This is a genomic window from Vibrio sp. 10N.286.55.E10 (assembly GCF_002872555.1).
In the GTDB taxonomy this organism is placed as follows: Bacteria; Pseudomonadota; Gammaproteobacteria; order Enterobacterales; family Vibrionaceae; genus Vibrio; species Vibrio crassostreae.
Genome location: NZ_MCSD01000020.1, coordinates 1 through 57,671 on the forward strand (window position 1 = coordinate 1; position 57,671 = coordinate 57,671).

At 44.2% G+C, this 57,671-nt stretch carries 46 protein-coding genes and 2 pseudogenes (1 of these 48 running past the window's edge); 15 read left to right on the top strand and 33 right to left on the bottom strand.

Annotated elements, in window-relative coordinates:
* Positions 1-93: 93 nt before the first annotated feature.
* Together BCV39_RS12605 and BCV39_RS23495 are read right to left on the bottom strand one after the other, a co-directional pair.
* Positions 94-1,020, bottom strand: a complete 927-nt coding sequence (locus tag BCV39_RS12605) for a hypothetical protein (protein WP_102432444.1) — start codon at positions 1,018-1,020, stop codon at positions 94-96.
* A 299-nt stretch (positions 1,021-1,319) separates the two neighbouring features.
* A pseudogene (locus BCV39_RS23495) lies at positions 1,320-1,456 on the bottom strand (alpha/beta hydrolase); the annotation flags it as partial.
* Positions 1,457-1,527: 71 nt separating this feature from the next.
* On the opposite strand from BCV39_RS23495, the gene BCV39_RS12610 reads away from it, so the two are divergent.
* Positions 1,528-1,785, top strand: a complete 258-nt coding sequence (locus tag BCV39_RS12610) for a hypothetical protein (protein WP_017107803.1) — start codon at positions 1,528-1,530, stop codon at positions 1,783-1,785.
* A gap of 65 nt (positions 1,786-1,850) precedes the next feature.
* Entirely contained in the window at positions 1,851-1,973 is a 123-nt protein-coding gene (locus BCV39_RS23435) for a hypothetical protein (protein ID WP_017109721.1), read from the top strand.
* 101 nt (positions 1,974-2,074) lie between these two features.
* Here BCV39_RS23435 and BCV39_RS12615 read toward each other — a convergent pair whose 3' ends face one another.
* The 3 genes from BCV39_RS12615 to BCV39_RS12625 all read right to left on the bottom strand — a co-directional run bounded on the left by BCV39_RS12615 (position 2,075) and on the right by BCV39_RS12625 (position 5,826).
* Positions 2,075-2,947: an alpha/beta hydrolase gene (locus BCV39_RS12615; RefSeq protein ID WP_102432445.1), complete on the bottom strand. Its 873-nt coding sequence runs from the start codon at positions 2,945-2,947 to the stop codon at positions 2,075-2,077.
* A gap of 431 nt (positions 2,948-3,378) precedes the next feature.
* The gene (locus BCV39_RS12620; RefSeq protein ID WP_102432446.1) at positions 3,379-3,873 is read right to left on the bottom strand and encodes a hypothetical protein; all 495 of its coding nucleotides are present in this window, start codon (positions 3,871-3,873) and stop codon (positions 3,379-3,381) included.
* Positions 3,874-3,948: 75 nt separating this feature from the next.
* Complete coding sequence (locus tag BCV39_RS12625) at positions 3,949-5,826, bottom strand: alkyl sulfatase dimerization domain-containing protein (protein WP_102432447.1); 1,878 nt, start codon at positions 5,824-5,826, stop codon at positions 3,949-3,951.
* A gap of 141 nt (positions 5,827-5,967) precedes the next feature.
* Here BCV39_RS12625 and BCV39_RS12630 point away from each other — a divergent pair, with 141 nt between their 5' ends.
* Entirely contained in the window at positions 5,968-6,867 is a 900-nt protein-coding gene (locus tag BCV39_RS12630) for a LysR family transcriptional regulator (RefSeq protein WP_102432448.1), read from the top strand.
* A 322-nt stretch (positions 6,868-7,189) separates the two neighbouring features.
* Here BCV39_RS12630 and BCV39_RS23360 read toward each other — a convergent pair whose 3' ends face one another.
* Together BCV39_RS23360 and BCV39_RS12640 are read right to left on the bottom strand one after the other, a co-directional pair.
* Positions 7,190-8,734 carry a ParB-like protein gene (locus tag BCV39_RS23360; protein ID WP_241902308.1) on the bottom strand — a complete coding sequence of 515 codons (1,545 nt, stop codon included), beginning with the start codon at positions 8,732-8,734 and terminating at the stop codon, positions 7,190-7,192.
* Between the two features lie 105 nt (positions 8,735-8,839).
* Positions 8,840-9,118, bottom strand: a pseudogene (locus BCV39_RS12640) (alpha/beta hydrolase); the annotation flags it as partial.
* A gap of 433 nt (positions 9,119-9,551) precedes the next feature.
* Between BCV39_RS12640 and BCV39_RS12645 the strand changes: the two are divergent.
* Together BCV39_RS12645 and BCV39_RS12650 are read left to right on the top strand one after the other, a co-directional pair.
* Positions 9,552-10,658, top strand: a complete 1,107-nt coding sequence (locus BCV39_RS12645) for a hypothetical protein (protein WP_102432449.1) — start codon at positions 9,552-9,554, stop codon at positions 10,656-10,658.
* Positions 10,643-11,989 carry a hypothetical protein gene (locus BCV39_RS12650; protein WP_102432450.1) on the top strand — a complete coding sequence of 449 codons (1,347 nt, stop codon included), beginning with the start codon at positions 10,643-10,645 and terminating at the stop codon, positions 11,987-11,989. Before BCV39_RS12645 ends, BCV39_RS12650 begins: the two co-directional genes overlap by 16 nt.
* Before the next feature lie 185 nt (positions 11,990-12,174).
* On the opposite strand, the gene pheT is transcribed toward BCV39_RS12650, so the two are convergent.
* The 7 genes from pheT to BCV39_RS12685 all read right to left on the bottom strand — a co-directional run bounded on the left by pheT (position 12,175) and on the right by BCV39_RS12685 (position 22,628).
* Positions 12,175-14,580, bottom strand: coding sequence for a phenylalanine--tRNA ligase subunit beta (pheT, locus tag BCV39_RS12655; RefSeq protein ID WP_102432451.1), 2,406 nt, complete (start codon positions 14,578-14,580; stop codon positions 12,175-12,177).
* Positions 14,581-14,598: 18 nt separating this feature from the next.
* Entirely contained in the window at positions 14,599-15,582 is a 984-nt protein-coding gene (pheS, locus tag BCV39_RS12660) for a phenylalanine--tRNA ligase subunit alpha (RefSeq protein WP_004734764.1), read from the bottom strand.
* A gap of 218 nt (positions 15,583-15,800) precedes the next feature.
* Entirely contained in the window at positions 15,801-16,910 is a 1,110-nt protein-coding gene (locus BCV39_RS12665) for a GGDEF domain-containing protein (RefSeq protein WP_102432458.1), read from the bottom strand.
* A 203-nt stretch (positions 16,911-17,113) separates the two neighbouring features.
* Positions 17,114-18,346 carry a hypothetical protein gene (locus BCV39_RS12670; protein WP_102432452.1) on the bottom strand — a complete coding sequence of 411 codons (1,233 nt, stop codon included), beginning with the start codon at positions 18,344-18,346 and terminating at the stop codon, positions 17,114-17,116.
* 9 nt (positions 18,347-18,355) lie between these two features.
* Positions 18,356-19,147: an outer membrane lipoprotein-sorting protein gene (locus BCV39_RS12675; protein ID WP_102432453.1), complete on the bottom strand. Its 792-nt coding sequence runs from the start codon at positions 19,145-19,147 to the stop codon at positions 18,356-18,358.
* 44 nt (positions 19,148-19,191) lie between these two features.
* On the bottom strand, positions 19,192-21,672 hold the full coding sequence (locus BCV39_RS12680; RefSeq protein ID WP_241902310.1) for an MMPL family transporter: 2,481 nt from the start codon (positions 21,670-21,672) through the stop codon (positions 19,192-19,194).
* Positions 21,673-21,842: 170 nt separating this feature from the next.
* Complete coding sequence (locus BCV39_RS12685; protein WP_102432455.1) at positions 21,843-22,628, bottom strand: TetR/AcrR family transcriptional regulator; 786 nt, start codon at positions 22,626-22,628, stop codon at positions 21,843-21,845.
* A gap of 529 nt (positions 22,629-23,157) precedes the next feature.
* Between BCV39_RS12685 and BCV39_RS12690 the strand changes: the two genes are divergently transcribed.
* Positions 23,158-23,943 (top strand): hypothetical protein, encoded by a 786-nt coding sequence (locus tag BCV39_RS12690; protein WP_048666379.1) that lies wholly within the window; start codon positions 23,158-23,160, stop codon positions 23,941-23,943.
* Complete coding sequence (locus tag BCV39_RS12695) at positions 23,864-24,646, top strand: hypothetical protein (protein ID WP_048668634.1); 783 nt, start codon at positions 23,864-23,866, stop codon at positions 24,644-24,646. The genes BCV39_RS12690 and BCV39_RS12695 overlap by 80 nt, the downstream gene beginning before the upstream one ends.
* Before the next feature lie 135 nt (positions 24,647-24,781).
* On the opposite strand, the gene BCV39_RS12700 is transcribed toward BCV39_RS12695, so the two are convergent.
* From BCV39_RS12700 to BCV39_RS12720, 5 genes are all read right to left on the bottom strand, one after another.
* The gene (locus BCV39_RS12700; RefSeq protein ID WP_017107497.1) at positions 24,782-25,276 is read right to left on the bottom strand and encodes an outer membrane beta-barrel protein; all 495 of its coding nucleotides are present in this window, start codon (positions 25,274-25,276) and stop codon (positions 24,782-24,784) included.
* A gap of 143 nt (positions 25,277-25,419) precedes the next feature.
* Positions 25,420-29,463, bottom strand: a complete 4,044-nt coding sequence (gene hrpA, locus BCV39_RS12705; RefSeq protein ID WP_102432456.1) for an ATP-dependent RNA helicase HrpA — start codon at positions 29,461-29,463, stop codon at positions 25,420-25,422.
* 285 nt (positions 29,464-29,748) lie between these two features.
* A complete protein-coding gene (locus BCV39_RS12710; RefSeq protein ID WP_102432457.1) occupies positions 29,749-30,960 on the bottom strand; it encodes an OFA family MFS transporter in 1,212 nt (403 codons plus the stop codon).
* Between the two features lie 22 nt (positions 30,961-30,982).
* A complete protein-coding gene (locus BCV39_RS12715; RefSeq protein WP_008222112.1) occupies positions 30,983-32,029 on the bottom strand; it encodes an alcohol dehydrogenase catalytic domain-containing protein in 1,047 nt (348 codons plus the stop codon).
* Positions 32,030-32,427: 398 nt separating this feature from the next.
* Entirely contained in the window at positions 32,428-33,741 is a 1,314-nt protein-coding gene (locus BCV39_RS12720) for a MipA/OmpV family protein (RefSeq protein ID WP_102432726.1), read from the bottom strand.
* A gap of 81 nt (positions 33,742-33,822) precedes the next feature.
* Here BCV39_RS12720 and BCV39_RS12725 point away from each other — a divergent pair, with 81 nt between their 5' ends.
* The 3 genes from BCV39_RS12725 (at position 33,823) to BCV39_RS12735 (ending at position 36,931) form a co-directional block, all read left to right on the top strand.
* Positions 33,823-34,278 carry a hypothetical protein gene (locus BCV39_RS12725; RefSeq protein WP_102432727.1) on the top strand — a complete coding sequence of 152 codons (456 nt, stop codon included), beginning with the start codon at positions 33,823-33,825 and terminating at the stop codon, positions 34,276-34,278.
* A 24-nt stretch (positions 34,279-34,302) separates the two neighbouring features.
* The gene (locus BCV39_RS12730) at positions 34,303-36,330 is read left to right on the top strand and encodes an alkaline phosphatase D family protein (protein ID WP_102432728.1); all 2,028 of its coding nucleotides are present in this window, start codon (positions 34,303-34,305) and stop codon (positions 36,328-36,330) included.
* A gap of 151 nt (positions 36,331-36,481) precedes the next feature.
* Positions 36,482-36,931 (top strand): TerB family tellurite resistance protein, encoded by a 450-nt coding sequence (locus BCV39_RS12735; RefSeq protein WP_048609171.1) that lies wholly within the window; start codon positions 36,482-36,484, stop codon positions 36,929-36,931.
* Positions 36,932-36,964: 33 nt separating this feature from the next.
* Here the strand turns inward: BCV39_RS12735 and BCV39_RS12740 are convergent, their stop codons facing one another.
* From BCV39_RS12740 to BCV39_RS12755, 4 genes are all read right to left on the bottom strand, one after another.
* The gene (locus tag BCV39_RS12740) at positions 36,965-37,402 is read right to left on the bottom strand and encodes a hypothetical protein (RefSeq protein WP_102432729.1); all 438 of its coding nucleotides are present in this window, start codon (positions 37,400-37,402) and stop codon (positions 36,965-36,967) included.
* 5 nt (positions 37,403-37,407) lie between these two features.
* The gene (locus tag BCV39_RS12745) at positions 37,408-38,289 is read right to left on the bottom strand and encodes a helix-turn-helix domain-containing protein (RefSeq protein WP_181359924.1); all 882 of its coding nucleotides are present in this window, start codon (positions 38,287-38,289) and stop codon (positions 37,408-37,410) included.
* A 221-nt stretch (positions 38,290-38,510) separates the two neighbouring features.
* Positions 38,511-39,206, bottom strand: a complete 696-nt coding sequence (locus tag BCV39_RS12750; protein ID WP_102432730.1) for a hypothetical protein — start codon at positions 39,204-39,206, stop codon at positions 38,511-38,513.
* A gap of 15 nt (positions 39,207-39,221) precedes the next feature.
* On the bottom strand, positions 39,222-39,578 hold the full coding sequence (locus BCV39_RS12755; RefSeq protein ID WP_102432731.1) for an antibiotic biosynthesis monooxygenase family protein: 357 nt from the start codon (positions 39,576-39,578) through the stop codon (positions 39,222-39,224).
* 469 nt (positions 39,579-40,047) lie between these two features.
* Between BCV39_RS12755 and BCV39_RS12760 the strand changes: the two genes are divergently transcribed.
* Both BCV39_RS12760 and BCV39_RS12765 read left to right on the top strand, forming a co-directional pair.
* Positions 40,048-40,575, top strand: a complete 528-nt coding sequence (locus BCV39_RS12760; protein ID WP_102432732.1) for a hypothetical protein — start codon at positions 40,048-40,050, stop codon at positions 40,573-40,575.
* 10 nt (positions 40,576-40,585) lie between these two features.
* Entirely contained in the window at positions 40,586-42,277 is a 1,692-nt protein-coding gene (locus BCV39_RS12765) for an LruC domain-containing protein (RefSeq protein WP_102432733.1), read from the top strand.
* A gap of 144 nt (positions 42,278-42,421) precedes the next feature.
* Here the strand turns inward: BCV39_RS12765 and BCV39_RS12770 are convergent, their stop codons facing one another.
* Together BCV39_RS12770 and BCV39_RS12775 are read right to left on the bottom strand one after the other, a co-directional pair.
* Complete coding sequence (locus BCV39_RS12770; RefSeq protein WP_102432734.1) at positions 42,422-42,952, bottom strand: 3'-5' exonuclease; 531 nt, start codon at positions 42,950-42,952, stop codon at positions 42,422-42,424.
* A gap of 87 nt (positions 42,953-43,039) precedes the next feature.
* On the bottom strand, positions 43,040-44,578 hold the full coding sequence (locus BCV39_RS12775) for a sensor domain-containing diguanylate cyclase (RefSeq protein WP_102432735.1): 1,539 nt from the start codon (positions 44,576-44,578) through the stop codon (positions 43,040-43,042).
* Positions 44,579-44,926: 348 nt separating this feature from the next.
* On the opposite strand from BCV39_RS12775, the gene BCV39_RS12780 reads away from it, so the two are divergent.
* From BCV39_RS12780 to BCV39_RS12790, 3 genes are all read left to right on the top strand, one after another.
* Positions 44,927-45,559: a DUF2760 domain-containing protein gene (locus tag BCV39_RS12780; protein ID WP_048658430.1), complete on the top strand. Its 633-nt coding sequence runs from the start codon at positions 44,927-44,929 to the stop codon at positions 45,557-45,559.
* Entirely contained in the window at positions 45,559-47,520 is a 1,962-nt protein-coding gene (locus BCV39_RS12785; protein WP_102432736.1) for an Hsp70 family protein, read from the top strand. Before BCV39_RS12780 ends, BCV39_RS12785 begins: the two co-directional genes overlap by 1 nt.
* 153 nt (positions 47,521-47,673) lie before the next feature.
* Positions 47,674-50,526 carry an Hsp70 family protein gene (locus tag BCV39_RS12790; RefSeq protein ID WP_102432737.1) on the top strand — a complete coding sequence of 951 codons (2,853 nt, stop codon included), beginning with the start codon at positions 47,674-47,676 and terminating at the stop codon, positions 50,524-50,526.
* Positions 50,527-50,682: 156 nt separating this feature from the next.
* Here BCV39_RS12790 and BCV39_RS12795 read toward each other — a convergent pair whose 3' ends face one another.
* The 8 genes from BCV39_RS12795 to BCV39_RS12830 all read right to left on the bottom strand — a co-directional run.
* On the bottom strand, positions 50,683-50,898 hold the full coding sequence (locus BCV39_RS12795) for a hypothetical protein (protein WP_017108192.1): 216 nt from the start codon (positions 50,896-50,898) through the stop codon (positions 50,683-50,685).
* Between the two features lie 237 nt (positions 50,899-51,135).
* Positions 51,136-51,609: a DUF2947 domain-containing protein gene (locus BCV39_RS12800; RefSeq protein WP_102432738.1), complete on the bottom strand. Its 474-nt coding sequence runs from the start codon at positions 51,607-51,609 to the stop codon at positions 51,136-51,138.
* 138 nt (positions 51,610-51,747) lie between these two features.
* Positions 51,748-52,335, bottom strand: coding sequence for a ribosomal protein S5-alanine N-acetyltransferase (gene rimJ, locus BCV39_RS12805; RefSeq protein ID WP_048658426.1), 588 nt, complete (start codon positions 52,333-52,335; stop codon positions 51,748-51,750).
* Between the two features lie 18 nt (positions 52,336-52,353).
* Entirely contained in the window at positions 52,354-53,898 is a 1,545-nt protein-coding gene (tyrR, locus tag BCV39_RS12810) for a transcriptional regulator TyrR (RefSeq protein ID WP_102432739.1), read from the bottom strand.
* Positions 53,899-54,021: 123 nt separating this feature from the next.
* Positions 54,022-55,074, bottom strand: coding sequence for a TIGR01620 family protein (locus tag BCV39_RS12815; protein ID WP_102432740.1), 1,053 nt, complete (start codon positions 55,072-55,074; stop codon positions 54,022-54,024).
* Between the two features lie 14 nt (positions 55,075-55,088).
* The gene (locus BCV39_RS12820; protein WP_102432741.1) at positions 55,089-56,462 is read right to left on the bottom strand and encodes a YcjX family protein; all 1,374 of its coding nucleotides are present in this window, start codon (positions 56,460-56,462) and stop codon (positions 55,089-55,091) included.
* Between the two features lie 211 nt (positions 56,463-56,673).
* The gene (locus tag BCV39_RS12825; RefSeq protein WP_004734731.1) at positions 56,674-56,859 is read right to left on the bottom strand and encodes a hypothetical protein; all 186 of its coding nucleotides are present in this window, start codon (positions 56,857-56,859) and stop codon (positions 56,674-56,676) included.
* A 164-nt stretch (positions 56,860-57,023) separates the two neighbouring features.
* Positions 57,024-57,671, bottom strand: partial view of a fumarate hydratase gene (locus BCV39_RS12830; protein ID WP_009847029.1) — the final stretch only. It continues 870 nt past the right edge of the window; the window shows 648 of its 1,518 coding nt (coding positions 871-1,518); its start codon lies beyond the right edge, outside the window; it ends in the stop codon at positions 57,024-57,026.

Consider the following 57,671-nt stretch of genomic DNA (forward strand, 5'->3'; position numbering starts at 1 on the left):
TTAACTGATCGGCATTACTCGCACACGCGAGGCCTTGTTTTATCTAAGTTTCAACGAACGAACAGCGAAGCAATTTACGATGGTAAAACCAAATTAACTAGAAAGCCATTCATCCAATACTGCAATGAATTTAGGGTTAATTAAATAACCGATGGAAGCATGCGGATTACTTTTTCCGTTGCGAATATTGAGGTTGTAGATTGGGTGGATGTCTTTCATTCCGCCGGGTATCAGATCCAGTTTGAGCATATCCTTAAAGTCATTTCTAATTTTGCTGTCATGAGAGATAAAATCATCTTCTGCCGAAATGTTTATCCACTGCTGAATGTTTAAAGGGTACTTCTTCTCATCTTTCAAGCGACTCCCCTTTAGCCTATCTTTGACGTTTTCATCTCCTAACGGTGACCCAAGCGTTAGCAATAAGTTGACCTTCTTATCCGCACCATAGTCATGCCTATACTCTCCGTAATGAGACAATTTCCATAACACGTCATAACTGATCATCGACCCAAGACTGTGCGACACAATCATCACATCATCCTGATTATCGAGCGCTTCCTTGAGTTCAACCATTAACCTATGCCTGACATCACTGCCAAAATAGGTATCTTCATTCCAATAGTGTGCCATGTCCGGTGCGACCTTCGTAATGAGTGTCTCAGCCACACCCAGCTTTCCAAAGAGCGATGAAAAAGTATCTGCCAACGCCTCTTTTAGAAAACCAATTTTAGACACCTTGTTATACGTTGTTTTATTGAACTGGCTTGTCTTGTACTTTTTGAGTTCAGACAACGCTTGCTGACGACTTGCAGGGTCTTCCGTTGGTTTGTCTAACAATGTGTTTGATAGCTCACCGTAATAGACAAACCGTTTATCGACATCTTTAAAAGCTTGTAATGAAATTGAGTGTCCACAATCTCGCTGCAAGCCATGCTCTATAGCCTCATACCAGAGTGCTTGAAGGTGAGCTTTATCGGGCTTTTGAGCGCGACCATGAATGAATATTATTTTCTTAGCCATAGCAGGACGTCCTAAACACATAGTTAAAGTGATTATCAGTAGAAAGTACCTACCAGATTCGGTCAACCCTTGCTAAGAACAGCAGCGTTAATGACGTATCTAGAGGTGGTTGATAGATCATTTATATAACTATGAGGCACAAGTTTAAGGACCATAAACGAGTGAAAAATACGATCATTACTCGCAAATTAGGAATGAATGTAGCTAGCAAAACCTCCAATTAACAAAAGGTCCTGTACACGCAAGGCCTTTGTTATATCTTCTAAGGGTTACCACTATCCTTTGACAGCTATAGCGCCCTACCTTACTGACTTAACCGCTTTCATCAACGTTGTATTGAGCGGTTCTGGTTGATCTAGTATTGGGAAGTGGCTGAATCTTCGATGTAGTAAAGGCGGTAGTCCTTGATATGCTTCTTGTTTGCTTCTGTTACAGTTAATGTTAAATTTTTCTTGCTAAAAAGGTAGAAAAGTTTATAGTATTTTTTAGATGAAGTTGAGAATCGATATGTCATTACAGAAGAAGCAACCTAAAGTATCACTGAACATTAAAATCTCTTCAGACTTGGATGCTCGCCTTAAACTAGCGAGAAAAGCAGCGCGTGAACAAGGGCTAATGTTCAATGTATCTCAAGAAGTTGAAAAGTTTCTTGAGAAGGAAATAAAGAAAGTGGAACGCCAGCTATCAATCGATGAAGCGATTAAGAATAATCTCGAGGAACTTGGTGGGCTTAATATAGATAAAATAATGAAATCAATGGATTAATCATAATACCGACATGTATTGATTCACTTTTGAATGACGAACGATAACTAATTTTGGAGATAATTATGGGCACAATAATTGGACTGTTAATTTTGGCTGGTATCAGTGTATTCCTAAAGCGCCAAACGGGACTTCATTTGCATGAGTGGATTGCAAAGAAATATAAAGACTCTCAAGACAAAAAGTAATGGACTCTATCAGATTGACAGGCTCCATCGATTTAACTTAAAAAACTAAGGCCCCGCAATCTCGAGGCCTTAGTTTTATCTATAGAATGACTACAACCACCCTACTTCACTGACTTAACCGCTTTCATTAAGGTTGTGTTGAACTGCTGTGGTTGCTCAAGCATTGGGAAGTGACCAGAGTCTTCAATGTAGTAAATACTGTAATCCTTGATGTGTTTCTTGTTCGCTTCTGAATCGGTTGGCCATAGGCGAGCGTTAACCAATATTACTGGCACGTTCACGTTCTCATACACACGGTGTGCTTCGCCTGTTACATATTGGCCTAGATAATGGCGGAACTGGTTTATCGCGATAGCTGGCGGCGCTGAGGCCATATCTTGCGTTACCCAGTAAAGTAAATCCGCGTCTACGTCTTTTGGTAGCGAGTCCTTCACGAACATAGTAATGCCCGCTTGGAAGTCTTCTTCAAACGGTTTAGTCATTGCATCTAGGTCGCTTTGTGAAACCGCTAACGCCACGTTTTGCGATGTGTCAACACCAATAATGCCCTTCACTCTTTTCGGCATTAGTTTAGCGGCTTCTGCAATTACGCCACCAGCCATGGAATGCCCAACTAAGATGACGGATTCGAGTTGTTCTTTCTCGATTACGGCTTTGATGTCTTCAGCAAATGCAACCATGCTGTACTCTTCGCGGTTGAACGAAGAGTTACCGTGCCCCGCTAAGTCCATGGTGATCACTTGGTACTGCTTTGAAAACTCACTCACTTGGTTTTGCCATAGCCTGCTGTCTAAGCTCCAACCGTGAATGAAGATCAGTGCCGTATTCCCGCTCCCACTTTTGCCATACGCAATTTGCTCACCATCGTAGGATACCGCAATACCGTACTTAACCGTTGAATCATGAGCCATGGCACTCATGCTACTAAGCATCATGAATACCAAAAGTGTGATGTTTAGAATTAAACGTTTCATAGTGTCTCTCTACTTACTTTAGAGGGAACACAGAAAGCGCCCCTCTCAATTAATATAGCCACTATAAAGTGTGAAGTTGTAGACAGGTCAATAGTGATTTAGATAAAAGCCTCTCCCGTGATGGTGACTTAACCAACTCATTTCTGTCCAAAAGTTTGGTGCGCACAATGAAGTGATTCTTGTGATTCTTACTAGTGTTCCGTTTATTCCTAAATAATAGTATTTAGAGGATTATTTAGGTGGCTACCAGTATCTAATCTAGTGCTCTACTTGATCCACCCACTACAATTTGTTGAGTGTCGATTGGTAATTAAGGAAGTAGATTTAAATGCATCTGGTGTCATCCTGTAGGGTACTAATAGCTAAATCAAATCTATTAAGGGTAAAATCATCAGTCGCAGGAGCTAGTTTTTGTATGTTGCTTTACTTTTTTATCCGCTAAACGAAGCCTGTAACCATAGTTTGACCTCTTCTACTTCACTGGCTGGGCCATTGATGATGAAAAGACCATCATCTATAGCCTGTTGCAAAGTGAGTTTAGAGCTAAATAGAGCGGCAAATACATCAAACTCAGAAATAACCATTAACTCACTATTATTTGGCTTTGCATTGTCTGGGTATGACTCGAAAATACTGTAAGGGCGACTAGAAAATCTTGAATAGTGCCCCTCGATAGCTTGATAAAAGGTAATGTCAACGTTGGGCTTCCCAGCTCTTAATTGTTGGGCTAGTTGCCACACTAACATCTGTTCAGGAATGGTGTTTTCTGGCAGTAAATTAGACTGACGAGCTAAAGAAATATTCATTAGTGCAGTTAGAGAGCCTGGGTGCTGAGGTAAACCAGCAGATAATCCAGCACCATCGAATGCACATGAAGTCGCTTTGAAAGACAATGATAAAATAATAAAGAATAGCCATTTTTTCATTTCAATTTACTCAATAACGTTTAAAAGAAAAGGGAGTGACAAAGCCACTCCCTATAGATGATTCGCTAGCGAGAGTTAGCGTACAATTAGCGGAATTTCAGCACCTGTCTTAGGTTGCTCGAAATACCCTAAAAATTGCTGGAAAGAGACCATATCACCTTTTACAAACGTAAATTCACCGTCTTGAATACCTTCCGCTAGTGCGGTTTGACCTTGACCTAAGATACGGTTAAGTAATGCACGAGTCAGTACAATCTGAGTACTTGCATCTTCAAGTGCAACCGTGCGTAGCTCTGCAATCCCGTTACGAACTTTATAAGTAAATGCTTCGCCAGTATCGCTAAAGGTTACACTCACAGTATCAGTCACATCTGCTATTTCAGCACCTTTCATACGAACGGTCATCATGTCCAGAATCATCTCAGTTGGTAGATTCTGAAGGACGTCGGGAGAGGTATAATTAAGGCTACTGTTGTAGTCTAGATCACCGCGGAGTTCACCCGCCGCAGTCATCGCCCAGTTACGCCAGTTAACATTGACCTGCTCATAACCCCATAATGTATAGGCTTTCGCTTTTAGGTTACGGGCCTCCATATCGTCATTATTAATACGAATTGGGTAAGTTAGTATTTCAGCAGCGTAAGTGAAGTCGCCTTTTTTGATGTACTCTTTTGCTGAATTTATAACAGCATCACGTCCACCCATTAACTTTACATACTCTTCTGCACGGTCATTGTGAGCCATAGGAGCAAGCTGCCAAGGGTCTGCTTGGTAGAAACCAATGTAGTTACTGTATTGTTGTTGTACTGCATGAGCAACGGTACCGTAGCGTTGGTGGAGCCAAGGGTGGTTATGAAGGTTTTCTGGAAGCTTAACATTCTCAATCATTTCAAATGGTGTCATACCATGATTAATGTAGCGAACAGATTGGTCATGGACGAACTGCAGTGCATCACGGTAGGAGGTCAAAACATCCATGACTTCCCAGTTCCCTTCAACAGGACGACCGTGTGCCAGCACCATGATTTCAACATCATGGAAGGTGTGACGCATATAGTCGATACCTTTAAACCATACTTCGGCATCACGGGCTTTTGTACCACGAATCGAGTGTAAGTTAGGGAAGTTTTCACCCTGTAGAACCTCTGCTGCATGTAAGATTTTTTGCTTTGGTAGCCACATTACAATTTCGTCATTCGTTTCAGACGGAACGTAGTGAAGCTCAAAGTCTAAACCGCCATTGCTCACTTTTAATACATCATCAAATTCTTGAGTTGGCAGAATAAAACCAACCTCTCCAAGTTGTACTTGAGGACCAAGTGCATCGTTAACAGAACCATGAACGCCCGCATCACGGCCAGCGTAAATTGCAGCAGTATAGGTTGTTCGATGTCCTAGAATAGCGCCTACGTTTGACGCCCAGTTAGCAACGGCACTTGTTAATGTTGTATGTGCATAAATCTCAACTTTACCAGCGTCAACGTCTTCTGCATCTACCCAACCTTTTACGCCACCAAGGTGATCAAAGTGGTTGTGTGAATAGACGATACCAGTAACAGGAAGATCAATCCCTGTTATTTCTCGAAAGACTTTTTCAGTCGCAATGCCGTGCTCAGTAGACTCGCCTGGGTCCATAACAACCAGACCCGTTTCACCAACAAAGACAACGGGAGAGGTTAAGCCATATCCATATATTTTGTATACATTGTCATCCACCTTAAGAACAGCCTGAGCTTGTGCCTTACCTAGATCTTGTAAAAGGGGATGAATACGATCATCGCCATAGCCTTCACCTCCAGCGTATGACAAGTTCTCACCAGAAATATGTACAGGTGAGACACGCTCACCTGCGCCATAAGAGAATCCGTGTTCAGCCACTTCAAGCGTTTTCGCTGACACACCAAAGGCCAATGCACTGATGGTAATAGCAAGGGTCGAGAATTTAATGCTCATCTTTTATTCCTATCGAGGGTTTTGATAAACGCAGTGTACAGATTAGGTAACAAACGATACCATTGGTTAAAATACAAATATGGATTAAGCCATGATTAATCCATTAACATATTGGTAACCTTGTGTGATTGTGGTGTGCTTATGAATTTGTTTGAAGACATTGATTTAAATCTGCTAAAAACGTTTAACGCAGTAATGAGAGTGCAAAGCATTACTAATGCGAGCCAGTTACTAGGTTGCTCTCCTGCCGCAGTGAGTTTATCGATTGGACGTTTGAAAAAGAAACTGGGACATGAGCTGTTTCTAAGAGAGGGCAATAGTATCCGTCCCACCCAGTTTGCGAACTCGCTGCATCAGAATTTAAATAATTCGCTCTCTGCCATTGAGAACACCTTAAATGCGGTAGCGGAGTTTTCTCCTACGACAGATAGCTACCGATTTAACATTACTTCCCCTGAGCAATTAAATTCGTTGTTTTTGGAAGTGTTGCCTTATTCAAGTAATCCTAATATTCAATTTGCGTTGCGAGAATACAGTTCAAGTGAAGAAGAGGCTCTAGAAAGCATTCGGATGAGGAACGTTGATGTAGTGATCGATAACAGTTTATTCGATTCTAAGATGTTGGATGCAGAACAAATTTTTGAAGAGCCAATCGTGCTCGTATGTCGAGCAGATCACCCTGAAATACAACAAGTGATTAATTTAGAACAATATGAAGCTTTGCCACAGGTCGCGTTAAGTAAACGAAGAAGGAATCAGCACCCTCTGAGCGCTTATGTATCGACACTGACTATTAATCGAAACATTGTTTACGAAACAGACTCTTTTTTTGGCAGCTTAGTACTATGTGCAACAACGGACTATTTTGCTCATGTACCTCTTAGTATTGCAAAGCGGTTTCAAAAAACACTCTTGCTTCAAATCATGACGCCACCAATAGCTATGTCTAATCTGAAATATTACATGATGTGGCATAAAGCAAACACACATAGTAGTGCCCACCAATGGTTACGGGAACGAATTAAATTGGCAGTTCGATAACAGAAAAAAATAACAAATGGGTACGTAATACAAAGTAGTCTAATAAAACGTTTAGGACAGATTTGTAACGCTTGCCATGCCTAATTAACGGTTTATAGTGTCTGTAGTGATTAAAACTAGATAGTGGCTTGTAGGTGTTTTGAATACTTTCCCTTATCAGTAATTATCCGAGATCTCGTAATCACCACGGATTCGTATCAAACATTTGCCCAAAAGCTTCATAGACCCAGTATATGTCGCTACATTTCCACAGCGCCAAAGAAAAAGCCCTCATTGCAACGCAACGAGGGCTTAAATCAAATTCCAATAATCAAACCGCAGTTTAATTCACAGCGTAGTGTTTTCTTGCTGCCTCAAGGATCTTGTTGGCTTCCACATCATCGCCCCAGCCTTGCAGTTCCATGCCACCGTCTGGGCCTTTGTAGTTTTCAAACCAAAGGCCAACGATGTCTTGAACACCTGGGTAGGTATTGTTTAGCTCGTTTAGAGAAGAAACATCTTTAAATGGTGAATCGTTAGTGAGAACGGCCACGAGTTTGTCGTCTTGCTCGCCATCATCTAGCATTTTCATCACACCGATCAGACGTACAGGAACAACTTCACCACGTGGTACAGACTGACCAAGAACAATCACATCTAATGGGTCGCCATCACCACCAAACTCTTTTGGTAGTGCAGTACGTGGGATAGAGCCGTAGTTACCTGGGTAACCAAGGTAGTTAACCACGCGTGGAGCACCTTTTTTGTGTTCCCAGATAACTTGCTTGTCATTGTCTTTGCTTAGTTCCCACTTAGCAGAAGTACCTGTTGGGATCTCTACAATTGCATTGACGATGCCATCAGCAGAAGCTGCTGGGTAATCATTAAAGCTTGAGTTTGCTTCAAGGGTAAATGAGTCTAATTGTTTTAGTGCAGGCGCTGACGCCGCTGCTAAGTCATAGCTTAAACCGTTGGCGGTCGATGTTGTTTTGTATCGCAGCATGTAGTCAACCTTGCCACGCTCTTTGAACAGTTTATCGAAGCCTTTTTGGTTGTATGCGCTAAACTGCCCCATCTGTTTAACCGAAAGATTTGAGCCACCAACGTTGTTCGTATCCATAGATAGGATATGGTTGCTGACCGCATTGACTGCCTTTGCGTAACCTTCGGTAGAATTCAGATCAAAGTCTGCTGCATCAATCGCTTTACGTACTTCTTTAGACCAGTAAAACTCTAAGAACGGGACTGGCTGACTTGGCTTGTTCCAGCCCACACCACGAGAAAAGTACATCAGTGAGCGGTATTGATCGTTAGCGAAGTTGGTTAGCCCAAGAGAGGTTGGAAGTTGTTGATAGCTAATCGCTTCACCGTTGTTATCAAACAGCCATGTATTGCCGTCTTTTGCCATTTGGTTCCAGAACGCGTCCATGTTTTTGAGATTGCGGTAATCTTTATCAACCACCACATTTACATTGAACGATGCACCACCTTGCGGCATGCGGTAGAACACATTGAACGTATGGTGACCGTCTGTCAGGTAGTATTCACCGTTGGGTGCGATAACCACAGTCTTCATGTCTTTTTTACGTGCACCTGTTTCCATTTCACAGGTGAAAGTCGAAGGAATATTCGGGTGGGCTTGGTCTTTGATGCTCACTACGCCTTTTTGACCGTTGGCTTCACAGATTTCATCAAACATCTTTTCTTGGTCAAATTGATAACGACCCAGCTTGTACATAATTTGATCATAACCCACAGATGGTTGAGTTGGTTTTAACTCATGGAGACCAAGATTAATAACATCGCCTTCAGAGACATTGCTTGCGTGAGTTGGTAAAGCGAAGATAGCCAGAGCGCCAATCGTGGCAAAAATCCCAATTTTTTTCATAAGTCCTTCTATATACGGAATAAAAATTCATACGCTAAATTAATATGCTACCGTGACATAAATATTTCACTTTAATAAAGAAGATGTTGCACTCGTTCTGTGATGGTTAAACGATGAGTTACCGTGCCCTGCAAAGTCCATGGTGATCACTTGGTGCTGCTTTGAAAACTCACCCACTTGGTTTTGCCAAAGCCTGCTGTCTAAGCTCCAACCGTGAATGAAGATCAGCGCTGTATCCCCACTCCCACTTTTGCCATACGCAATTTGCTCACCATCGTGAGATATCGCGATACCGTACTTAACCGTTGAATCTTGAGCCATGGCACTAATGCTACTAAGCGTCATGAATACCAAGAATGTGATGTTTAAGATTAAACGTTTCATAGTGTCTCTCTACTTACTCTGGAGGGAACACAGAAAGCGCTCCTCTCAATCAATATAGGCACTATAAAGTGTGAAGTTATAGACGGGTCAAGGGTAATTTGGTCGAAATATGTGGACATCATAGGGTGATGGGCTTGCTTACCCTTCATTTTTTGTCAGTCCTTTTTCTCATTAGCGTGCGGTTAATATGCTTTTGCTCTACTAGTTATTACCCATATTTGTAGTGCTATCGTGGGGCTATACCGTACATCACCTTCGATCAGACAAGCCTCACGCCTTTTGCTACGAAAAATCATCGGTATAGCCTCAAACAATCAACAGTTATTGATAAGACGATCAAAATTTCTTAAAGATGAACAACATAATTTATGTAGGCCTATTATTTTTATGGGATAATGCATGCATATAACAAATACAAAACAAAAGGCTTTTTATGAATTCCACGAATGTGGTGCCTGCTCCAATAGCGGCAATTTCGTCACCAGTAGTCAAAGTTCACGTCTACGACATCGATATCGGACAATCAACTGTCGTACAAACCAATCAATCATTAGCTCAGGTCGATGGACTAAATTCATTTTTGATTGAACTAACTCAAAACACCGTCACGGACCAGAATCACAAACTTTTCAACTTCAATGTAGGCGCAACATCTAAAAGCCTATTACAACGCTACCTTACATCAAAAGATTTAAAGTGTGACGACACTATTAGCATGGAACTTGCCAACAAATTACTGCATGTTGAAAAAGAAACTTCAGGGAAAGTCCAACATTTACACAAAGGTAACAAAAGCCTTAAAAAAGGGCTCAAGAAAGGCTCGTTGGTAGTTTGCTACTATAAATCTATCAATCGAGAATGCATCATCGTCACCAAGCTCGACTTTGAGGATTTCTTAGAGCGTGGAACTTATAAGTCACTCCAAGGTCTTCCTCAAAAGAATGGCGTACTTAAATCATGTGTGATTAACATTGAAAACGGTAAACTTAGCAATCAATTGTTTTTGTTAGATTCAAATAAATCAATTGCCTCTTTCTGGTCTGTTGCCTTCTTAGAGTCAAAGCCTATGGTTGACGACTCAATTAATACTAAAAATGCATTTAGAGAAATTTCTGGAACATTCAGCGGACTTGCTAGGTCTGCTAAAGTAGATTATCAACAACTGAAGAATAATCTAATCAGTTACTTTTCAACTAACACCGACTTTACTGTAACAAGCTTGTTAGATGCTCTAATCGGCAGCTATATCCCTGTCTCCGATAAGGTCGATTTACACGAAATCAAGACCAAGATTGAAGATTTAGTCTCCAATGGTAAGTTTGATGGGAACTTCAAAATTGACGAAAAAGAAATTAAGGCTAAGTTCAAACAAACCTTAAAACTCGAAGGTGGTATTACAGTCACCACAAGTCAAAACTTTAATGACCGAATATTTAAGAAAGTAATTGATGGGGACAATTACATGCTGATCAAAACAACCAAGGGACTTGAAGAAGTTAAAGATTATCCGACTAGTCAAAGCACATGCAAAAAACCGTAAGCGATACTTTTACACACTATACGATTGAGCTGATAGATGAATCGATAGCAAGTTCAGAAACTATTCCTTTAGATATAATTTCTGAATTTTTTCATTCAGTTGAAAGTCGGCAGTTAGACCCATCACTCTTGTTTGAGATAAATGACGAAATTGAATATTGTGGGAATGAGCTCAGCGGTTTTGAACAATCACTTAGCGAGATAAGTTCATTTCCAGAGGGTTCATATGTTCTAATTAAAATGACTGCAGAAAAGGCTGATGCTGCTCTTCAAATCTTTGATCCTCAGGCTTTCGTTGATTCACTTAAAAAATACTCACTGAGTGAACAGCTGGCTCTCATTGAGAATAATATTTTTGGCAAAGACATTCAAACACGCGAACAAGTTATAACTCATCATGAGTTATCGTCTTACTACACTGGTCTAAAACTAGTTAGTAATATTGAAGCTATATACAAAGAAGTAACTAATTCTGAAATATCTCCTTTATACATCCATTCTTTAGCACAGAAGCTTCAAGAAGGAAGCCAGATCCGACACTACTTGGTTCAGATAAGAGACCTATTTAGCTTAGCTTTACTAACGGAGCGCGTAGAGTTTTTAAACTCAAGCACGATATTTCACTTCTCTAATGACAAAAAATCTCTATATGATCACAATGAACAAAAACATATAGTTAACGAGCACATTTTTGAAGTAATGACTTGGGTTTTTGAAGACGACAGTTACAACATAAAGAAAGCTATCTTCAATAATGTAATGTCAATGCAAGCGAGCACGTTAAGTGCAATTAACAATGAGCTATTATCAGTACTAAAGTCTAACTTACGTATACTGTACAAAGATAAATTTTCTGACTATCTAGAAGCTAAAAATGGTATAACCGATTTCTTATTTGAACTATCTAACAAATTGAAAGATCAAATCAACTCGAACACAAATGCATCTACTCGCTCCATATTAGCAGTAATGAGTTTTTACTTTACGTCTACGATCTTCACCGCAATTGACAAAGGTAAATTTGTAAACGTTTTTACTTATGAAGTGTCGGTAATGTCAACTGTATTTGTTCTTGGGGCTATGATCTACTTAGCCTTTCAACAAAGGCAGTTCGAAAATTATCTGACGTTTCATTTATCCCAAAAAAAAGAGTTCCAAGATAGATACAAAGACATTTTTTCTAGTGAAGAGCTTAAACGATTGTTCTCGCCCCCTTCCCTTACAGAATTAATAAAATGTGCAAAAAGTCGTGCGGACTTCTACGCCTATCAAGTATTTCTTGCAATTTTAGGTGGCATCGCGTGGGTGTTGCACTTAAGCTTGACCATGTAAGTAGTAAATCAAAGCTTATTCTCCCCCTCATGGGTTTGCATATTTTACTAACATTCATGCAAGCTTCAGTATTTTAAGTTCTGATTCAGATTCTATTTCTACAATTAATTCTACGTTAGTCCGACCTTCCAACAAAAAAGGCCTCGCAATGCGAGGCCTTTGATTTTTCTATCTTTCAGAAGAGATTAGTCGCGAAGTGCTGCGCCAAATTTCTCTGAGATTGAAGCTACGATAGCATCTACTGAACCAGCGATGTCTGCATCTTCAAGTGTGCGCTCTACAGACTGTAGGCTAAGTGCGATTGCTAAGCTCTTCTTACCTTCTTCAACGCCTTGACCAACGTATACGTCGAACAGTTTAGCGCCTGTTAGGAATTCGCCACCAGCAGCGATACACGCTTCTACGATGTCGCCAGAAGCTACTGCTTCGTCAACAACTACTGCGATATCACGACGGTTTGCAGGGAACTTAGATACTGCTACTGCTTCTGGAAGCACGCGAGTGTTGATAGCTGCCCATTCGATTTCGAATACGATAGTGCGGCCGTTAAGACCAAACTTACGCTCTAGTTCTGGGTGAACAGTACCAATGATACCCACTTCTTTGCCGTCTACTACGATAGCCGCAGTTTGACCTGGGTGAAGTGCTGGGTGCTTAGCTGCTTTGAAGCTGTATGCGATTTCGTTTGCAGAAAGCTCAAGAACGGCTTCTAGGTCACCTTTAAGATCGAAGAAATCTACAGTGTTAGTTGCAATGTCCCAGTGCTCTTCGCCACGAGTACCAGAGATAACGCCCGCAAGCATCATTTCTTGGCGCATGCCGTTTTCAGCAGTTGCTTCAGGGATGAAACGTAGGCCTGATTCGAATAGACGAACGCGAGACTGTTGACGCTTCTGGTTGTGAACAACTGTGTTTAGAAGACCTTGGATTAGGCCAAGACGCATTGCTGACATGTCCGCAGAGATTGGGAATGGCAGGATTAGCGGCTCAACACCAGGTACAACAAGTTTTTGCTGTTCTGGTTCTACGAAGCTGTATGTGATTGCTTCGTGGTAGCCACGGTCTACAAGAAGGTCACGAACGCGCTTAAGCGGTTGGTTAGCTTCTTTGTGGTCATTCATTTTAAGTGCCGCTTTAGGCGCTTGGTTTGGAATGTTATCGTAACCGTAGATACGACCTACTTCTTCAATTAGGTCTTGCTCGATTGCGATATCAAAACGCCAAGATGGAGACGTTGCCGTCCAACCAGCATCAGTCGTCTCTACTTCACAACCTAGGCGAGTAAGAATTTCCACTACGTCTGTAGATGGGATTTCGTGACCTAGTAGGCTGTCTAGCTTAGCACGACGTAGAGCAACTACGTTCGCTTTAGGAAGATCAGCTTCAGATTCGCTGCCGTTTACTGGCGCAACTTCACCACCGCAGATTTCAACTAGAAGCTGTGTTGCACGCTCCATTGCTGCTGCTTGTAGCGTTGAATCAACACCACGTTCGAAACGTAGAGAAGAATCAGTGTGAAGACCGTAAGCACGTGCACGACCACGGATGTGATCCGGTGCGAAGAATGCCGCTTCAAGAAGTACGTCTGTTGTTTCAGTAGTAACACCTGAGTCTTGACCGCCAAAGATACCAGCGATTGCTAGTGCTTTGTTGTGGTCTGCGATAACAAGCGTGTTGCTGTTTAGTTCAGCTTCGTTGCCATCTAGAAGTGTTAGCTTTTCGCCCTGCTCTGCTAGACGAACCACGATACCGCCTTCGATCTTAGCGAGATCAAATGCGTGCATTGGTTGGCCTTGCTCTAGCATCACGTAGTTTGTGATGTCTACAACTGGGTCGATTGAACGGATACCACAACGACGCAGTTTTTCTTGCATCCAGATTGGAGATTCCGCTTTCACGTTTACGTTCTTAACCACACGGCCAAGGTAACGTGGACAAGCATCCGTTGCTTTGATTTCAACAGATACTGTGTCTTCAATGCTTGTTGCAACAGCTTCAACTGTTGGCTCTGTAACGTCTGCGCGGTTTAGTACGCCAACTTCACGAGCAAGGCCACGGATGCTGAAGCAGTCTGCGCGGTTTGCTGTTAGGTCTACGTCGATAGTTACGTCGTTAAGCTCAAGAAGCTCACGTACGTCCATACCTAGCGTTGTGCCTTCTGGCAGCTCAAGGATGCCGTCTGACTCTACGTCGATACCTAGCTCAGAGAAAGAACAAAGCATGCCGTGCGATGGAACGCCACGTAGTTTTGCTTTCTTGATTTTGAAGTCACCAGGAAGTACTGCGCCAACTGTTGCTACTGCTACAGTTAGGCCAAGACGACAGTTAGATGCACCACAAACGATGTCTAAAAGCTGTTTATTTCCATCAAGATCGGCTTCACCGATATCAATTTTTGTTACTTGTAGTTTGTCTGCGTCTGGGTGCTGACCGCACTCAACCACTTTACCTACTTTAACGCCGGTGAATTCACCAGCAACAGGTTCTACATCGTCAACTTCCAAACCAGCCATAGTGATTTGGTGAGCTAGCTCTTCGCTGTTAATTGCAGGTTTAACCCACTCGCGTAGCCAAGATTCACTGAATTTCATAGTTTTGACTGCCCCGGATTACTTGAATTGTTTAAGGAAACGAAGGTCGTTCTCGAAGAACGCACGAAGGTCATTTACGCCGTAACGAAGCATCGTTAGACGCTCTACACCCATACCGAATGCAAAACCAGAGTATTTCTCAGGGTCGATGCCAACAGAGCGAAGTACGTTAGGGTGAACCATGCCACAGCCTAGAACTTCTAGCCATTTGCCATCTTTACGTTTCACGTCAACTTCAGCTGAAGGCTCTGTGAACGGGAAGAATGAAGGACGGAAACGCACTTCAACTTCTTCTTCAAAGAAGTTACAAAGGAAATCGTTAAGAATGCCTTTAAGTTGTGCGAAGTTTACGTTCTCATCAACTAACATACCTTCCACTTGGTGGAACATTGGCGTGTGAGTTTGATCGTAGTCGTTACGGTAAACACGACCCGGAGCAATGAAGCGGAATGGCGGTTTGCCGTTTTCCATCGTACGGATTTGAACACCAGAAGTGTGCGTACGTAGCATTAGATCAGGGTTGAAGAAGAAAGTATCGTGATCAGTACGAGCTGGGTGGTCGTCTGCGATGTTTAGTGCATCAAAGTTGTGGAATGCATCTTCGATCTCAGGGCCAGACTCAGTGCTAAAGCCAAGCTCACCAAAGAACTGTTCGATACGCTCAACTGTGCGAGTTACTGGGTGAAGACCACCGTTCTCAATGCGACGACCTGGTAGGCTCACATCGATAGTTTCTTCAGCTAGTTTCGCTTCAAGCTCTGCACGTTGTAGTGCGTCTTTGCGAGCTGCGATCGCTTGTTGAACAGCACCTTTCGCTTTGTTGATCTCTTGACCAGCAGTGCGACGCTCTTCAGGTGGAAGTTTACCTAGGCTTTGTAGTTGAAGAGTTAGTTCACCCTTCTTACCTAAATACTGAACTCGCACTTCATCAAGTGCGACTAACGAATCTGCTGTATCAATAGCAGTCGTTGCATTAGCAATGATCTCTTCTAGATGTTGCATCATTTCCTCATCTACCAGTTGGTAGTGTCCGTATCGGATGATTAGTTTTTTTAGATAGCTACACATAGTAATCAAACACGCATCCAATGCCAAATTGAATCGCTAAAAGAACAAGTTATTGCCTAAAAACACGGCAAATTTAACAGGATATTAATGAGGAGTAGGAAGAAGTGGAACAATTACAGGTTCCACTCCTTAATTTGGAAATGACCTGAACGCTAAATCTGAATCGAACAAACGCTGTTCTTCCCCGCGTTTTTCGCTAAATAGACGGACTCATCGGCGGCTTTAATCAAATCGTTCATTGAGCCGAATTCTTCGGTTATTTCAGCGACACCAACACTAATGCTGCCAATCCAAACTTGATTACTGGTTTCAACCTCTAATTCAGACACTTTCTGTCGAGCGGTTTCCGCTATGTACATCCCACCTTTAAGGTCGGTGTCTGGGCAGATAACCAAGAACTCATCGCCACCTAACCGACAAACAATATCATCATTACGGAACGTGTTTTTCAGCTCGTTCGCAAGGGTTTTTAACACCAAATCACCAGCATCATGTCCACACGTGTCATTGATGCGCTTGAAGTGGTCGGCATCGATCATAATGCACACTAAAGGCATGCCAAATTCTTTCGATTCTTGCCAATGCAAAGCTAACTGTTTAAAGGCACAACGACGGTTAGGTAATTTAGTGAGTGAATCGGTTAACGAGAGTTCTTCTAGCTTCTTGTTCGCTCGTTTCAATTCTGCGGTGCGTTCTTCGACTTTGTCTTCGAGTACCTGATTGAAGCGTAACAACTGTTTGTTTCGTTCAGAGACTTGTTCGAATAAGCCTTTAAGCGCGGCTAGTAAAGGGATAGTTGAGGAGTCTTGCTGCTTTTCTTCTGCTTCAAAGGCTTGTTGAGGTGTTGCACCCTCTTCTATCGCGGCCACTTGTCGCGCCATGTTTTGGTCGATGCCAAGGATGTGATAAGCAAGCCAATGGATGAGGAAGTCCAGTAACTGCCGTGCGGACACCTGATCTTCTTCCAAGATGAAAGCTTGCATGCTGTAGATATCTTGCATGAATACACGATGCACTTTGATGTGCTCTTCAATGTGTAACTCATACACACCGCAATCCCTCATCAAAGATTCTTCCTCTTTAAAGTGAAATTCGGCATAGCGAGTCAGATCCCGCAAAGCGATACTAATGTCTTCGATAGAGATAGTATTCTCTGACAACAGGTTTCCGTAGTGGTTGATAAAACCAACAAGATATTGATGCTGTTCATCTACAACACCAATGCCTGTTTCAAAGTTTTTATCCCAATTAAATGAATTCATAAATCCCTTAAGGCCGATACCACCAGCACGATTTACATGCATATTCGGAGGTTATAGATATTCGAAAAAATATAACCATCTTACCTGTGGGTCTATTAGATTGTTTGATCCATTTTATAAAAAGAAGATATTGAACACTCTAAATATAACTCATCTTAAATTTGAGACGCCCCTTTTAACAAGAGCGCCTCACGAAGCTAACACTAGAAATAATATTCCAACGCCATCTCAACAAAGTCATCCTTGCGCGCGAAGAACAGCAAGTCTTCTGGGGTTTCGTTCTCAAACAACCAAGCATTCAACCGCCACTTAAGGTTGTTGTTGATGCGGCTCGAGGCTTCTAACTTCGCACTGTAGACATCACTGTTATCTAAGTCTTGAGTGATGCCTGTAAGCACCTCAGTCCCATCTTCATCGTTCAAAGCGAAACGAGCTCCAAGGAACACATCGTTTTGACCGATGGTTTGGGCGTTATTGCCTCGGCTGTCATACAGGTATTCAGCAATGAAGCCGATATCCCAATACGATTCAAGCGCGCCAACCCAGGTGTATTCAAAGCCTGTTGCTACGCCTGTGTGGTTATCGTAACTGTCGCGATAAATGCTTTCCAGCTTCCATAACCAGTCTCCGATAATGCCTTGCACATCCAATCCGAAGTGCTGCATTTGTGCGTAGTATGGCTTGAGTTGGTTGCCTTCCACACGGTAATAAGGGTCGCGGTTTGTGCCGCCTAAGTAGCTTAAGCCGACATCCCAATCGCCGTACATTTGGCTATAGCGCAGCGCCACATCCACGTGCTTTTCTTCTCGTGAGGATTCGTAAAGCGCATCATCCGATACTGGCACCGTTGGTCTTAAGCGTCCGTCTTCGCCTGCAAAGGTACGCTCACGAAAATACGGCAGTAACATGGCGTCTATGGTGCCCCACTCTTTGATCGAGGTGAAGTGCACCATTGGCTGACCTAACTTGGATTCGCCATCGACCGATTCAATAGCATCGGTTTGGTTTACCACATCCACCAAGTGCGCCGATTCGGTCACACCCCAGAACACTTTGCCAACACCCGCTCGCAGTTCGTAATCATCCCAATAGGTTAGATACAGAGCTTCACGAACGTCGCCATGGGTTCGCTCACCGTCTTCGCTGTCTAACCGATAAAACGGCGTGAAGGTAAAGCTGCTATTGCCCTCTTGTTGCTCCCAGTAGAACTCTGGCTGCAACACCAGTGAGCTTTGCCCTTTGTCTTGCCCCTGTAAGCCATCACTAAAGAACTGCCTGTGTTCAAGGTTAACCTGCCCTGCGAGCTCCGGGGTAACCTGTTCTACGAATTCAGAGCTAAAGCCTGCCGCCACACAAGGCAGCGACACCTGCATAAGCCCGACTGTCGCTGCCAAAGTTAAGGATAACTGGGTTCCTGTTGCCACAATCCTTTTCATATTCCTGCCTTATTTTGCACGTTTTAGTGTGTTCTTTTGGAAATCCTTGTCTTTAAGACCGGTCTGGAAGGCTAAATCTGTCGTAGTTAATACCGTACTTTTGCCTGTTTGGTGGTTTTGCATCGACATGGTGTGTGCGCGCCAGTATTGGTTTAGGTATTGTTTGTAGTCTTGGAACGATAGAGTTTTCAGCAATGCGCCTTTACGGTCGTAAAACTCCACTTGAACGGGGCGGTAGTATTGTTGGTCTAGCCATACTTTTTGCATGGTGTAGCCAGAGTTTTTGTCGGTCGGCACTTGCTCTAAAACAAAGGTATCAACGCCTTCGATTTTGGCGTCTTCAATGTAGTTGAAGGTGTACTTTTCTAGTTCAAACGAGCTTAAGTCTTCATACGCAAATTCACTGCCCATAAACGGGCCCGATTTGTTGCGTGAAGAGATACGCTTCACACGTTTCAATGCAGGCAGATACAGCCATTGGTCATCCGACTTAGTAATGTGTGAATGGTTTAGGAAAGCCGTACCTTTTACATCGCGTGGCTCATCAAATATGGTTAGCCCTTTGTCGCCATCGTCATCCACTTCTAACGACTTCAATCGCATTAGACGCGAGCTGCTTTCGCCTTGCTTGTTACGAAGTAGCATTTCCATGGTCGCGACAGAATCGCCCCACCCCATATCAACGGCTTTACGTTGCTCAGCAATCTCTAGGCCTTTCGCAGGGTCGGCTAACGCAGGGAAAGCTAATACCGCGCCCATACTGAATAATGTAGTAACGAATGATTGTTTAACGCTTTTCATAAATATCTCCTTGAGTCAGTCCACCGCAGCAGGCTGACATTTCCTTATTTGGTCGATGTAGTCAGTTCGGCTGTCGAGTTAGGCTGTGCTGTTTTAGATGGCTCTGTTTTAGACGGTTGCGATTCGTGCTGAGGTTTATCTGCATAGTGCGTCTGTTTGTCGAAGATCATCAGTAAGCTCGGTAGCAAGATGAAGTCGACCACCAGCGCAATGAAAATCACAATCGCGCTGAGCAAGCCCATGTCGGAGTTGAGTCTGAAGCTCGACATCGCCAGTACAGAGAAGCCAGCCACCAGTACAACCGTGGTGATCCACAAGGCGCGTCCAACGGTGTGGAAGGCATATCGAACCGCTTCTTCTGCTGATTTCCCTTCGATTCTGGCGCGTTGGTATTTACTTAAGAAGTGCACCGCATCATCAACAACGATACCCAACGTGAGCGTAACCACGACTGACAAACCAAGATTGATTTCACCTGAGATAAGCGCCCATAAACCAAAGCCAATGATCGCAGGCGCAATGTTTGGCACTAGGCTGATCATGCCTAAGCGAACCGAGCGCAATGCAAAGATCATCAAGCCAGAGATAAGCACTAAAGTAATAGGCAGAGTCGATAGCATACTCGCCATGTTGGTTTCGCCAATGTGGGCAAACATCAGTGATGGGCTCGACGCGACTACTTCATACTGAGGCGCATTTGCCGCAAACCATGAGTAAATGCGCTCTTCGAGTTCCACTAGCTCAACGCTGCCTAGGTTGTCGACCGTGAGTACCATTTTGATCGATGACTTATCGACGTTGATTTGATTGTTCAAGTCCAAGCCGTACGGCAAAGACATCTCATAAAGCAGCAGGTATTGCGCGGCTAGCTCTCGGTTAAGCGGTAGCTTGTAGTAGCTGTCGTCGTCGCCATGCATGTTCTTATTCAAACGCATGTAAACATCGGAAAGCGTTGCCACATGATCGGTTTCTGGTTGGACGCGTAGCCACTCAGTAAAGTCGCCAATTGCTTGCAAGAACACAGGATCGGCAATCGCTTGAGACTCATTGGTTTTCACAGCGATGCTAAGGGTCGTCATGCCGCTTACGGTCTGTTCCATAAAGTCGGCCGCTTGTCTGAATTCACTTGAAGTATCGAAATACTTCACCGATTCATCGTTCACTTTGTTGAGTGGAATTAACGCCGCAGCACCAACGATGACTAAGGTAGAAATAGGCAGCAGTGCCTTACGATTAGTTACGACAAAATCGCCCAGCTTATCCATGAAGGTGACTTTGTTTGCCGCCTCAGGGTTAGCAGGTAGTCGTTTCACAGGCAGCAGTTTTAGCAGTGCAGGCAGCATAGTCACAGAGAGGAAGCACGCGATAAGTACGCCTAGTGCCGATAAGTTACCGAAATCACGCAGCACTGGTGAATCCGACATGTTCATCATCAAGAAACCAATCGCAGTAGTGACTGAGGTGATCAGAATTGGCATAGCATTGAGCTTAATGCTGTATTGAATGGCTTGTGCTTTCTCCATCCCGCGTTGCATCGCTTGTCTCATGGTCACGATTACGTGAACACAATCAGCAACCGCCAAAGTTAACACTAAGGTAGGAACATTGACGGTTGCGGTACTCAAGAACATCCCTGCCCAACCAGATAAACCCATGGTGGCAACAATCGAAGAGATGATCACAATAAGCGTCGCAACTACACTAAAGAACGAGCGCAGCATAAAGGTCAGGAACACCAGTACCACTAGCAGCATTAACGGTACGAGCGTTGAGCTGTCTTGTTGAGCCGAAGTCATAAACGCGTTGTTCATGGCGATGATGCCCGCTTTATGGAATTCCACATTCGGATACTGAGCTTGGTACTTGCCGATCATGGCATTAATCGCCGCAATCACCTCTTGCACTTCTGCTGTTTTATCTATTTCTGGCAGTTGCACTGTGACGTTAACAATGGTCACATCGCCCGACGCCGACACCAAAGCATTCTTGAGCAATGGTTCGTTGAGGGCGATCTGTTTTACTTTGGCGATGCGCTCTGGTGTGTGTTCGTACTCTTCATACAGCAAGTCTTCTACCAAGAGGTCATCTTCAATGGCTTCGGTGTGCTGATAATTGGCAAGAGAATCCACACGGCTTGAGTACGGGATCTGCCACGCGTCAACCGTGAGGTTTTGAATTAATGTGAGGGTTTCAGGAGTGAAGACATTGCCATCTTCAGGGGCGACAACAATCGCAAGGTTGTCGGTTTTTGCAAAGGTGGTTTGGATTTCATCGAACGCCATCAACTGTTTGTTGGTGCCTTCGAAGAATATGTTGTAGTCCCCTCTAAAATAGAGGTTCTTAGCCCCTAATGCAGAGAGAATGATGATTGAAAACACCACCAGCAGAACGATAAACGAACGTTTGGTAGGTATTGAGTGCCAACTGTTATTTAGATCTGCGTTTACGCTATCGGCATTAGGGTTATCTCGATTTTGCTGATCGAAAGCGGGCTTCTGGCTGTCATGTTTCATCACAGTCTCCATTTGTGACGATTCGTCATATTTGTGTCATAAAAAGCCAGCCGAAGCTGACAAAAGACACAACTCTTAGTCAAACACTCAAGAAAACAGCAACCACAGTCGGTTAATCTCAAGTTGTGACGAATCGTCAAAAATGGTTATTAATAAACCCACATGTGTGGGCTTAATGGAAGCTATCGACCTACAGATTCTAAGTAAGCGATCTCTTCACTGAACAGTTCTTGTTCTACACGACGCCAAGTTTTACGGTAATCCCAGTCGGTAGAAAGGGGCTGCCAATTGAGGCCGTCTAGTAGCATGTTCGCGTTGTGTAATACTGAATACGGATCTTGTAACCGCTTAATACAATGACTGTTTGATGCGTTCTGTGACAAGGCATTTGAACCAAATGCGATTGACCAGTTAGCAAACACGATGGCATCAGAACCTACACCAGAAGAGAACTTAAGGTCACCGGCTTCTACGGCTTGATTAACCATAGTGTCGGCTTGTTCAATCACCAGCTCTTCCAGTTCATTCATCTCAGCTACGCGTGCACTAGACGCTTTCTCCAGTACCCACGGGCTTTTTGCCATGATCGCACAGGTTGATAATACCGGTTCCATGCGCGCATAGATTCGGTAAGCAACGTGCAGTGCGACTATCTTTTCGCGTGTGTTGCCTTCAAACTCTCCAGAACGAGAAAACATCAATGCCTCGGTCTTTAAAGAGTGAATACACAAGGCTAAAACCACGTCTTCTTTGCTGCAAAAGTGATTGTATATCGTACCTTTAGAATAAGAACTTGCTGCCGTTAGCCTGTCCATCGTGAGGTTCCCGAACCCTTGTTCTCGAACCAGATCTTTTGCTAACAACATCAACTCTACTTCTCGGTCTGCAATAGACTGCTGCTTTTTAGACAACACGCCTTTGCAACCAAAGATACCTTGTTTATCGCCTTTACAACCAAAGCCAAACATAATTTCTCAGTCCGTATATGAGCTTAGCCATTACCTAAGCTTCGCCAGTATTTAAAACGCTCCTATCCAATATATTAACACGAATAGTAAATTCATGTAGTTAACCATTTTGTGACGCTTCGTCATTTATGACTTATCGTCATAATAGCGCAAATATTGATCATATCAAGGTGTTTTATAAATTAAATTCAGAATTTGAATGGATAGGTGGATTGGGAGTCGATAAGACAATCATCAATAGTCGACCTTAAGAGAAGACCCGTATTTTGACCTACAGATTGCGAAAGTGAATTGGTCATTCTTAACCTAACAAAGAATGTCGTCACTTTAAGCTGCTATGCGCATTCATGCCCAATGATTCCTAGCGCTAACCACAAGAATGAATGACTGTAGGCTTACTTTTTAGGGCAGACGTCTCCTTATGGTCAATATTTGGCTTACTAATGCCGTTTTCTGTTAAGTTGCTATAAATTCGGTAAGGGGTGACTTACAATAGTGACAACGACTTACCTTTTTTGAGAACACGATATTGAGCGCCAAATATTCTTATTTAGCTTGGCAAGTGAATACTTCTAGCCCAGCAGAAAAGCTGGTTTTATTGATGCTTGCAGACGGTGCTGACGAATTCGGCTACACCAATGTGTGCCTACAGACAGCAGGTCAACTTTGTGCTCTCTCTACGTTTGGTTTAGCCGACTGTCTTAAGTGTTTAGTCGACCAAGGTTTTCTCGATAAGGTGAAAGTAGATTATCGAGATCAAAAAGAGATTCACGTTTTCAAAATGCTCATTGAGCAAGAGCAAGCTGCAGCGCACGTTGAGGCTCAACCGGCCAATAGTATTCCGGTCTACTCTACTGCACCTGCACCTGCACCTGCACCTGCACCTGCACCTAAGTTTCAGCCTGCTCCGGCGCCAATGCAACACATGCAACATGCCCCTCGCCCACAAGGCAGAGGCTCAATGAACAGTAACACCGTTTCAACGCATGATTTGGATGAAGAGATCATTCCAACATGGGCGGAACGTGCGTTTAAATTCTCCGGCCTTGCTGGTGACCATAGTTTAGTATGGAAAAAATTTGTCCTCTGGTATAAAGCCAAAGCCAATGAACTAATGCCAATATCACGCATCGAATCCAAGTTGCAGTACTGGTTAGTTAACGAGAAGCAAAATGAAAGACAACAACAGCAGAAGACCTCTCAATATTCAGGAAATGCAGGACAAGCTCAAGGAAATGGGTATCGACAAAAGCTTAGCCCATCTGAACGCTTCAGGCAGCAGCTCATTCAAAAAGGCAAAAAGCCAACCTTCTGAGCAAGCTCAACCTGTTGTTCCGGAAGTGCTGCCTAAAGATCCCGCAGTACCTGACGTTATTGAAGCACAGAGTACGGAAGTAGCGACACCTAATGCTGCTAGCACTGGTGCCTCTCAACAAGTGCCTGTTGTTGATCAGGATGCCGCAGAATTAGAACTAACCGATTGGTGTATCCATGTGTTCGGCTCTTTCTTGAGCGTATACGAAACACAGTGGGAATATCAGTACGGTAGCGAGCCAAGTGGCAAGTTCATTGAGTTTGCTAACTCTGTTGATTCAGACGGCCTAAACCGAGTGCTAATGCACTGTCACGAGCGCATTCAGCTTGGCAACAGCTGGCCGCCGCAAATGGGTGAGCTATGGATCCTGAAAGATTCTTTGACGGAAGAAGAGTTGTTGGATAGCCGTATCCGTGTGTTGTCGCGCACAGCGGTGAACAAGATTGAGAAATGGCTGATTCAAAACAAGCTGTATGACTTGAAGCGCACTGCGGAAAACAAGCTTGATGGCCTGTTTAAGAAGTACTACTTGGAAGCAAAACGTTTAGATGAGAAAGGCATGCTAGAAACGGAGTTGCCGCAATTCCTTCTTGCCGCTAACTCAGTGAAGAACCTGAACGATTTAAAACGTGAAGAGTACGAAAGCCAACACGGCAAAGCGATTAACCCTAGAATTCAGCGTATTCTGAACAGTAAAAAGTAACCGTCGGCCCGCTATCTGTTGTAAGAAAACAGAGTAGCGATTACACGGTTAACAGATACAAAAATGCCAGCTATCAAGCTGGCATTTTTTATGAATTCTTACGAACTCTTAACGACTGATCGCATTACTGATTGATTACAGTAGGTGGATAGTTGCGTTTAGAGAGAAAACGCCTGCGTCGTCATCTTTCATTTTGAAGTTTTGGTAGCTAGCGCCTACAGATAGTGGACCGAAGATGAAGTATTCAGCGCCTACAGCGTACATGATATCAACGTCGTCTTGCTTGAAGTTATCGCCTTTCACTTCGTAAGAATGAAGACCACCCTTCGCGTATACGTGAAGAGGACCGAAGTCGATGCTTGGTTTGATCGCTAAGTAAGCAGTGCTTACGTCAACACCTTGTTTAGCACGGTTGCCGTAGCTAACGTTGTCGAAAGAACCTAGATCCCAGTAACCCGCTTCAACACCGATTAGTGGAAGGATACCTGTACCTACGTGGATGCCCACCGCATTTTCATCTTCACCAGCGAATGAGTTTTGACCACCCATTACACCGCCGTACAACCAAGAATCAGCCATTGCTGTTGAAGATGCACCTAGTAGTGCTAGTGCCAATAACGTTTTTTTCATATTCGACCTTTTTCGTCCTAGTGGCAGGCCTTGAGTGGTAATAAATTGCCACCAAGTCGCCCTGTATGTAATAACTATTCAATTAGTAATGCAATAAGCAAGATTTATACCCAAACCTTGCTATTGCGTCTAGCTTTATTCCTTTAGCAAGCATCAATCGCGTTTTTAACACGCTTATCTGATACTGGGTAAGGCGTACCGAGCTGCTGTGCGAAGAAGCTTACACGAAGCTCTTCTATCATCCAACGCACCTCTTTTACATTTTCTGGAACCGCGATCCCTTTTGGAATTTTATTCAGCAGTTCTTTGTAATCATTCATTACTGACTCAACTTTGATCATATGAAGACGATCTTTATTCGGGTCAATTGGCAGTTTTTCCATGCGACGTTCAATCGCTCTCATATAGCGTAGAATATCCGGCAGGCGTTTCCACCCACATTCTGTGGCAAAACCCTTAAAAATCAAACCTTCTACTTGAGCTTTTATGTCAGAAAGTGCGAATGCCATAGAAAGATCGACACGACCTTTTAGCTTCTTACTGATGCTGAATGCCGTGGTTAAGATGGTTTCAACTTGTTGAGCAATCTCAACTACCGTATCACCCAACTCTGCACGTACGTGCTCTTTCAGTGCTTCAAACTGCTCTGGTTCCCAAACCAAACCGCCCTTCTCTTCAATCAGCTTATCAATACCACAAGCGATACAGTCATCGATTAAATCAAGTACCTGTCCGTATGGGTTGAAGTACAAGCCAAGTTTCGATTTGTTCGGCAAGTTAGAGTGCAAGTATTTGATCGGCGATGGCACGTTCAATAAGATCAAACGACGTTGACCCGATTTCATTGCCGAGATCTGCTCTTGCTCGGTTTCGAACAGTTTGATCTCTACGCTGTCTTTGGTATCCACCAGCGCAGGGAAGGCTTTAACATCGTAGCCGCCACGCTTCTGTTGGTAGACTTTTGGTAACTCACCAAAGCTCCACGTGTGCAGATTCTGCTGCTCGATATCGTCATCCGCAACTTTAGAAAGCGTTTCTTGAACCTTGTCTTTCAGGCTCTCTTTCAGTTCATGCAAATCTTTCTGTTCTTTCAGCTTACGCTTGCGATGATCTACGGCACGGAATGTTACCTTTAAGTGTTCCGGAATCTGGTCTAACTTCCAGTCGTCACGTACCACTTCAACACCTGTCATACGGCGCAGCTCTTTCTCAAGAGAGTCTAACAGCGGCGCTTCTAACGGTGTAACACGAGCCAAGAATGCATCGGCGTAGTTTGGCGCAGGCACAAAGTTACGGCGTAGCGTTTTAGGTAATGACTTGATTAGGCTAATCACCAATTCCTGACGTAGTCCTGGGATCTGCCAATCGAATCCGTTCTGGTCGATCTGGTTCAAGATAGGCAGCGGAATGTGTACCGTTACACCATCGTTGTCATCGCCAGGCTCAAATTGGTAACTCAGCTTGAGCTTGATACCGTTTTGGTGCCAGAAGTTCGGGTAATCCAAGTCAGTAACGTGGCTAGCATCACCTCGGAACAGCATCGACTTTTCAAAGTTCAGCAGTTCAGGGGTTTTCTGGCTGGTCTTCTTCCACCATGTATCGAAGTGACGGCCTGAAACTGCCTCTTCGCCAACACGCTGGTCATAGAAATCGAACAGTTCATCATCGTCGATCAAGATGTCACGACGACGCGATTTATGCTCAAGCTCTTCCACTTCTTGCAGTAGCTTGCGGTTTTGCTTGAAGAAGGTGTGTTTGGTTTCCCACTCACCTTCTACTAATGCACTACGTACAAACAACTCACGGCTGACAGTTGCATCAATTGCACCGTAGTTCACAAGGCGTTTAGGAACAATCGGGATTCCGTAAAGCATCACTTTTTCGTGTGCCATGACTGCCGCTTGTTTCTTCGACCAGTGTGGTTCGCTATAGCTACGTTTAATCAGGTGTTTCGCTAGCGGTTCAATCCATTCCGGTTGAATCTTGGCGATAACACGACCCCAAAGTTTTGAGGTTTCCACCAGCTCAGCAGACATGATCCATTTAGGCTGTTTCTTAAATAGGCCAGACGCAGGGAAGATATGGAAACGTGCGTTACGTGCACCTTGATACTCATTCTTCTCTTGGTCTTTCATACCGATGTGCGAAAGCAGGCCTGATAGTAGCGAGATATGAATGCCATCATAGCTGCCCGGCTCTGTATTCAACTTAGTATCAAGTTCACGCATCGCTTGGTGAATTTGGAAGTACACATCTTGCCATTCACGAATACGTAAATAGTTGAGGTAATCCTGCTTACACTGTTTGCGGAACTGGTTACTCGACAGCGCTTTTTGCTGCTGCTTGATGTAATCCCATAGGTTCACAAACGTAATGAAATCAGACTCTTTATCGAAGAAACGTTTGTGCTTGTCATCAGACGATTGTTGCTTGTCTGACGGGCGCTCACGCGGGTCTTGAATCGACAACGCAGACGCAATCACCATCACTTCGTGTAGGCATCGGTTACGTGGCGCTTCAATCACCATACGCGCTAAACGTGGATCGATAGGCAGTTTTGCTAGCTTACGGCCAATCGCGGTTAGCTTCTTCTTGTCATCGCCTTGGTTCTTGTTTTTGTTGGCTGACGGTTCAACAGTCGCGATCGCACCAAGCTCTTCAAGCAGCCTTACACCATCTTGAATGTTGCGCTTATCGGGCGCTTCAACAAATGGGAACGCTTGAATGTCGCCGAGGCCTAGCGCTGTCATCTGAAGGATAACCGATGCTAGGTTAGTACGAAGGATCTCTGGGTCAGTAAACTCTGGGCGTGATTCGAAATCTTCCTCCGAATACAAGCGAATACAGATACCTTCCGCAACACGACCACAACGACCTTTACGCTGATTTGCACTCGCTTGAGACACGGGCTCAATCGGCAGACGCTGTACTTTGGTGCGGTAGCTGTAACGGCTAATACGCGCCGTACCCGGGTCGATAACATACTTGATGCCCGGAACGGTTAACGAGGTTTCTGCTACGTTGGTTGCCAGAACGATGCGTCGTCCCGTGTGAGACTGGAAGATACGGTTCTGCTCTCCCGCCGACAGGCGCGCGTAAAGCGGAACAATTTCAGTATCACGAAGGTTACGTTTACTTAATGCATCTGCGGTATCACGAATCTCTCGCTCACCGTTCATGAAGATCAAGATATCGCCAAGCCCTTCATCACACAGTTCATCAACCGCTTCAAAGATGCCTTCAATTTGGTCGCGATCTGAATCACTTTCATCACCACCTAATGGGCGGTAACGCGTGTCTACTGGGTAAGTACGGCCAGACACTTCGATGATTGGCGCATTATTGAAGTGCTTAGAGAAACGCTCTGGGTCGATGGTTGCCGACGTGATGATCACTTTCAGATCAGGACGCTTTGGTAGCAACTCTTTCAGGTAACCCATGATGAAATCGATGTTCAGGCTACGTTCGTGCGCTTCATCGATGATGATGGTGTCGTACTGATTTAAGAATCGGTCGTGCTGAATTTCCGCCAGTAGAATACCGTCGGTCATCAATTTGATTTGTGTGTTGTCAGAAATCTGGTCGTTGAATCGAACCTTATAACCAACAAACTCACCTAGCTGCGTTTCCATCTCTTCAGCAATACGGTTCGCAACCGAACGCGCAGCAAGACGACGAGGCTGAGTGTGACCAATTAGGCCAAAGCGACCACGGCCAAGCTCAGAGCAGATTTTTGGTAGCTGAGTGGTTTTACCCGAACCCGTTTCACCCGCCACGATAACCACTTGGTTTTCAGCAATGGCTTTCGCGATGTCGTCGCGTTTTTGGCTAACAGGGAGAATTTCTGGGTATTCAATCGTTGGTTTTTGCGCAGCACGCTGAGTTGCCGTCATCATTGACTTAGCAATGTCTAACGCAATCTCATCAAAGACAGCGTGCTTAGCTTGTTCGTTCTTAATTTTACTCGCACCAGCAATTCGCTTACTCAAACGGAAGCGATCGCGCATCATGCACTCATTTAAGGCCTTACGAAGAGAGGCTGGGCTATTTTGAGATGCGCTAGCTTTAGGTGCTTGTTGTTTGTTGTTTTGCTTTTTTTGATTAGCTTGATCAGCAGCAGAATCCGATGTCGCGTTGGTATTCGCTACATGGTTATTTTTATCTGCTTTTTCCGGAGACGAAGTCACAGCGTGTCCTATTCTTTCTCTTATATAAACTCGCGCGATTGTAGCATAAAGGAAAGGAACGAGTTAACACAAAGCAAGGAATATTAGCTGCCTAAGCGCCTGCTGAAACAGGGGTAATGCAAACTAACGTGTTCAATTGTTACACTAAAAACTGAAGCTCATTATTGGTAGGCAGTTGGTGATTCGATTAAAAAATGTTGGCTTAGATTGCCCAAGCCAACATTAGGTAGAAACACGTTATTGGTAGAGACTCTGAAAGCAATAAGAGCTTCACTTGTCTCGTGTTTAGTATTCCAGATTAACTTCGTCTTTTAATAAAACGGACTTATCAACGGGTTTCATTAAGTAATTCATTACAGTAATTGAAACCAATAGCGCAGCGTAAGCTAAATAGGTGTTTTCAGCCGTCCCCGCTACCGAGGCGAGTATTCCTCCGAAGAACCCTGACACACCCCATGCTGAATAGAGTATTCCAAAGTTGGTTCCGTACGTCTTCAAACCATAATCCACCGCTGTTACTGGAGGGAAAACACCGAATAACGCACCATAAGACATGGCGCCTGCGGAGATCCCGATCATTAGAGGAATCGTGGTTTCAATGGTTGTAAAAAACACCATATTGACCGCTTGCAACATGAATATTAAGCCTAGTGTATGAACGCGCCCTATCCTGTCGAATACAACGCCGCCAATGACTCGCCCTGCGGTATTAAAAATCGCTAATAAAATGATACCTAACGCAATTTCTTCAGCGGTTAAGCCTATTGATTTACTGACGTTGCCAATGGAACCGATGAGCATGATACCTGCTGCTGATGACACCATGAACATTAACCATATCTGGTAAAATTGTGGTGTTTTAAGCATATCCAGCCACTGGATGTTTATGTCTGATCCATATTCCGCAGCCTTTCCTCCGGGAACTTCTGAAACATATCCTTTGGGTGGGTTCACCAGCAGAGAGGCCATCGGGATCATGAAGAGTAGACCGACACCGAGGATCTTGAACGTATCTAAGATGCCATAGTGTTCGATGAGAACGGTCGATAAAGGAGCTAAATACAGTGCCGCCATCGCAAACCCACCAGCGGTTAAACCACTAACCAGCCCCTTTCTGTTCTCTGGCCACCACTTCATGGTACATGGGCCAATACAGGCATAGGCAAAGCCCATCCCAGCACCGACCATACACCCGAAGGTAACCTGCAATTCCGCTAATGTTGAGGCATAACCGGACGCTAAAAGCCCCGCCCCGACAAGAAACACACCAAGTATTGTGACCTTCCTTGGCCCTATTTTGTCTTGCCATACCCCAGCCAAAAACAGACTTACCGAAAATGCGAACACGGAAGTCTGGTAAGGCCCATCTACGTCCTTAGGATCAACACCTAGCGCCTCAGCCAAAGGTTCACTGAAAACGCCCCATACATATAGGATACCGATCGATAGGTTCACGATTAAACCTATCACTAGTATTTTAAATGGTTTACTAATCAAGCTAACCTCAACAATTCGCTGTTTATGAACAATCGTTAGAAATGATGACTTTCAACGACTTGTGGTCTGAAGCATGGATAAAGGTCGAATAAGCTTCTTCTGACTCTGTTAAATTGAACTGGTGACTAATCAGTTTTTGAGGTTCCAAATAACCCGCTCTAATTTGCTTGATTAACATTGGTGTTGTGTTGGTATGAACCATGCCAGCTGTCATAGTGAAGTTTCGTTTCCACATGTCTTCTAGGTTAATCGTTGCAGATTTACCGTGAACACCAAGCACTGCAATGTTGCCTCCTGGGCACACCAACTTCTGAGACATATCCCACCCAGCAGGAATGCCAATAGCTTCAATCACCACATCAACACCCACATCATCTGTCATGTCGAGAATTTGCTGCACGGCGCTGCCATCTGAGTTATCGATCGCATGAGTTGCACCTAGCTCTTTAGCCACTTGCAGTCGATGAGGGTTAGTATCAATTGCATAGATTTCGCTTGGAGTGAAGAACTTAGAGGTCATCAGAGCTGCAAGGCCAACGGGACCACAACCAATAACGGCAACAGAGCAACCCGGCTGAACCTGACCATCCAATACACCCACTTCGTAACCCGTTGGGAAAATATCGCTCAATAGAACCAGAGAGTCTGTATCGATGTCATCAGGAACAAGGTGCAGACTTGTATCGCCATAAGGAACTCGAACGTATTCCGCTTGGCAGCCATCAATTTCATTACCAAGTAGCCAGCCCCCATCTAAACATTGACCAAATTTAGACACTTGACACATTTTGCAGCTACCACATGAAGTAATACATGACACGATCACGCGATCGCCTGGCTTAAACTTACTCACCAACTCACCGCATTCTTCGACTATACCAACCCCTTCATGGCCCATGATTGTGCCTGGCTTAAATGTCGCAACGTTATTTCTTAATATATGTAAATCCGTACCACAAATTGTAGTTTTCTCGATTCTTACGATGACATCGCTTTGCTTCTCAATTGTAGGGATTGGACGTTCTTCCAATTTCGCGCTGTCTTTTCCATCAAATACATATGCTTTCATTATTCTTCCTAGCTGACGTTGTTGTTATATAAATTCGAGCTCATCATATAGACGCAATTAAATAATTAACGTGACCAGCACGACGATTAACAATCGATTAACAGACAATAAACACAGTTAGAACACCATGAAGTCCCAGGATGGAAACATAATATAAGTCATTGTAAATAATATAAAAAAGTTAACAAATAATGAAAGAAGGTTAAATAATCAAATAGTAGTAAAATCCGAAAAGGAGGCAGAGAATATTAGATAATCAGAATGAACTCATATATTAGGTTTCAGTTGAAGTAGCTTCGAATAGTTAATTATCAGTGACTAATAGTGATTAGCTCTTTTCTTTAGTGATAAAAAAATGCCGCTCTATTTGGAGCGGCATTTTTAGTAGATGTAATACTTTAAAACTCGTATTGGAAGTAAACCGTGTTGTAGTTACTGCCACCTTTGATACGTCCAAACTGGGACGCATTTTCAAAGATCGCCGAGCGGTGATGTAATGAGTAACCAAACCATAAATTGTTGAGGTCATTCTTACCGATAAGGTCACCGACGTTCACATCAAATGAGAAGTCCAAGTAGTTTAACAGGTGGCTTGCCGTGTAGCCCTTACGATCCATTTCAGAGCCTTCGATATAAGTAATCGAATCTATGTAAGACATACCCTCTGCGACACCGAATCGCCACTGAGTTGGCCAGTTGAAGGTGTAGTACGCTTTAATTGCAATGATGTATTCCGTGCTACTGGATTGAACGTCTGAACTCCAGTGATGCGCAATACCCGGCGTTAGATAGATATCCAACGGGAAACCAAAGATCTCATCCGTTAAAGGGTGACCGTAAAAGAACGATGTGAGTTGGTTGTTGTATTCGTCTTTCTCTGTGTTGAACTTCATGATGTCGCCGATATTCGACGGTGTTGCCCAGCCATGTGCGACACGTAAATACGGCGCATTGCTCAACTTAGGTTTCGGCGCTTTCTCTTTATCGTTAAAGAAACCAAAGCCAAGGTACAGTTCACCTTGATAACGATCTTCAACAATCGACGAATCGTAAGCGTTATCGTCCAATCGAGTGACACTGGTTGAACCCAATAAGTATAAGTTTGAAACTACATGGTAACGCGCTTCAACACCGACATTTAAGTCAACACCAGCCCCAATGCTTTCACTCGCTGCAGAGTAATACTCACTGTTGAAGTCAGCACTTTTATAACGCAGTGTCGCACTTGGGTAGAACTCCCAATCGCCTGTTTCATACTTCGCTTTAGCACGCAAGTTACCGTGGAGGTTAAACTCACTGTCACTCATGATTTCTGTTTCAACAGCCCACTGCTCGTCCAACTGGTACGCAAGTTGCCCACCGAAGTCAGCTGTATCACCCTCAATCGCGTTCTGCTCAGATGCTGGGATATCAATAAACCGCATGCGAGAAATAGCATTAAAAGACCATTTTTCGTCATCTGTTTGGTAGAGGTAAGCCCCTATTTCAGTACCGTCAATGAACACATAGTCGTTTTTAAAGAACAACATTGGGACAAACGAGCTGACGGTCTTATCACCACCTGACGTGTCATAAGGGATACTAGCAGTACGGAACATTGCTGCAATGCCCCACTCTTGCTCTTCAGCGGCCCACACATTAGTGCTTAGGAACGCGCTACCAAGTAGAATCGCACCCGATGAAGTGAGAGTCGGTAAATATTTGAGCTTCATTCTTATGTAATTACTCTTTGTAATAAATATTGTGTTACTGAATAGACATTTATTAACCGTGATGGCTAACTATTTTTAGGTTTGCTCGGCATTGACCGTTACAATGTAGGATATTCTCGGTTAAATGAAAGTATTGTGAAAGTCTCCGAATTACAAAATATTATAGATCACTTACCCAAATATTCCGATCCAGATATTGTTATGGGCGAGGCGTGGCTACCCGAACGTTTGGTGAATACCAACCTAGACGGCGACATGCTATTCCTTGAATTCGATAATGCCCCTGAAGACAATCAAGGGGATGAAGAAGGCCGTGGTTTTGTTGAACACGAGATTGCTATGATTCGTGAAAAACTGGAACAGGTGTTAGACGACACTTCCGATACCAAGACCAAAGCCGATGCCCTATTGGCAATATTTCTAATGGGTCATGAACTTTCTAGTTCAGAAGTTATCGAAATACTTGAAACAACAGAGTCTGAAACGAGTGAGCCTCAAACGAATAAGCTCGAATTAATAGAACACCACGACGACTAGCCACTAACGATTTTAGGTACCGTATTGAAACCCTCTACGACATCATCTCTTCCCCTGTTACTCGCCGGACCCATTTTAAGAAAAACCACCGCGACTGAAGTGGTAATTTGGTTAGCCACCAGCTCGCCTCTCATAGGCAGGGCTGAGCTGTATGTTAACGAAACAGATCTCGTTGAAGAAATCGGCCAGTCTAACGTAGAGCAAGACCAACCGTTTTATACCTCTTCGCTTGAAGAGCATGATTCGATTCAAGTCGGCACACATGCGTGGGTGACACTCATCCGCTTACAAGGTCAGTTTCCGACTAATACGCTTCTTGAGTATAACATTCACACAGACTCAGGTTCACTAAAAGAGCTCGCCCCTCACCTTGTTTACAATGGCAAATCTCACGTTGAGTTTAAGATATCGACCTCGGCTGATTACATTCTTCATGGATCTTGCCGTAACCCGCATCATCCAAGCAAAGACAGCCTAGTCGCAGCCGATAACAAGGTTGCCGAGCAAACCGTTGCAGAAAGACCCGATATGCTGATGATGAGCGGCGATCAGATCTACGCCGATCATGTGGCAGGCCCAACGCTTGATGCTATTCAACAAGTGATTCAACTGCTTGGTCTTGTTGGTGAGAGCTTACCGACTGACTCGCAGATTAAACAAATCCACAGCAGTGACGCTCTGTATAACAGTGAATATCACTTATACCAGCGTCATCACTATTTACCGCACCACACCGCTTCAGAATCGATGCTCGATAAGTTCTTTCCGAATCGTGGCATGCCGATTTTTAGTTCTACCGATTGTGAAAACCACTTGGTCACGCTGTCTGAGTTTATCGCGATGTACTTGTTGGTTTGGTCTCCAACACTGTGGCAATGCATTAACCGCGAACGATTAATCGAAAACAATTTCATGCAGGCTGGTCGACAATTGACGCCTGCAGAGCAGCAACAGTGGCGTGATGAAAGCGTCATCATCGATGATTTCATTGCTGGCTTACCGCAAGTACAACGTCTGTTCGCGCATATCCCAACATACATGATCTTCGACGATCACGATGTTACTGATGATTGGAACCTTACAGTGGGTTGGGAATACGCCGTCGACCAAAATCAGTTCGCCACTCAAGTGATTGGTAATGGCCTTGCCGCCTACTGGATGTGTCAGGGTTGGGGTAATAAGCCTGAGAGCTTCGACGAAACGTTCATCGAGCAAGCAAAACAGCTTTTTGTCGATCATCCGCGCATTACTGAACAAACGCATAATGAAGCCGGTAATCCTGCGACTACTCACTCTGTTAGCAACATCGAGCCAGGCAAGCATCAAGCCTTCATTGAGATGCTGAATCGCTTTGAAGAGTGGCATTACACAATAGATACCTCACCCAAAGTCATTGTGTTAGATACTCGAACCCGCCGTTGGCGTTCAGAGTCACGCATGAATAAGCCTTCAGGTTTAATGGACTGGGAAGCCTTGATTGAGTTTCAGCATCAGTTAATGAATCAAGATAAAGTGGTGATCGTTTCTGCTGCACCGATGTTTGGCGTGAAGTTTATTGAAACACTGCAAAAGATGGCGACCACAATCGGCAAGCCATTAGTGATTGACGCTGAAAACTGGATGGCACACCCGGGCAGTGCGAATACGCTGATCAGCATCTTTACCCATACCAAAACACCGACCAACTTCGTGGTGCTTTCTGGCGATGTTCACTACTCCTTTGCTTATGACATCAAGCTTAGGTATCGTCGTAACAGCCCGAACATCTATCAGATTACCTGTAGTGGCATTAAAAACCAGTTCCCTGCTCCGCTGCTTAAATTCTGCGATGTATGGGACCGTCTGTTGTACAGCCCTCGCTCAATTTTGAACTACTTCACTAAGCGTAAACGCTTGAAGATCGAAAAGCGAAGCCCTGACAATCAGACCTTCTATCGCCTTTCAAACCGCAGTGCGATTGGTGAATTGAGGCTAGATACCGATGGGAAACCGCAATCGATCACGACACTCAGTGGCGATGGCAAGGTCACCCGCTTTCCAAAACCGGACTAGGAAGTGCTCCTTATCGCTCGCGTATCCGTAATGTCAGTTTTTAGTAAAGACGCTTGCGATCACACTCTGTAGACCCAATAGTTATAGTTATACTTGTAGTTATAGCTATCAGCGTTACGGAACCCGATACAAATTTTAACTGGAGCTCGTTATGTTCAATTCTCTCACATCAATGTTTAAACAATTGATTGAAGGCCAGGACCTAAGCAAAAACCAAGGCACATCACCTAACATCGCCATCGCGAGTTTGTTGTGTGAAGTCGCGGGAGCCGACCATCAGATCAATGAATCAGAAAGAGTCGCTAAGCTACAGCTTCTTCAACGCTTGCTGGATTTAGATGAAGAACAAGCGAAGGTGCTGCTAGCGCAAGCAGAGCCGAAAGTAGAGCAATCAGTATCGCTGTATGACTTTACATCTCAACTTAGAGATCTTTCTCAACCAGTGAGAATCGATTTAATCAAAGCGATGTGGGAAGTGGCGCACGCCGACGGGGAAATTGACCCTATCGAAGACTCTGTGATCCGTAAAACAGCAGAACTGCTCTACGTTGACCACAGTGACTTTATCAAGACTAAGTTGAACGTCCTCGGTAAAAGCTAATCAAGCGTTCTCTACTCACGTTAAGCCTCTGTATTAGCGTAATCGATCGCCATGCATGATGCCTTTGAGCTCTAACGGCGTGCCCTTTTTAGTCACATAAAGGCCGCGCTGATTTGATACCAACACGCTACGCTTGCCTTGTGTTTGTTGAATATATAAGTGCTTGATATTGAAAACCTGTTTATCTTGGGCTTGGTCTTGGTCCAATTGGTAAAGGTAGTAGTGATTCCCCCAGCGTAAGAACACACCAAACATCTGCTTGGTTTGAACAACATTCCCATCGATGTCGTAACCAATGTACTGCATTTTAACTCGACCATTTTCCAATCGAAGTGAGATTTTCTCCCAGCCTATCATCGGGTATTCTGCGGTAAATTTATAAGTACTTTTGGTTGCGAGCCCAGAAATTAAACCGACATTTAAAATCACAAAAAGCGTCAACAAAATAGGCATCCAAAACTTACGATTCATATCGGCTATCCTCGCTCATCGTCATTGTCGTCATCACAAGAGAGCGATTTAAACTGATGGCTCATCTCTTTCCAGCGCCCGTTTATCAAAGCAACGGCTTGAATGTTCTGACACCCAACGCCAATGCGATGCAGGTAGAGTGACTCAACACCGAGTTCTGACACGGTATTCAACTCAGTTAAAAGCTCTTGATCAAAATTCAAACTGTCGTGATAAACATCCATGCCGTGATAACTCGTCTTATCCATAAAAAAAGCAAACTGATAAAACAACATGAGAAGAAATCCGCTGACTAATATTCCTGCGATACGAGATCTATGACGCGCGATAAAATGCTGCACCTGACGCTGTTTATACGAGTCTGGTTGCTTCGTTAAGGCCGGCTCATGTTCATTGTTGCCGCTTTCAGTACTCGAGCTCTTTGATGCTGAGGTTTCGTCAATCACTTCAACTTGAATAGCTGAAGTGGGTGTTAGGTAACCACCGAGCTGTTGAGGTCTACTAAAACTGTACCCTTCCTTTTGCACCGTTAAGATTTTGCAATCACACTTAAGTGAACCTAATGCTGTACGAATGTTCTTAACTGCAACATTAAGCGAACTGCCTGTCACCACCCTGCCCGGCCAACAATGCTCAAGCAAGAAGTCGCGACCCACAGCTTTGGGGCTGTTCTTCACTAAGAACTCAAGAATCAAGGCTTCTGAGGGAGACAAAGTCACCCGCTCGTCCAAGTTCGAATCAATGAGTGTGTTGTTAACCAACTCGATACCCGAAGCGTCTAAGATGATTTTTTCAGGGCTACTGGCGTTCATTTCGGCGAGGTGTTCATAAATAAAAAGGTCATCAAAAAAGTGTTGGTTTGGTCGAGCTAATGCCAAACCATACATAGAAAAGAATGGTGATAAGTTTAGCCAATAATTCAGCCAAATATAAGTTCAGCAAGTAACAAGAAAAACAACGATAAGGTGAGTCAGTCATGCAGACTCACTCACCTTAGTACGAGGCCTAACTCTTAGTTCAACTAACCAGGCCTATGGAAACGAAGTTACATCGAATGATATCTATAACGCTCGTTTCTACGTCTCTCATTTTTTATAATTCTTATTTTCTATAGATCTAGTTTAAAGCCCAGTTCACTGACCATGACTTCAGCAAAGCCTAGCTTTACCGCATTCAACTGATTGGCAACTTCGCGTGCTTGTGCTTCGTTTTTAGCCAATATTGCCATTGAGTAGATTGGCCTAATCATCGCTTTTTGGTTTGGTTTCTCTTGTGCTATTTCTTGATGTTTTAAATAAGCAGAAGTAATCACGCCTTGAGCGCTCCAATCGACAACCATTTGTAAATCTTGGCTAATAATCTCGTCGACAATGAATTGATTCTCTGGCTCTTTCCAAGCGAGTTCAACTGCGTAGTTTTTGAAAGCGACTTCAGTGTTTAACCACTTATTACCGATGTCTCTAATTTCAGTCACCTCTACAAGATCTTTAAATTGGAATGGTAAGTTACCAATCAACTCTCGAACGTGCTGTTCGCTATCCGCTTCAATCACAAACTTGATGATCGGAAATTTCTTATCTCCGATAAAGCTTTCAGATACGAACATGTCGTGGACTAAGCCCGCATCAATTAAGTTAGCAAATGCTTTTTTCTGATGCGGCATTACCTCAAATACCGCTTGAGCGTCATCGGTTTTCCAAGCTACTGACACACCGTATGCCGCAGCATGGCTATAACTAGAAAATAGAAGGGCTGAAAATAGAAAGCTAAAAATAGCTAAAAAGGTTCCTAGCGTTGTTTTCATTATGTGGTTTCCTAATTAGTCGCGAACAATTTCATACAAGTTAGGGTCAGCAGAAACCCCTTCGATTTTTAAAGGTGGTAACTCTTTTCTCATCGCCTGTATCGCATCATGGAATTGCTTCTTACTTTCCCATTCAGCGACATTGATGAAGCGGTAAGTTGCGTCCGAGCTTAAAGAACGGTGTAACTTAGTCGATAAGTACCCAGGTTGCTGCTCTAACACGCCTCTTGCGCTTTCCCAATACGCTAACGTTGCGGCTTCATGGGCTGGCTCGACTGAAAAAGTGTTTATCAATACAACGGGGGTTGCCGAAACTAGCGCACTGACGCTTAGCGCCCCCAGTGCCAATCCATACTTAATAATGTGCTTCATCCTATTCTCCTTGTTTTGGGTGAGCTAACGCTATCATCTAGCCCTACCCAATCAAGGCTGCAACCTGCGATTTAATATTAATTAAAAAGCTAAATTTCAAACCAATATTATTCACTCATTAAATAAGCGATGTAGCCATTCACTATTGATAAGCCACTCGCTGAAATTAGGTTTTTGGATAACCATTCTCTACCTTTCGACACATAAGACGCAATTCAAGTCAGTCCCAGAGCTAACTACCCGACATTTAAAGTAATTTTCGAGGCCAATTCTCAAAATGGGCAGCTCCCTTGCCTAACCCTTTCGCTATATGGTGCTATTCGGTCAAATTGATTCTCTTTTTAAAAATGAGGTAGCTTTCTGACTAGACATATCTAGCATCCAAAAAAAAATACGTTAAATCAGTCACTTAAGCATGGCACGTGACTTGCTAATTCAATATGCAACTCATTAAATAAGGATATTGAAAATGAAAGCATTAACTCCTTTGATATTAACGATGTCATTAAGTGCTGTGATAACTGGTTGTGGCGGCGGAGGTGGCGGCGGTGGAAGCACCAGTGGTGGGAGCTCTTCATCAAGTGAGGAACCAGAACCGGAAATTGCAACGGTAAGTGAGCCTATAGCTACAGTTGATTCATTCAGCGATATAGTGGTGCCGGGTAACTTTGATTGGAGTGGTGTCGAAACTCTTGAAATGGCGATTGATGTCGTTAGTAGTTTTTCCACGACCAACGGCGAACCACAAAACATTCGCGGCTCTCACATTATCAAACTATTTAGTACTTCGAACTCATTGACTGACTCTAGCCCTTTCTACACAGGCATCTCAAACAAGGACGGTCAACTTTCCAATAAGTTCTCAATCCCGAGTCATTGGCAAAGCATCACAATAATTGCCCTTGTTAGAGACTTAGAATGCACGTCAACATACGATTTAGATGAACTTTCATCAAATCTGTTGATTTCATGTGACATCTATTTGGATGAAGATTAAGGGTAGAGATATGAATAATATAACAAAGTCACTCATCTTAGTTGGTACATTCTCGGTCAGCTCTTTTTCTCAACTCGTTTTTTCTGCCGCTTCCGAAAACTCTTCTACTATAAATGGCGACGGCTCGATTACCGTCACTCAAAAGATCGACGACAATAGTACATCTCCACACTACAGTGCTCCGAATAACAACAAATATGGGTTTGGCAAGTACAGTCGTCACAATCAAGATTACTCATGGCAGCACGATATTGCTGTGCCTAGTGGTTCTCAGATCACCGCAGCAACCCTCACCATTTACGCTTATGATGTCGATTCAGAAGCTCACCACGGAGAAAGCGGTGAGTATGATAGTGTATCGGTCGACGGAGCAATGCTAACGCCAGGCTTTTTGCAAGGGACGAATGAAAACTGGTCAACGACGGTGTTTGATTTGCCTAGCTCTTCCCTTGATGACGGGCTTGTCGACGTCGACCTAGATATTGATGTCAACAAAGATGGCTGGTATACCACCCTCTCCTATAGCCTAATCAGCGTCACCTACACGGAAATAGCTAACAACCCGCCGTATACACCGACCTTAGAAAGAAGCACGGGGCTAGGCGCTACTCATGATCTTGTTGTTAGCGTTACAGGTCCAACGCCCAGCGACCCAGATTCAGATTCTGTCACCTACAGCTACCGCTGGTTTGTCGATGTTGGGCAAGGCTTCTATGTTGATGATGAATTTGTTGGTAAAAACAACAATAGTGACGCAACGTTGCCCGCTAGCCAAACTGTTGCTGGTGAGCTGTGGAAGGTTCAAGTTACCGCTATCGACTCAAATGGGTTAATCAGTGATATTGCAGAAATAGAATGGCCGGAAATCGGTGATACGGATGGAGATGGCATTGCAGATATACATGATTATGCGCCGAGCGATCCAACTATCGCGTTTTACAGCCGAACGCCAACTTCTGGTTGGTATACTTTGGGGTTTGAAGACCTATGGCCTTATGAAGGCGACTATGACCTAAATGACTTCGTTACACACTACGCTTATGGTACTTACACTGATGCGAACAATCAGATCACACGCTTCGACTACTATGGTCAAGCTATTGCTAGAGGAGCTGCGCAAGATAACAGTTTTGCCATTTCATTATCAGGGTTAGAGGCATCCAATATAGGCACATTGACAAAAACCTATGATGGTTCGACTGAGAATTTAACACCCGAAAATGGACACTCTGGAGAGTTAGTTTTTGTGGTCATTGAAAGCATTAATGAAATGCTACCCAACACGACAGGGTATGAGTTCTACAATACTGAATCCGGAGACAATAGAGATCTCGTTGAATACAGTGTGTCGCTGGTCATTGATGGTTCGATTGAAAGTCTCGCGGGCAAAAGCTTTAACCCTTTCATATTCAAAGCAAACAATCGCGATAAAGAAGTCCATTTAATGAACTATCCACACACAGACCTCGCCAATACGAGCGTGTTCGGTCAAGGTGATGATGATTCAAGTGTTGATAACAATGAGTACTACCAGACAAGTAACGGTTTACCTTGGGCGTTAGACATACCTGCATCTTGGTCCCACCCTTTAGAGCGAAAAGATGCGTGTGCTGCTTACCCTAACATCGTGAACTGGGCGCAATCTGGAGGCGAGCAACACAACAACTGGTTCTCATCCCCTGAACTCAATAAAGTGTGGTAGTTACAATTTAAGTAAAGAACAACTAACCTTATAGTAATAAATAGAAAACCTCTATTTACCCAACGGATAAATAGAGGTTTTTGTCGCTTATTCTTCAGATGTTCTACTTGATCGCAGTTCAACCTGCAATATAAAAGGCAGGTACTAAAGCATCGTCAGCACAAGCTTTGCCAAGTTATAAGCATCAACATAACCCGAGTGTTGACGACCTTCCCACTCAATATTTTTCGCTTCTTGAGCGGCGCGGTGACCAATGCGTTTGTCTTTCAATCGATTCTGAACTCGATAAAGCGTTGCGATATTCAAGAACTCGCTGAACGGCGGTTCGATGCCTTTTTCAATACACTCTTTGTGTAAGATAAGGTCGTCACGCCCCCACGCTGCATAGATTTTTTTGGGACCACCGAAGTTCTTAATCATCGACTTGATAACAGACTCTAATGGGCGACCCTGCTTTTCGATTTTACGAGGTGTAATGCCCGTTAACTCGGCACAGAATAGAGAGACTTCGTCTTTCTCTGGCTTAACGTAGTATTGCGCTCGTTTCACGATAGTTCCGGATGCCAGATCAATCTCAGCAAGACCAACTTCAATGATCTCCCCTGTTGTTCCCACACCGTCTTCGCTCCAACAGCACATTTCCAAATCGAAACACACCACTCGATTGTGATTCATACGTCGCCTAATTCTCTCGTCAAAAATTTCGTGAAATTGTACATGAGCCCAATACAGAACTCGACCCTAGTTGTATCAAGTGCTCATTTAGCCTGCAATTGTCACTCGATTTCGGCCATTCGACTTACTTTGATAGAGCATACTGTCTGTTTTTTGCAGAATCTCTTCCGTGTTTTCGTTGGCACGAATGGCAGCACCAATACTCAAAGTACAACTTAGCTGTCGACCTTTGTGCTCACAATGAGAGTGACTCACTGTGCTTAGAATGCATTGTAAATATCGGTCTAGCGCTTCATGGTTTGTAATGCTAGAAATGATACAGAACTCGTCTCCACCTATACGAAATAGGTTATCCCCCTCTTTCAGACTCACTGCAATCAACTTGATGACATGAATGAGTAACGCATCCCCTGCTGGGTGACCGAATTCGTCGTTAATGCCTTTGAACATATCAACATCAAATCCGATAAGACTAAAGGGTTCATTTCGCTGTATCGCTTTATCTAACATCTTATTGAAAGCACGTCGGTTATAAACTTCCGTAAGACTGTCATGGTTGGCTAAAAAGCGAAGTTCTTCTGTTCTTTTATCAAGCATTTGATACAAACGTTCTTTCTCTCGGATTTGCATGTTAACGATGTACGCCAACAACAAAGAGATGGTTGTCCCCACTAAGGCAATTCCAGTTAATACCAAATAGCCATAAAAAGAGATGCATGAATCTATTTTGTAATCAACCTTCCAATCACGGTTAGTCAATTCAATCGTCTTTGTTATGTGGTGGCCAGAAACGGCTTCATAACCCTCGGTTTCAAACAAGATTGGGGAATCTTCTGCTTCGAAACCCGTATCGGTAACACGAATATAGACATCCATGTCGCCCACTGCCGAAGCCAGTAAGTTTTCAAAGTAATACGTCGTACGAACCACACCAATTACAACGCCGAGTAGGTTGTCGCTTTCACCCTCAAATACAGGATGATAGACCAGCATACCTGTCTTTGGTATGTCTTGATCTAAGCCGTCTTGAAGCAAGCGAACTTTGTCTGAAATATTCGCTTTGCGCGTGTGTTTAATATTGTCTAAAACCAGCTTGAATCGCTCGCGAGAAGAGTAAAAACCAAGAACACTGTTGTTTGCTTCGGTATTGGGATACATATCGCTAGCTACAAAGATGGGTTCACCATCTAAGACGTAACCATAGGTTTTGGCTTCATGTTTTGGGATTGTATACAGCTCGTAAGACGGGTATTTTGCTTTCATCTTATCGGTATGTTCGGCAATCTCGTCTGCCGGCACTTTTTGCATCCACTGCAAGCCGATTAAGCTTTTTGAGTCATTAATGGTTTGCTGGGCAAAACGATCAAATTTATCCCAGTTTTCAGGGTCGTTAGAATAGAAAAAATTAGCACCGGAACCAATATAAGCCACATCATTAGCGATAAACGCTTCCAAGCTCAATGTCTGGTGAGTAGCAAAGCTATCCAGATTCATATTTAACGCGCGGTTTTGGTTGAGTGCGACTAGTATAAAACACAACACAGTAATCAAAAAACTGACCGAAAATACGACCAATGGGAGAGTTCGTCTCTTCAACCCTGTTAGTGGGTCGGTTGTGTGGGGCATGTGGCTTCCAAATAGGCTCTAATGAGTTAAAAGTATATAACGGAAGGGAATCATGCTCCATTTATGTTTGGTCTAAAAACTAACATAAAACAGGCATTGTTTACCTGCCCCTCACATCAGAGGCCAATATTCAGGCGAATCTCGACTAAATTTCAAGCTAACACACTAAAAACCCACTTGATTGAAAGCATTAAATACCACTCTTAAGCCTTGAATATGCTAGTATCCACCCATATTTATAGCTTGAAAGTGACCAATTCGGCTTCGCGCCACTGAGTTTCTTTCCAACCTGTATATTCCTTTGAACCGACGAATATACCGTTAAATCAATTTTAAAGAGAAATCACTATGATCGTTGATTTGAACCTAATCCCACAAACGTTTGATATGCTTCACGCAGGCCTAACTGCATCAAGCGTTTTACTACTGCTAATTGCCGTTTCTCGTAAAACCAAAGTGGTTGAGAAAGTCGTAGAAAAACCAGTAGAGAAGATCGTTGAAGTTGAAAAGCCAGTTGAAAAAATTGTCGAAGTAGAAAAAGTTGTTGAAGTTGAACGTGTTATCGAAAAAGTAGTAGAAGTTGAATCTAAGCTGGCAACAGCCCCAACTGATTCAGCGATGCAGCTACTGTCTATCATGCAGCAAGAAGCGCGTTTAATTGACTTCCTAAAAGAAGACCTAACGTCATTCTCTGATGAAGAAGTTGGCGCAGCAGCTCGTGTTATTCACACTGGCGGTCAAAAAGTATTAGCAGACTACGTAACGCTTTCTCATATCCGCAGCGAAGATGAAGAAACACGTATCACTATCGCTGAAGGTTTCAACCCTCAAGAAATTCGCCTAACAGGCAACGTAACAGGCAATGCGCCATTCAACGGCACACTGGTTCACAAAGGCTGGAAAGCAACTGACATGAATCTGCCTAAGCTTGCTGAAAACTACGATGCATCTGTAATTGCACCGGCAGAGGTGGAGCTATAATGGAACACCAAAGTCATTCAGCTCAAGAGCATTCACAAGAACTATCTTCTCAAGAGCACCATCAGGCACCTAAGTTCAGTGTTGGTATCGATTTAGGTACCACACATTGCGTTTTGTCTTTCATCGATACAACCAATGAAGATGCACGCGTTGAGGTGATGCCAATCCCTCAGCTTACGGCTCCTGGTACAGTAGAAACTCGCAGCCAACTTGGCTCGTTCCTATACCAGCCGCACGAACATGAAATGAATGCGGGATCTCGCGTTCTTCCTTGGTCTTCAGAGCCGAAAGCACTAGTGGGTGCGATTGCTCGTAACCTTGGCTCTAAAACCCCTATCCGTTTGGTAGCAAGTGCAAAATCTTGGCTATGCCACGGTGGTGTAAACCGTCGCGATGCTTTCCTTCCTGCAGGCAGCCCTGAAGAAGTAGAAAAAGTATCTCCGCTTAAGACAACTGAACTGTACCTTGAGCACCTTAAAGACGCATGGAACCACGCTAACCCAGAACACAAATTGGCAGACCAAGACGTAACGATCACGGTTCCTGCTTCGTTTGATCCTGCGGCTCGTGACCTAACAGCAGAAGCTGCACGTAATGTTGGTTTCACTCACCTAACGCTTCTTGAAGAGCCACAAGCGGCTCTTTACAGCTGGATTGATAACAGCAACGACACATGGCGTGATGAAGTAAACGTTGGTGACATCGTTCTTGTTGTCGATATTGGTGGTGGTACAACCGACCTTTCGCTAGTTGAAGTAACACAAGACGACGGTAACTTAAGCCTGAATCGTATCGCTGTAGGTGAACACATCCTACTTGGCGGCGACAACATGGACTTAGCATTAGCTTACCGCCTGAAAATGAAACTGGCGCAAGAAGGCAAAGAGCTGGCTCCTTGGCAGGTTCAAGCCATGACTCACGCATGTCGTGATGCGAAAGAAGCACTGCTAAACGATGCTGAACTGCAATCTGTGCCAATCGTAGTACCAAGCCGTGGTTCTAAGCTACTTGGCGCAACACTGAAAACAGAACTGACTCAGCAAGAAGTACAACAAACATTGGTTGATGGCTTCTTCCCTAAAGTTGCTGTGACTGAGCACCCAGTACAAAAGACGCGTGGCGCACTGACTCAAATGGGTCTGCCTTACGCTCAAGATGCAGGTATTACTCGTCACATTGCTGCATTCCTTTCTAAGCAAGCGAACGCGCTTTCTGGAAATAGCGAAGCCGCTCAGCAAGATTTCAACCCGTTTGCAAACATGCCCGGTATGCCAGGTGCAGAAGCGCCTGCAGCTGACTTCATCAAGCCAACAGCAATCCTGTTCAACGGTGGTGTTCTAAAATCTAACCTACTTGCTGATCGTCTTTCAGACACAATCAACGAGTGGTTGATTAATGCTGATGCAGAATTTGCGAAACAACTTTCAGGCCTAGACCTAGATCTAGCCGTTGCAAGTGGTGCTTCGTACTACGGCGCGGTACGTCGTGGTCAAGGCGTTCGTATCCGTGGCGGTATCGCTTCTGCTTACTACGTAGGTATTGAAAGCGCGATGCCTGCAATCCCAGGTATGGCTCCTCCAATGGAGGCACTGTGTGTTGCACCATTTGGTATGGAAGAAGGCTCAAGCGTTCAAGTTCCTAGCCAAGAATTTGGTCTAGTGATTGGCCAGCCAGTTCACTTCCAGTTCTTCGGTTCAACAACTCGCCGTGAAGATCAAGCTGGTACTCACCTTGATCACTGGGCACCAGAAGAGCTCGATGAGCTTCCTGAAATCCAAGTGACACTGCCTGTTTCTGAAGGCCGTCGCGAAGGTGAAGTGGTTCCGGTTACTTTGGCTTCTCGCGTTACTGAGCTAGGTACTTTATACCTAGAAGCGATTGCCACTGACAATGGTCAGAAATGGCACGTTGAGTTTGACGTTCGTGAAGATACGAATAGCGACTCAAACGAACAAGCATAATGAATCAACGGCACCTTAGCGGGTGCCGTTACTTTATCAATGCAGTTCTCAACCTAGTCCTACCTGTTTTTCAGGAATGGCGTTTACGAATAACAACAATAAGACCAAAGCTATCAAAAAACTGGTCATCACTCTGGAAGAATAAGGTTTTGTATGGCAACTCCTCGTTTTTTAGTCGGCATTGACTTAGGCACAACGAATACGGTTGTCGCTTACTGTGAAATCAACGACGACCTACAACATGCTCCCGTTTCTCTTTTCGATATTGACCAACTCATCGGCCCCGGTGAAGTGGTTCGCAAGCCTCTACTACCATCATTTCGTTACCACCCTGCACAAGGTCAAATCTCCCCTTCTGACCTGACTATGCCCTGGGAACCAAGCCCAGTTGAAGGCGATATTAAGAACGTTATCGTTGGAGAATGGGCCCGTGAATTGGGTGCTAAGGTTGAAGGCCGCCAAGTGTCGAGTGCTAAAAGCTGGTTATCACACCAAGCGGTGGATCGTAACTCCGACATTCTGCCTTGGGCAGGCGCAGCTGATGTTGATAAAGTCTCGCCAGTTGTCGCAAGTGCAAGCTACCTGAATCACATTCGCCAAGCATGGAACTACCGCAACCCAAGCAACAAACTTGAAGACCAAGATGTTGTAGTGACGGTTCCGGCTTCATTCGATGAGACAGCACGTAAGCTGACACTTGAAGCCGCAGAACTCGCAGGCTTAGGCAAGATTCTATTACTCGAAGAGCCTCAAGCGGTATGTTACGACTGGTACGCTCGTCATCAACAAACGGCTGCGAAAGAGCTTCAACAGATCCCATTGATCTTAGTGTGTGATGTCGGCGGTGGTACTACCGACTTGAGCTTAATTGAAGCCAGCTTCAATGAGAATAGCGATGTAGATAATGCTGGCCATAACGAGCTAGCACTCGACCGTATCGGTGTTGGCGAACACTTAATGCTGGGTGGTGATAACCTAGATTTAGCCCTCGCTCACCTTGCAGAGCAGCGCTTCAGTCAAAACAAGAAGCTGAACGCCTCTAGCCTAACCAAACTGATTCAACAAACTCGCGCTGCAAAAGAAAGCTTACTTTCTGCTAATGCACCCGATGATGTGAAAATCACTATGCTGGGCAGCGGTTCAAAGCTACTTGGCGGTACCAAGAGTATTGGTTTAACCAAACAAGAAGTTCATCAAATCGCATTGGAAGGTTTCTTCCCGCTTTCTGAGTTTACTGAAACACCAGACAAACGCCGCAGTGCCGTGGTTGAATTCGGCCTGCCTTACGTTGCCGATCCTGCGGTCAGTAAACATGTTGCAGAGTTCCTAACGACACATCAACAAGTGTCAAAAGCTGCGTTGGAAAACTCAGACTCGATTGAGTTCGATGACACTAAGCCTGCTATCCCTGTTGGTGTGCTGCTTAACGGCGGTGTGTTCAACAGTGAACTTGTCACAGAGCGTATTACTCAGCTACTAGGTAACTGGAACGGCGCTCCAATCACAGTATTAGATAACCCTCACCCAGACTGGTCTGTCGCGCTAGGCGCAGTTGCCTTTGGTAAAGCACGTCGTGGCGCGCAACTGAAAATCGGTGGCGGTGCGGCTCGTTCTTACTTCTTACATCTACAAGAAAAGAACAAAATGGGTAAAGCGCTTTGTCTGCTTGCCAAAGGGACTGAAGAAGGCCAAGAAATACGTTTGAACAGCCGTCGTTTCTCACTGACTTTGGGTGAGCCGGTACGTTTCAATCTACTGACTTCAACGCACGATCAAATTGCTCATGACACCGCCATTCAAAATGGTGTGATGGTCAATGTCGATGCTGACTTGTTCTCCCCTCTTCCACCTTATATTTCTACGCTGGAAGGGTCTGGTACTGCAGAGCTTCAAGCTAACCAAAAGGAGCGTGTTGAAGTATTGCTCGCTTGTCAATTAACCGAAGTCGGCACATTGAAAATGGAGTGTGTGAGTACAGAAGATGACACCAAGCGTTGGTTGCTTGAGTTCGAAGTCAGAAACAAGCAAGGCGATGAATCCGACAACTCTAAACTTCATCCAAGATTGGATGAGTGTAAGGAGTTGATTTCTCGTCTGTACAGCGGCAACAAAAAGAGTGCTGAATCGAAAGAGATCAAAACACTATCTAAAGATCTTGAGAAGCGATTGGGTAAACGCGATGAATGGGACTTCACGACCCTTCGTCACCTGTTCGATACCTTTTCATTAGGTCGTAAGCGCCGTCGTCGCTCTGAAGCTCATGAGAAGAACTGGCTCCGTTTGGCGGGTTACTCTATGCGACCTGGCTTTGGTGATCCAACCGACTCATGGCGTATTGAACAAATTTGGGGGCTCTACCAACAAAACATCCAATTCCAGAACCATCAAGGTTGGACAGATTGGTGGGTATTCTGGCGTCGAGTTGCGGGTGGCCTGAATCAAGAGCAGCAAGAGAGTATCTTAGCGGACATCGCTAAGTACCTTCACCCAGGCGCAATGAAAAACCCTAAAACGGCCAAAGATGCACAAGACAATGGTTACGAAGCCATGGTGCGATTAGCCGCATCGCTTGAGCAACTAGAAGTTGAAGACAAGGTACTGCTGGCAAGTTGGTTCTTAAGCAAAGCGATTAATCATAACCAATTTGAACAAGCGCACTGGTGGGCGCTAGGTCGATTAGCATCAAGAACACCTTTGTATGGTAGCCAACACAGCGTGATTCCTAGAGAGCAAGCTGAACAGTGGTTACCAAAGCTGCTTGACCAGAATTGGCAGAAAGAGCAGATGATTGCCTTCGCGGCTGTGATGATTTGTCGTAAGACTGGCGACCGTCAGTTCGATATCTCTGATGACTACCGTGCTCAAGTTCTTGAAAAGTTAAAGCAAAGCAAGGTGCCAGAGTCTTGGCTAACGCTAGTAAGTGAAGTTACTGAGCTTTCTGAGAGCGAGTCTAAGCGCGTGTTTGGTGATGCATTACCAAGCGGGTTGAGCCTGATTAACAGCTAGTTTTAGGGCTAATTAGATTAGAGCACTAACGAGAAAAGAAAAAGCCACTTTCGGTTCGTTGAAAGTGGCTTTTTTATGGGTGGCTTAAGGCTGGTATGTTTAATCGACTTATAGCTTTTTGGTTAAGAGCCTTAGCCGTGTTGCAGTTAATCATTATTAATGTTTCGTTCCGGTTGGGTTAATTGGAAATTCGGTGTTTTCATAGATGTCTGATAACTTTTTCGGTTTCTTCTCTTTCTCTCCATTCTTAGATTGATTATGAGTTTCGCTTAAAAGCCATTGCTCATGCATTTTTGCCGAATCCAGAAAATCCGGATCCTCCATTGCTTCCTTGCGAAGTTTATTTACACGTTCGAGAGTATCCCAAATCATAATACTTCACCTCCACTAAGGCAGTACTATAAAGATAGCCCAACACCATAAAACTTCAACTAAGCCAATGAGATAGCGATCTCAATTTCGTGAATTTCCGCTTTTAAACGAGTAGGAATTCGATTCAATTTTCAGGTTCAAACAGTGGGTGTTTCGCAACAATCTTCAAAGATCCACCGACACAAAAAAAGCGAGCACTAGGCTCGCTTTTATACAGCTATACATACGTTCTAAAGCTTAAGCTCGGTTACCAATTTTCACCGTGCCATTTGTAGCAAACCAAAGTGCTTCTGAACGACGACGACCGAGTAGAATTGGACCGTCATCGTAGAACAAAAAGTTCTTCCAATGCTTCTTGAAAATCGCCCACTTTGTTTCAAGAACATTATATTTTTCGTAACAAAAATAAACAGTTACGTCATCTTGCCAATCGATAAAATTAAGAATCTCTTCTGGCATATCAGGCTCATCCGCTTCCCAATGCGCCATCCAGCTGATCTCTTCATTCCAGTTCGATGCTTTGCTTGGCCAGTCTTGCGAGCTTAGTCGTTCTGCGTCTGGGCTTTGAGGGCTCACGTTCTCTTTCCAGAACTGAGATGCTCTTGCCTGTGTCATTGGCTTAATCTTTTCCAAGTCCTCTGCTGGAAGCGGCATTGACTGGTGGGTGAAAATCCATTTTCTTTGGTATTCGTCCAAAGTTGTGTATGACATCAAAATTCCTCAAATATCTTCTCAGGCTGATGGATTACCATGCCTATCTGTTCTTTTTGATACAGCGGCGATTAGAGATCGCTTGATATTCGCTGCCTTTAAATTCGTTGTTAGCTTGTGCGCTTAAATACTATTTATTTAAACAGTGCGTCTGTCTTCCCAGTTTGGGTTAACCAACGCGGTCAGCACATGGTCTTCCCATTTACCGTTAATCTGTAGGTAGTCTTTGGCAAAGCCTTCTCGAACAAAACCAAGATGTTCTAATACACCCGCACTGCGTTCGTTGTGAGGCATGTAGCCCGCCATTAAGCGGTGCATGTTCTGCACATCAAACATGTAGTCCTTCGCCATGCTCAAGCCTCTGCGCATGTAACCGTGCCCCTGTGCGCTTTGAGCCAATGAGTAACCGACATTACAAGCGTAGAACGGAAAACGAGACAAATTACTGAACGATATGGTGCCTAACATTTCATTAGAGTCAGCGTTAATCAGTAAACAGTAATAGCCTAGCCCCATTTTATGAAGCTCGTTTAACTTGATCAGTCGCTGCGCCCAACTCGCTCTATCAAAGAACGCATCTTCGCGAATCGGTTCCCAAGGTTTCAGGTACTCTCTGTTAACCTGAAAGTACTCGCTGATCATGCCAGCGTCATCAATTTCAGCCGTGCGTAGAATCAGATTACCATCATGCTTATAAATGCGCTCTGGTGTACTCAAATCTTCCATAATCTTGTTCTTATTCGATCAGTTCTTTCTGATACCGTAATCACGAAGCTTATTCGCAATTGAGGTGTGGGATACATTCAAACGCTTTGCAAGCTTACGGCTTGATGGGAAAGACTGATAAAGCTTCTCTAGAATCTGAGATTCATAGTCTTTCATGATCTCATCCAGAGAACCATCTAAGCTTAAGTTCGCCATTCCTGCTGTCATGGTTTCAAGCTTTGGCAAGTGGAATTGCTCAACCGTTAGCGTGTCTGAATCCAACTCTGTTAATGCGCGTAGAACCATGTTGTCTAACTGACGAATGTTGCCCGGCCATTGGTAATTACCAAGCTGGTCGATTAGTTCTTGAGTCAGTTTTGGTTTTAACATACCTAATTGCTGCGCGTACTTTGAAACGAACAGTTCCAACAGTGGCGCTACGTCGTTTGAGCGTTCACGCAATGCAGGGATAGACAGAGTCAGTACATTCAAGCGGTAGAACAAGTCTTCACGGAACGAGCCGGAGTCTGCTAATTCAGAAAGGCGATGGCGCGTTGATGCAATAATACGAACATCCGCGTGCATCTCTTCTTCTTCACCCACACGACGGAATGAACCATCTTGTAGGAAACGCAGCAGTTTGATTTGTAGATGTGGGCTCATTTCGCCAATTTCATCTAAAAATACCGTGCCGCCATTCGCTTGCTCGAAAATGCCTTTATGCCCTTGTTCATGGTTAAACGAACCCGGTGCATGACCAAACAATTCGGTTTCCGCTACGTCATCAGGCATTGATGCACAGCTTAGAATCAAGAATGGGAAAGAAGAACGATTTGAACGGTTATGACACGCTTTTGCTAGCATCTCTTTACCCGTACCCGTATCGCCTTCAATTAATAGAGGCTGATCCAACATAGCCAATTTCTTAGCTTGGCTGATCAAAGCTTTATGGCGATTAGAGACACCAACAAAGTGTTCGAAACCTAGGTTGTTCTGTTCTGGAATTGAATCTGGCGAGTTCATCTCTTGATTACAAGAACGAATCGTCATTACTGCACTTGCCAGTACCGCTTCGTTGACATCACCACCAAGGTAAATTGGTAGGATTTCAATCGAGAAATCTAAACCATCCAACACGACAACTTCACGATGGCGCGTTACATCGCCTTCAATCCAACGAACAAAGTTAAAGCTAGGAACGAACGTCGCTAACGGTTCACCGATGACTTCGTCTTCTTGCTTGTTGAAGAGATTCAGTGCAGCGTGGTTAGCCATGTCGACTGAGCCTTTAAGGTCAATCGCAATCACAGGGTCAGGCAGGTTTGCCAGCAGAGCAATCAGCTCTGTGTTATGCCTTTCGCTTGGCATAAATTGGATTTTACGTACATCCTTCACACCTGAAATTCGGCGAATTTCAGCCATAAGCTCACTAAAAGCATCAAAATCGATATCAGGGCAATTTAGGTAGATAATGCCTTTAACATCAATTTCGATTCCTCTTAAATCAATGCTTTTTGAGGCCAAGATATCGAGCAACTCACGCGTTAAGCCGAGTCTGTCTTCACACAATACTTCAAGACGCACAAATAGTCCTATTATAGGTGTCAGGATAAGTTGACAGTAGTGTGGATTAAGCTCTGAGTTCAGTCAAGAAGAAGAGTAAACATATGTTTACTCTTCTTCTCAAACTATTGACCTTTCAATGCTTTATTTGAGAGTAATACGCTTTATTTCTGAAAGGACGGCTTTGCGGAGGTCTGCCAGTTTTACTTTTCGTTCGTTATGCCAAGGCATAGGACGCAGTAATGTCATGGCTTTTAAGCCCAGTCTCGCCGTAAGGATACCGACACCTAGCCCCTGCCCTGCTCGAGCTGAGACTTTGCCTGCAAGGTCCATCGAGACGAGATCCATGCTCGCATCAATCGCGAGTTCACTGGCTCCTGCAGCGGCCATGTTGATTAACACCAGTTTAAATAGCTTAATACGAGACCAGTAGCCAAGCTCGATGCCATACACATCAGCAAGCTTGTCTATCATGGTGAAATTACGCCACGCCACCAGCAACATATCAGCAGCAGCCAATGGACTCACTGCAACCAAAGCCGCCGATTCGGTCGAGAACTTAGTGACGATTTGAGTAGCCACTTTATCTTGCTGAGCAACAACCAACGCATCGTACATATCCAACACTTCTGCATCACTGTGTGCTGGGTTAATGCTGTTTCGCCACTTATCGTACGAAGGTGACTCAGCAATAATACCGCCTTGCTTGGCGATGTTTTCACAGAACGCTTTACCCTTGCCGACACTTTGGCTTTGCAAGAGTTCTTCACTCTGCTCTTGCACACTAAAGTGGTCTTTAAGCGAGCGCAGTTTCCATAGCTCTTTGCCTATTGCGCCTAAACCCAATGAAGCAATGGCAGCAATAAAGCCTGCCCAACCTAATGCAAGCCAGTCAGCAGTTTGAATCGCGGTAATGACCGAATCAATTGCTTGCCATCCAACGAGGCCAGAAAAAGCGATCAATAGACCCGTTCCAAACCACTTCTTCTTTTTACTCGGTCGAATCACTTGTTCCAATTGCTGTTCAGCTTCACCATCAAGGTCAGTTTCCACTTGTGGCGCGACGGGTACAAACTTCTCTTGTACCGTAAATAGCTTTTGAGCACCCAAATCAGGGGTAACTTCACTCTTATCAGGCTCGTCGAACGAGGTCTTCAACGGTTCATCAAAGACCTGCTTTGTTTTTAATTCACTCATTTTGATTGCCTCAATTACTTCAACTTGTCGCCAATGAGATACTCTAAAACCTTGTCGACTCTCAGATGCTGACAAGGCTCATCGGAGTGTTGCTCCATTGGCCTAAAGCTCGTGAAATCAAATTGGTTGGTTTCCCAATACTGTTTGTTCGGCAGTTTGCGCGGCACCTCACCCGGATACATGGTTTGAGGCTCGTTATTTAAAGTGACACCTTGCAGTGCTGGAACATTGTCTGAACCCGACGAAATATATCCCGCACTGGTCGCTTGAATAGACGCGATGCTCATACAACTCATGTCGATATGTTCAAACGCCGCCTGTTGCCAAGCAGGGTGTACCATCTGCTGTAACAGTGATACTAAGTTCGGATGTTGATCCGGTGTCACGTGATCGGCCTTGGTTGCGGCGAACAAAATCTTGTCGATCTTCGGCGCAAACAAGCGTCTTAGCATATTGCTTCGCCCGTACTTAAAGCTCTTCAATAACTGTTCTAACGCACCACGCATGTCCATGAAAGAGTCATAGCCTGCGTTAAGTGGTTGTAAGCAATCCACCAGCACGATTTGTCTGTCGAACGTGGCAAAGTGATTCTTATAGAACGCCTTTACGACCTTCTGTTGATACTCTTCATAACGCGCTTTTAAAACCGCATAGTTGCTGGTTTTCGAGAATTTACCCTCGGGCGCAGCACACGGGAAGAATTGCAGCACAGGCGCACCTTCAAGCTCACCCGGCAATACGAATCGACCCGGCTGTACCCAATGCAGTCCGTTACTTTTACAAGTATGAAGGTACTGGGTATAGCTATCGGCAATCGCGACCAGTTTCTTTTCGTCCGCTTCTGCTAGCAAATCGATATCACAACGCATTGCGTTCCACTGTTGCGAGTAGGTTTCTCTATCGCCTTTGAGTGCGGCGAATTGGGATTGGCTCCAAGTATCAAAGTCCATATCCAGCAAAGGTAAATCAAGTAGCCACTCACCTGGATAATCGACAATATCGAGATAAAGGGTGCTGTTTTTGCTCAGCAGCTTCTTTGCGCCTTTAGCTGGCTTATATTTGATGGCTAGACGAATCTCACTGACATCGCGCGTCGGCACTGGCCATTCTGGTGGCTGCGCATTCAAAGATTCCATCGCCTCATCATAAGAGAAGCGTGGGATCATCATGTTGTGTTGCGGGATGCGCTTTGCGCCAATAATTCTTCCATCTCTCGCTGATGCAAGTAGAGGCAGATTTTTGTGGGTAGACGTATGAAGAAGCTGATTAACCAGCGAAGTAATGAAGGCTGTCTTACCCGCACGAGAAAGTCCAGTGACCGCTACTCGAATGTGAGAATCCGTTCCTCTGCTTATAAAGTCACTCATTTCTTGAGTTAGGTGTTTCATTTGAACGACTCCGTGATAGTTAGGCTAGCTGATTATGATAATAGAGAGGCAAGCCTATGTTCTTTCCCTGTTGGGATAATATGTATGCTTTTGCTTGTTCTTTTACTAATAGTAATGAGTATGCAATACACATTCTTAATGCTAGATGAATAAAAGCCCCTGACTACATTCATAATCAGGGGCTTTAGGATTTTTCTGCGATATCCGACGTTTAATCGTCTTCAATCAACTTGTAGATAACAAACAGTGCAATCTCTGCGATTAGCCAAAGCGCACAAGTAATCGTCACGTATTTATTATCAAAGATACTGATTCCTTTCAAGATCAGGTCGTAGCCAACAAAAGCACCAATCACCACTGCCAAGATAATCTGTAGGATCTGAATAAAACGAGGCATTCCTCTCTCCTATATTCTTATATCAAACTATGTGTTTATCACTATATCATTGATAATAAGACAAAAGTGCAGATAATGCTGCACTTTTGTCTTTAACTTTCTGTCAAAAATTGCAATTCAAACGCTGAAGTTAGCGACAATTACGATTTTTTGGTTTCGGTTAATTACGCTTTTTCAGCTTCAGCAATTTTCACTTTCCACGTGTCAGGGCCGATCTGGTGTGCGTTCACGCCGTTAGAGTCAACCGCTACCGTTACTGGCATGTCTTCAACTTCAAACTCGTAAATCGCTTCCATACCGAGATCTTCAAACGCAACAACGCGTGCTTTTTTAATTGCTTTTGCGACTAAATAAGCTGCACCGCCAACCGCCATCAGGTAAACCGATTTATGTTGTTTGATTGACTCAACCGTTGCAGGGCCGCGCTCTGCTTTACCAATCATGCCCATAATGCCGGTTTCTTCTAGCATCATGTCGGTGAATTTATCCATACGAGTAGACGTTGTTGGGCCAGCAGGACCTACCGCTTCATCGCCTACTGCATCAACAGGGCCTACGTAGTAAATGAACTTACCTTTCAGGTCGACACCTTCTGGTAAACCTTCACCACTTTCAAGCATACCTTGAATACGCTTATGCGCTGCATCACGACCGGTTAAGATCTTACCTGATAGAAGAACCGTTTCGCCGGTCTTCCACTCTTGAACGTCTTCTTTAGTAATTTCATCAAGGTTAACACGGCGAGTATTTGCACCTGCTTCCCAAGTAATATCTGGCCACTCTTCTAACTTAGGTGGTGTTAGCTCTGCAGG

Coding starts and splice junctions, on each gene's coding strand:
- BCV39_RS12605 (WP_102432444.1), bottom strand. CDS start 1,020: ATGGCTAAGAAAATAATATTCATTCATGGTCGCGCTCAAAAGCCCGAT.
- BCV39_RS12610 (WP_017107803.1), top strand. CDS start 1,528: ATGTCATTACAGAAGAAGCAACCTAAAGTATCACTGAACATTAAAATC.
- BCV39_RS23435 (WP_017109721.1), top strand. CDS start 1,851: ATGGGCACAATAATTGGACTGTTAATTTTGGCTGGTATCAGTGTATTC.
- BCV39_RS12615 (WP_102432445.1), bottom strand. CDS start 2,947: ATGAAACGTTTAATTCTAAACATCACACTTTTGGTATTCATGATGCTT.
- BCV39_RS12620 (WP_102432446.1), bottom strand. CDS start 3,873: ATGAAAAAATGGCTATTCTTTATTATTTTATCATTGTCTTTCAAAGCG.
- BCV39_RS12625 (WP_102432447.1), bottom strand. CDS start 5,826: ATGAGCATTAAATTCTCGACCCTTGCTATTACCATCAGTGCATTGGCC.
- BCV39_RS12630 (WP_102432448.1), top strand. CDS start 5,968: ATGAATTTGTTTGAAGACATTGATTTAAATCTGCTAAAAACGTTTAAC.
- BCV39_RS23360 (WP_241902308.1), bottom strand. CDS start 8,734: ATGAAAAAAATTGGGATTTTTGCCACGATTGGCGCTCTGGCTATCTTC.
- BCV39_RS12645 (WP_102432449.1), top strand. CDS start 9,552: ATGAATTCCACGAATGTGGTGCCTGCTCCAATAGCGGCAATTTCGTCA.
- BCV39_RS12650 (WP_102432450.1), top strand. CDS start 10,643: ATGCAAAAAACCGTAAGCGATACTTTTACACACTATACGATTGAGCTG.
- pheT (WP_102432451.1), bottom strand. CDS start 14,580: ATGAAATTCAGTGAATCTTGGCTACGCGAGTGGGTTAAACCTGCAATT.
- pheS (WP_004734764.1), bottom strand. CDS start 15,582: ATGCAACATCTAGAAGAGATCATTGCTAATGCAACGACTGCTATTGAT.
- BCV39_RS12665 (WP_102432458.1), bottom strand. CDS start 16,910: ATGAATTCATTTAATTGGGATAAAAACTTTGAAACAGGCATTGGTGTT.
- BCV39_RS12670 (WP_102432452.1), bottom strand. CDS start 18,346: ATGAAAAGGATTGTGGCAACAGGAACCCAGTTATCCTTAACTTTGGCA.
- BCV39_RS12675 (WP_102432453.1), bottom strand. CDS start 19,147: ATGAAAAGCGTTAAACAATCATTCGTTACTACATTATTCAGTATGGGC.
- BCV39_RS12680 (WP_241902310.1), bottom strand. CDS start 21,672: ATGGAGACTGTGATGAAACATGACAGCCAGAAGCCCGCTTTCGATCAG.
- BCV39_RS12685 (WP_102432455.1), bottom strand. CDS start 22,628: ATGTTTGGCTTTGGTTGTAAAGGCGATAAACAAGGTATCTTTGGTTGC.
- BCV39_RS12695 (WP_048668634.1), top strand. CDS start 23,864: ATGGGTATCGACAAAAGCTTAGCCCATCTGAACGCTTCAGGCAGCAGC.
- BCV39_RS12700 (WP_017107497.1), bottom strand. CDS start 25,276: ATGAAAAAAACGTTATTGGCACTAGCACTACTAGGTGCATCTTCAACA.
- BCV39_RS12715 (WP_008222112.1), bottom strand. CDS start 32,029: ATGAAAGCATATGTATTTGATGGAAAAGACAGCGCGAAATTGGAAGAA.
- BCV39_RS12720 (WP_102432726.1), bottom strand. CDS start 33,741: ATGAAGCTCAAATATTTACCGACTCTCACTTCATCGGGTGCGATTCTA.
- BCV39_RS12735 (WP_048609171.1), top strand. CDS start 36,482: ATGTTCAATTCTCTCACATCAATGTTTAAACAATTGATTGAAGGCCAG.
- BCV39_RS12740 (WP_102432729.1), bottom strand. CDS start 37,402: ATGAATCGTAAGTTTTGGATGCCTATTTTGTTGACGCTTTTTGTGATT.
- BCV39_RS12745 (WP_181359924.1), bottom strand. CDS start 38,289: ATGTATGGTTTGGCATTAGCTCGACCAAACCAACACTTTTTTGATGAC.
- BCV39_RS12750 (WP_102432730.1), bottom strand. CDS start 39,206: ATGAAAACAACGCTAGGAACCTTTTTAGCTATTTTTAGCTTTCTATTT.
- BCV39_RS12755 (WP_102432731.1), bottom strand. CDS start 39,578: ATGAAGCACATTATTAAGTATGGATTGGCACTGGGGGCGCTAAGCGTC.
- BCV39_RS12760 (WP_102432732.1), top strand. CDS start 40,048: ATGAAAGCATTAACTCCTTTGATATTAACGATGTCATTAAGTGCTGTG.
- BCV39_RS12765 (WP_102432733.1), top strand. CDS start 40,586: ATGAATAATATAACAAAGTCACTCATCTTAGTTGGTACATTCTCGGTC.
- BCV39_RS12770 (WP_102432734.1), bottom strand. CDS start 42,952: ATGAATCACAATCGAGTGGTGTGTTTCGATTTGGAAATGTGCTGTTGG.
- BCV39_RS12775 (WP_102432735.1), bottom strand. CDS start 44,578: ATGCCCCACACAACCGACCCACTAACAGGGTTGAAGAGACGAACTCTC.
- BCV39_RS12780 (WP_048658430.1), top strand. CDS start 44,927: ATGATCGTTGATTTGAACCTAATCCCACAAACGTTTGATATGCTTCAC.
- BCV39_RS12785 (WP_102432736.1), top strand. CDS start 45,559: ATGGAACACCAAAGTCATTCAGCTCAAGAGCATTCACAAGAACTATCT.
- BCV39_RS12790 (WP_102432737.1), top strand. CDS start 47,674: ATGGCAACTCCTCGTTTTTTAGTCGGCATTGACTTAGGCACAACGAAT.
- BCV39_RS12795 (WP_017108192.1), bottom strand. CDS start 50,898: ATGATTTGGGATACTCTCGAACGTGTAAATAAACTTCGCAAGGAAGCA.
- BCV39_RS12800 (WP_102432738.1), bottom strand. CDS start 51,609: ATGTCATACACAACTTTGGACGAATACCAAAGAAAATGGATTTTCACC.
- rimJ (WP_048658426.1), bottom strand. CDS start 52,335: ATGGAAGATTTGAGTACACCAGAGCGCATTTATAAGCATGATGGTAAT.
- BCV39_RS12815 (WP_102432740.1), bottom strand. CDS start 55,074: ATGAGTGAATTAAAAACAAAGCAGGTCTTTGATGAACCGTTGAAGACC.
- BCV39_RS12820 (WP_102432741.1), bottom strand. CDS start 56,462: ATGAAACACCTAACTCAAGAAATGAGTGACTTTATAAGCAGAGGAACG.
- BCV39_RS12825 (WP_004734731.1), bottom strand. CDS start 56,859: ATGCCTCGTTTTATTCAGATCCTACAGATTATCTTGGCAGTGGTGATT.